Genomic DNA, 56,775 nt, shown 5'->3' on the forward strand with positions numbered 1-56,775 from the left:
AGCCTGGCGGCAGGAGCCGGAGCAGCGGCGCCGGCCGCGGTGGCTCCCGGCGCTGGGCGTCGCGGGGTGCGCGGTGCTGGCGCTCACCCTGCCGCCGTCCGCGGTCGTGGCGGGTGCCGCCGTGCTGCTGGTCGGGCTGCTGGGACGGCTCGTCGTGGTGCGGCGCCGAGCCGCGGGCGGACCCGCGTGAGCGCGGTTCAGGCGTCGACGGGCTGCGCGGCGCGCTCGCGCACCAGGGTGAGGAAGGACTCCGCGAGCACGGACCCGGTCGCGACCAGCTCCTCCTCGCGCGCCGCGTAGTCGGCCAGGACCGCGTCGGTGTTGACGGTCCCGTCCCAGACGGCCCAGTCGCGCAGGGTCGTCGTCGAGGCCTCGGGGTGGAACTGCACGCCCCACGCGGACCCGACGCGGAACGCCTGGTACGGGTACTGGTTCGACGAGGCGAGCCACACGCCGTCGGCGGGCAGGTCGACCACGGCGTCGGAGTGGAGCGTCGGCTGGGCCGTGACCTTGCGGTCACCGGCGCCGGGCAGGCCCGCGACGAGGGGGCCGACGAGCGCGTCGGACGCGGCCTCGGGGCGCCACCAGATGTCGACGACGCCGGCCTCGGGCCCCGGCGGGGGCGAGACCTGCACGCGGCCGCCGGTCGCGACGGCGAGGAGCTGCGCGCCCAGGCACACGCCGAGCGTGGGCACGCCGGACCGGGCGGCGTCGGCGAGCAGCGAGCGCAGCACGGGCAGCCAGTCGGCGGCCTCGTCGTCGTACGCGTTCATGTGCCCACCCAGCACGACGAGCCCGTCGCCCAGCGCACCGAGCGCGGGCACCGGCTCGCCGAGGTCGGCGCGCACGAGGGTGAGGTCGGCGGAGCTCCACCAGCCGGCGAACCGGTCCAGCGGGACGTCGGGGGAGCTCTGCACCACGGTGAGTCGAACGGTCACGTCCACCGACGGTACCCCCACCCGGACGCGTGTCCGAAACCCGCTGCTCAGGCGCTCGACGAGCAGCCGAGCGGCCGCCGGACCGGGGTCCTCGGGTGCCGGGAAGGTCCAGCGTGTGTCCAGGCGACTCCCAGGCAGGAGGGCCACGATGGGGGCATGAGCGCGAACCCGACCGAGGCCGAGGCCCGCCTGCTCGTCGTCGACGACGAGCCGAACATCCGCGAGCTGCTGGCGACCAGCCTGCGCTTCGCGGGCTTCGAGGTCCACGCCGCGGCCGACGGCGGCTCCGCCCTGCGCCTGGCCCGGGAGGTCGAGCCCGACCTGCTGGTGCTCGACGTGATGCTCCCGGACATGGACGGGTTCACCGTGACGCGCCGCCTGCGCGAGAAGGGCCAGCACATGCCCGTGCTGTTCCTGACCGCGCGCGACGACACCGCGGACAAGGTCCAGGGCCTGACGGTCGGTGGCGACGACTACGTCACCAAGCCGTTCAGCCTGGAGGAGGTCGTCGCCCGCATCCGCGCGATCCTGCGCCGCACCGCGCCCGGCGGGGACGACGAGGGCAACGTGATCACCTACGCCGACCTCGAGCTCGACGAGGACTCCCACGAGGTGCACCGCGCGGGTCAGGAGATCGACCTGTCGCCCACCGAGTTCAAGCTGCTGCGCTACCTCATGCTCAACGCCGGCCGCGTGCTGTCCAAGAGCCAGATCCTCGACCACGTGTGGCAGTACGACTGGGGCGGCGACGCCAACATCGTCGAGTCCTACATCTCCTACCTGCGCCGCAAGGTCGACTCGCTGACCGCCCCCGACGGCACCCGGCTGCCGCCGCTCATCCACACCAAGCGCGGGGTCGGCTACCTGCTGCGCGAGATGTCGTGACGACGCGCGACCCCGGCCCCGTCCCGCCCCCACCGCCCCGGCCCGCCGCGGCGGCCGCCCCGCCGACCGTCGAGCCGGGCATGGAACCGACGCCGGCGCCGGACGGGTCGCCGACGAGCGCGCGCGGCACCCGCACGGGTCCCGCCGGCGGCGTCGCGCGCTGGTGGTCCGGCGTCTCCCTCGTCGGGCGGCTCGTCGGCATCGCGACGGTCCTGCTGGCCGTCGGCCTGATCCTCACGGGCGTCACCGCCACGACGCTCCTGCAGCGCAACCTGGTCCAGCAGGTCGACGACAAGCTGCGCACCGAGGGCGTGCAGCTGGTCAACGCCTCGCTCAACAGCTACCAGGGCGAGGGGCCGCCCACGGACTACTTCGCCATCGTGACGCAGGCCGGCGAGACGTGGACGCTGTTCTCCCCGCGGCCGGACGTGCTCGACGAGAAGGGCACCCCGAAGCTGCCGTCGCTGACGTACGGACAGGCCGAGGCGCGCGGCGGCGAGCCGTACACCGTCTCGTCGGACACGGGCTCGTCGTGGCGGGCGGTCTCCTACCCCGTCGAGCAGGCGCGGGCCGTCGTGACGATCGCGCTGCCGCTCTCGGACGTCGCCGAGACCGTGCGCTCCATGGTCCTGGTGCTCCTGCTGTCCGGCGCCGTCATCCTGCTCGCGGGCGTGTTCGCCGGGCGGTGGGCGGTGCGCCGGTCGCTGCGGCCGCTCACCCACATCGAGAAGACCGCGGCCGCGTTCGCGGCGGGCGACTTCTCGCAGCGCGTGCCCGCGGCCCCCGCGAGCACCGAGGTCGGCCGGCTGGGCGAGGCGCTGAACGGGATGCTGGCGCAGATCGAGCAGGCGTTCGCGGTGCGCACCGCGTCGGAGGCGCGGATGCGCCGGTTCGTCGCCGACGCGTCGCACGAGCTGCGCACGCCGCTCGCGACCATCCGCGGCTACGGCGAGCTCTACCGGATGGGCGCGCTGACGACCACGGACCAGGTCGACGACACCATGGGCCGGATCGAGTCGTCCGCGACGCGCATGGGCGGGCTCGTCGAGGACCTGCTGTCGCTCGCGCGGCTCGACGAGAAGCGGCAGATGCGCCGCGCGCCGGTGGACCTCACGGTCGTCGCGGCCGACGCGGTGAGCGACCTGCACGCGCTCGACCCGTCCCGCACCGCGCGCCTGGTCCCGCTGGTCCCCGGCGGGCCGAGCGGGCCGGCGGTGGTCGAGGGCGACGAGGCGCACCTGCGTCAGGTGGTCGCCAACCTCGTCGGGAACGTCGTCCAGCACACGCCCGCGGGGACGGCGGTGGAGATCGCCGTGGGTCTCGCGGAGCAGCGGTCCGACGAGGCGTCGTCGGGTGGCTCGACGAGCGCGGCCACGGGCCCGGTGGCGGTCCCGGGACGGCAGGTCGGCGTCGTCGAGGTGCGGGACCACGGACCGGGCATCGACCCCGAGCACGCCGCGCGCGTGTTCGAGCGGTTCTACCGGGTCGACGCGTCGCGCGGCCGCGACTCGGGCGGCGCCGGCCTGGGCATGGCGATCGTCGCGGCGATCGTCACGGCGCACGACGGCCGGGTGGACCTGGCGCAGACGCCCGGCGGCGGCACCACGGTGCGCGTCGAGATCCCGACGTCCGGCGTGTCGGCGGGGCTCGCCGGACCGGAGCCGGAGATCTGACGAGCGGCCGTCCACAGGCACGCCGGGACGGACCGGTGGCCGCCGGGCCAGGGCTACCATGGCGCGTCCCTGTCGTCGTCGTGAGGTTCATCCATGGGCGTCCCAGACGCGCCGGCCTGGCTCCTGCCGGCCTTCGTCCGCAACGTCCAGGGGGCCGGCGCCACGGCCTCGACCGACGAGATCCGGGCCGCGGGTGAGCGCCTGCTGGAGCGGTGGTCCTCCCCGGGCCGCGAGTTCCACAACGTCAAGCACCTGGTCGACGTGCTGATGCGGGTCGACGAGCTGGACGAGGAGAGCCACGAGCCGCACCTGGTCCGTCTGGCCGGCTGGTACCACGGGGCGATCTTCGACTCCGCCGACCGCAAGGCGTACGCCAACCGCGGCGGCGAGGACGAGGCCGCGAGCGCCCGGATCGCCTACGACGAGCTGACCGGGCTGGGCGTGCCCGAGCCGCACGCGCAGCGCGTGCACGACCTGGTCAACGCCCTGGTGCGGCACAGCCCGGACCCGGCGGACGTGGACTGCGCGGTCCTGTGCGACGCGGACCTGGCCGTGCTCGCCACCGAGCCGCAGCGCTACAAGGCCTACCTGCACGACGTGCGGGCCGAGTACGCGCACCTGCCCGCCGAGGACTACGTGCGGGCGCGCGTCCGCATCCTGCACAAGCTGCTCGCGCGGCCGTCGCTGTTCTCCTCGCCCCTCGGCGCGGCGTGGGAGGAGCCGGCGCGGCAGAACGTGTCCGCCGAGCTGCAGCGCCTCGAGAAGGAGCTGACGAAGATCGACGAGCAGGCGGTCGAGCAGGGCGTGCAGGACGGCGTCGCGGGCGACGTCGACGACGTGGCGCCCGACGCCCGCCCGTGATCCTCGTCGACCCGCCGCTGTGGCCGCGCCACGGGCGGCTGTGGTCGCACCTGGTCAGTGACACCTCGCTCGAGGAGCTGCACGCCTTCGCCCGCCGCGCCGGCCTGCCGGAGCGCGCGTTCGACCGCGACCACTACGACGTGCCCGACGAGCGGCACGACGAGCTGGTCGCCGCCGGGGCCGTGGCGGTCGACACCCGGGAGCTGGTGCGCCGCCTGCGCGCGAGCGGCCTGCGCGTCCGCGCCCGCGACCGCCACTGACCCCCGCGCGTCAGGCCGCGGTCGGCGACGGGCGGCGTGACGTGAGCGCCAGGACGCCGACCAGCGCGACCACCGCCGCGACGCCGACGAGCCCCGCGACCCCGCCCGGGATCGACGCGACCTGGCCGTAGTCCGCGAACGGCGTCTCGAGCAGCGCGGCGCCGAACGTGTGGTCGAACCCCACGCGCTGCGCGGCCCACTCGAGCCCGTCCGGCGTCCCGACCGCGAGCGCGGACAGGCCCCCGGCGGTCACGACCGCCGCGACGCCGAGCGCGAGCGTCCCGCTGCGTGCGGCGGCGCCGCCGGCCTCCCGCCGGTCGAGCACGGCGAGCCCGGGCGCGAGGGCGGCGACCAGCGCGACCACGGCACCGGTGACCAGCGCTTCGCCGAGCCCGATCACGCCGTGCACGGGCACCATGGCCCCGGCGAGCTCCCCGATCCCGACTCCGGCGGTGCCACCGATCGCGTACAGCACCACGAACGCGAGCGCGGCGGCCGGGACGGACAGCAGCGCGCCGCCCGCGGCGGCGAGCGCGGCGCGGGCCCCGGGCGGCACCCGGTGGGCGAGCCGCTCGACGAGCCGCGCCCCGCCCCAGCCGACGAGCGTCCCCACCCCGGCCATGAGCAGCACGTTCACGCCGAGCGCGGTGATCCCCCCGTCGGCGAACAGCACCGCCTGCACCGCGAGCACGGCCGTCACGGCCAGGAACCCGAGCCACGGCCCGACGAGCGCGGCGGCGAGCGCCGCGCCGATCAGGTGCCCGCTCGTCCCGGAGGCCACCGGGTAGTTGACCATCTGTGCCGCGAACACGAACCCGGAGGTCGCCGCGGCCAGGACCAGCCGCTCGCGGGTCGCCTCGGCACGCGCGTGCCGGACGGCCTGGGTCAGGACGGCGCCGGCGACCACCGCCGTCGCGATGCTGGTGCCGGGGTCGATCACGTGGTCGGGGACGTGCATGGTGCGCTCCTGTCGTCGGTGCGGGTCGGTGGTCCGGGTCGGTCGTCGGTGAGGTGCGGGGAGGTGCGGTCGGGCGGTCGGCGGTCCGCGACCGCGTGAGCGCGCCAGCGGGTCAGGACCGGCCCGACGTCCGCGAGGTGGGCCGCGGTACCGACGGCCCGCGCGAGCGCCCCCGCCCCGGCGAGGTCGAGCACGACGACCCCTGGGTCGGTCCCGTCCGTCGCGGGCGCCGGCCGGACGCCGGCCAGCAGCACGGCGTCCACGACGCGCGCCGGGCCGAGCACGCCCGGCGCCGCGTGCCCGCCGGTCAGGTCGAGCTCCTCGACCAGGAGGTCCTCGCCCGCGTGCCGCGCGTGCGTCCGGGTGCGCAGCAGCCCGCCGCGCTGACCGTCGCGGCCGAGCACCAGGGTCTCGCGCAGCAGCGCGACGCCCTCGTCGTGCACGTCGAGCGAGGTGACGCGCGTGACGTCCGCACCGTCGGAGACGACGAACGGCAGCGCGTCCCACACGAGGCGGGCGCCCCGCCCGACGCTCACCGCAGCGGTCCAGGACGAGGCCTGCCCGCGCCCGTGGTAGGCCACCGTGCCGGACGTCTCGACGAGCTCGAGCGCGACGCCCTCGCCCACCCGGACGTCCACGTGGACGTGGTCGCCGCCCAGCAGGAGCGCGCCGGTGGCGACGAGCGCGACGACCGCGCCCTCGTCGGACTGCTCGAGGACGCGCGGCGCCACGTGGCCGGCGCGCAGCACGCACCGCACGCGGTCGCCCGCGCGCTCCACCTCCACCGTCGTCCGCACGCTCGTCGTCCTCCCGCTCGTCCTCGCGCCGTCAGGCGTGGCTGTGCACGTAGCCGCCGGCCGGGTTCTCCTCGTCGGCGTGGAAGTGCGGCGCCATCGGGCCGGGGTCCTGCGGGACGTGGGCGCCCGCGCGGTGGGCGGCGAGCATGACGCGCACCCAGTCCTTGAGCGTCTCGACCGACCCCGCGTCGTGCCGGGACAGCGCGAGCACCGGCCGGCCGTCGCGCGCGGCGGTCGCGTCCGCGACCATCTGCGCCACGTCGACGCCCACGTACGGGGACAGGTCCGTCTTGTTCACGACGAGCAGGTCCGCCCGGCCGATGCCCGGCCCGCCCTTGCGCGCGACGTCCCCGCCCCCGGCCACGTCGAGGACGAAGATCTGCGCGTCCACCAGGGCCGGGGAGAACGTGGCGGTGAGGTTGTCCCCGCCGGACTCGACCAGCACCACGTCCAGCGGCGCGAAGTCCTGCTCGAGGTCCTCCACGGCCATGAGGTTCGCGGTGACGTCGTCGCGGATGGCCGTGTGCGGGCACGCGCCCGTCTCGACGGCGCGGATGCGGTCCGGGTCCAGGACCCCCGCCGACCGCAGGAACCGTGCGTCCTCGTCGGTGTAGATGTCGTTGGTGATGACGCCGAGCTGCAGCTCGGCGCCCAGCTCGCGGCAGACCAGCGCGATGAGCGAGCTCTTCCCGGTCCCCACGGGCCCGGCGACGCCGAGCCGCAGCGATCGCGTCGCCGCGCCCGCGCCCTCACCGCCGAGCTCGCGGTCTGGGCCGGGAGCGACGGCCTCGTGGGTGTGCGGGCGACGGTGGTCGTGCGTGTTCTCAGGCACTGAAGAGCCTCTCTGTGCGGTGGGTGTGCTGCTGCGCCCACTCCTCGAGGAGCGGTGCGCCGGTGGCCGGGATGTCGGCGGGGTCGGTCAGGCGCGCGAGGGACGAGGCCATCTCCTCGATCAGCGGCGCGGCGGCCAGGACCCAGGCGGTCGCGTCGGCGGGGTCGACCGGCGCGAGCTTCAGGGTCGCGGAGGCGATGGTCTGCGCGTCGTCGTACCCGACGAGCTGCGCGACCTGGCGCCCGTCGAGCCCGACGCACGCGGCGACCACCCCGAGCACCACCGCCCGCGGCGGCTGCCCACGCTCCCCTCTGCCCCCGCGCACGCCCGCACCCTCGTCACCACCCGCGCCTGGGCGTTCACCGCGTCCACCTCCGCGCGGCCGGGTGGGGAGCGGGCCGAGGGGGAGCATCGCGGTGTCGAGGGCCAGGACCGCGGGGTGGGTCGGCCAGAGCCGGTGGGCGAGTCGCAGGTAGCCGCGGCCGAGGCGCTGGGAGGTCTCGCGCAGCGCGGGGCTCGGGGTGCGTGCCGCCCAGGCCCGCCACACCGACCGCAGCAGGGCGACGCGCTCGTCGGGCACGGTCAGCGCCGCGTGGCGCGCGACCACCGCGACGGCGGCCTCGGTGCGCGTCACCGTGGCGAGCCGTGCCGCGACGTACGCCGGCACGTCGCGCACCGGCATGCCGGCCAGCAGCGCCGGCTCGAGGCCCGCCGACTGCGTGTGGGCACCCGTGGGCAGGCGCGCGTCCGCGAGGAGCGCGAACAGGACGCCCGACGAGCCGGCGCTCGGACCGGCGACGTGACCGGTCATCAGAACATCGAGTACAGCTGCGCGAGTGGCAGCCGGTCGGCGGGGGCGGGGACGACGAACTCGCCGTCCACGGCGATCGCGAACGACTCGGGGTCGATCTCGATGCGCGGCAGGGCGTCGTTGAGCCGCATCTGGGCCTTGCCGACGTCACGCGTGCCGGCCAGGGGCAGGAGCGTCCGCCGCAGGCCCAGGCGGTCGGCCAGACCGTCCTCGAGCGCGGCGGGTGCGACGAACGTGACGGAGAGCTCCGGTGCGATCGCGTCCCCGAAAGCGGGCCGCAGGAGCACGGGCTGGGGCGAGGGGATCGACGCGTTCGGGTCGCCCAGCGCGCCCCACACCAGCGCGCCGCCCTTGAGCACCACCGAGGGCCGGATGCCGAAGAACTTGGGCTCCCACAGCACCAGGTCCGCGAGCTTGCCGGGTTCCACGGAGCCCACGTGGGCGTCGATGCCGTGCGCGATCGCGGGGTTGATCGTGTACTTGGCGACGTAGCGGCGGGCGCGCAGGTTGTCCGCCGGCTCACCGCCACCGAGCGCACCTCGTCGGGCCTTCATCACGTGCGCCACCTGCCACGTCCGCGTGACAACCTCGCCGATCCGGCCCATGGCCTGCGCGTCGGACGACGTGATCGACAGCGCCCCGAGGTCGTGCAGGACGTCCTCGGCGGCGATGGTCGTCGCGCGGATCCGGGACTCCGCGAACGCGAGGTCCTCGGGCACGTGCGGGTTGAGGTGGTGGCAGACCATGAGCATGTCGAGGTGCTCGGCCACGGTGTTGACCGTGTGCGGCAGCGTCGGGTTGGTCGAGCCGGGCACCACGTTCGGGTGCGACGCGACCGTCAGGATGTCCGGCGCGTGGCCGCCGCCCGCGCCCTCGGTGTGGAACGCGTGGATCCCGCGGCCCGCGATCGCCGCGAGCGTGGACTCGACGAACCCCGCCTCGTTCAGCGAGTCCGAGTGGAGCGCGACCTGCAGGCCCCAGCGGTCGGCCGCGCGCAGCGACGCGTCGAGCGCGGCGGGCGTGGAGCCCCAGTCCTCGTGCACCTTGTAGCCGGCCGCGCCCGCGAGCGCCTGCTCGTCGAGCGCCGCGTCGGACACCGTGTTGCCCTTGGCGAGCAGCAGCACGTTGACGGGGAGCGGGTCGAGCGCGCGGTGGATGGTGCCCAGGTGCCAGGCGCCCGGCGTCACCGTGGTCGCCTTGGAGCCCTCGGACGGACCCGTGCCGCCGCCGACGATCGTCGTCAGACCGGTCGCCAGCGCCTCGTGCACCTGCGACGGCGAGATCAGGTGCACGTGCGAGTCGATGCCGCCCGCGGTCAGGATCCTGCCCTCGCCGGAGATCACGTCCGTCGACGGGCCGATGTGCAGGTCGGGGTGCACGCCGTCGGCCACGTCCGGGTTGCCCGCGCGCCCCAGCGCGACGATCCGGCCGTCCCGGATGCCGACGTCGGCCCGGACCACGCCCCACCAGTCCAGCACCACGGCGTTGGTGATGACCGTGTCGAGGGCGCCCTGCGCGCGTGTCGTCGTGCCCTGCGCCATCGACTCCCGGATGGACTTGCCGCCGCCGAACACCGCCTCGTCACCGCCGAACGTGCGGTCCTCCGTCACCTCGATCCACAGGTCCGTGTCGCCGAGACGGACCTGGTCGCCCGTCGTGGGGCCGTACAGCGCGACGTAGCGCGCCCGCGAGATCTCGACCACGCGTCAGGCCTCCTCGTCCGACGAGCCGGGGGCCGACGGACCCGTGACCGGGCCCAGCGCCCCGTCGTCGGCCTTGCCCCGCTGGATCCCGGGGACGCGGCGCGCGCCCCGGATCGTGACCGCGGCGACGACGGCCGAGGCGCCCGGCTCGAACCGGCGGGAGGTGCCGGACGGCAGGTCCAGCCGGAAGCCGTGCGCCGCCACCCGGTCGAGCTCCAGCGCGCTGTTGGCGTCGGGCAGGTGCAGGTGGGAGCCGATCTGCACGGGGCGGTCGCCCGTGTTCGTCACGACGAGCGTGATCCGCTCGTGCGCGGCGCGGTCCGCGTTGAGGACCACCGTCTCGTGCTCCCGGCCGGGTGCCACGCGCACCGCGCCCGGGCCGCTCGTCGTCGTGCCTGCCATGGCCGCCCCCTACGCGATCGGCTCGTGGATGGTGACGAGCTTGCGCCCGTCCGGGAAGGTCGCCTCGACCTGGACGTCCGGGAGCATGTCCGCGACCCCGTCCATCACCTGGTCGCGGCCCAGGACCGAGCGCCCCTCGACCATGAGGTCCGGCACCGACCGGCCCTCGCGGGCGCGCTCGATGACCCACGTGGTCAGCAGCGCGACCGTCTCGGGGTAGTTGAGCCGCACGCCGCGGGCCAGGCGGTCGCGCGCGACCATGCCCGCGACGGACAGCAGCAGCTTCTCGGTGTCTCCGGGCGTCAGGTGCACGGCCCCTCCCTCGTCTCGTCGTCGGCGGCCGCGCCGCTCCCGCACCGGCGGACCGTCACAGCCCCACCGCCACCACGGCCAGCGCCTCACCGGGCGCGACCTGCTGCCCCGGCTCGACCAGGACCTCGACCACCCGGCCGTCGACCGGCACGGGAACCGCGAGCTCGAGCTTCATGGCCTCGAGCGCCACCAGCCGGTCGCCCGCGCGCACCCGCTCGCCGACGCGTGCCTCGACCCGCCACACCGAGCCGACCATCGGCGCCTCGACCAGCACGCAGCCCTCGGGGGCCCGGCGGACCGGCGCCGACAGCGGCGGGGTCGCGGCGTGCTCGTCGGGTGCGTCGAGCTCGCCGGCCTCCGCCCAGGCGGCCCGCTCGGCCGCGAACGTCGCCGCCCGCCGCGCGGTCACCCGCGCGATCTCGTCGTGCTCACGCGCCAGCGCCTCGCGGTGCTCCCGCGCGGAGAACCAGCCCTCCTCGACCTCCAGCGCTCCCCGGCCGGCGGCGAGCTCCTCGCGGACCCGCTGGAGCTCGTCCGCGGTCACGGGGTGCCAGACGATCCGGTCGAAGCAGCGCAGCAGCCACGGCACGCCGGGCTCGAACGGCTCGCGCTGCGCGTACCCGGACCACACCGGCACCGTCCGCCCGACGAGCTGGTACCCGCCCGGGGAGTCCATGCCGTACACGCACAGGTACTGGCCGCCGAGCCCGACCGTCCCCTCGGCCGTCCACGTCCGCGCCGGGTTGTACTTGGTGGTCAGCAGGCGGTGCCGCGGGTCGAGCGGGACCGCCAGCGGCGCGCCCAGGTAGACGTCGCCGAGCCCGAGCACCAGGTACTCCGCGGCGGCCATGGTCGCCAGCACCTCGTCGACGCTCGCGAGCCCGTTGACGCGGCGGACGAACTCCGCGTTCGACGGGAGCCACGGCGCGTGCGGCCGGACACCCGCGACGTAGCGGCCCACGGCCTCGTCGACGACGGGGTCGCCGAAGGCCAGCGGCAGGTGGACGCGCCGGGACGGGACGACGAGGTCGTCGGTGTGCGGCAGCGCGTGCTCGAGCTGGACCAGCACCCCGACGAGGCTGCGCACGGGCAGCAGCTCCGGGTCCACGTGCACGTGCAGGCTGCGCACGCCCGGCGTCACGTCGACGACGCCGACGAGCCCGTCCCGGACCCGGCCCCGCAACGCCTCGGCGAGGGCGTGAGCGCGCAGCCGCAGCCCCAGGTCGAGCACGGGCGCTCCGTACTCGACGAGCACGTTGTCGTCGCCGCCGCGCAGGTACACCACGCGCGGGCGGCCCACGGCGTCGTTCGCGTCGCCCGGCACCACGGCCAGCACGCCGTCGTCGCCGTCGGTCCCCGTCGCCAGCCCGGGCGGCAGGCACGCGGCGCCGCGCAGCCGGTCCTCGCGGCGCAGCCGGTCCGCCGTCCGCGTGGGCACCGCGTCGAGCCGGACGGTGTCACCGGGCCGGATCTGGCCCAGCTTCCACCGGTGCCCGGAGACCACGGTGACCGGGCACGCGAAGCCGCCGAGCGACGGCCCGTCCGGCCCCAGCAGGATCGGGGTGTCGCCGCTGAGGTTGAGGGCGCCGACCGAGTACGGCGTGTCGTGGACGTTCGACGGGTGCAGGCCGGCCTCGCCGCCGTCCGGCCGCGCCCAGCGCGGACGCGGCCCGGACAGCCGGATGCCCGTCCGGTTGGCGTGCGCCTGCACGCGCCACGTGGCGCCGAGCAGGGTGGTCATGTCCTCACGCGTGAGATGGTCCGGCGCCGGGTGCGGACCCTCCTGGACCGCGAGCCGCCACTGGTGCGTGAGCCGCGGGCGCTGCTCGGTCGGCACGGCGGCGGGCACGGGCGCTCCCGCGGGCGCCCGCCCGGGGACCAGGACGTCGCCGGGCGCGAGCGCGCGACCCGCCCCGCCGCCGAACCCGCCGAGCGTGAACGTCGCCGCGGAGCCGAGGTACGCGGGGACGTCGAGGCCGCCGCGCACCAGCACGTACGTCCGGAGCCCGGCGCCCTCCGGCGCCCCCACGTCGAGCACGCCCCCGGCGCGCACGGGCACGGGCTCCCACTGCGGCACCGCACGACCGTCGACGCTGACGGGTGCCGCGGCGCCCGTCACGCACACCGTCACCGCGTGGCTGAAGCGCAGCCGCGGGCCGGTCAGCGTGCACTCGAGCCCCGCCGCACCCTCGTCGTTCCCCAGTGCGCGGTTGCCCAGCCGGAAGGACAGGTCGTCCATCGGACCCGAGGGCGGGACGCCCACCTCCCACAGCCCGCGCCGGCCCGGCCAGTCCTGGACCGTCGTCATGTCACCGCCGCGCAGCACCTCGACCCACGGCTCGTCGTCCCGCACGTCCGCGAGCAGCCCGGTGTCCAGGGCACCGGCGAGCACGCGCTCGTCGGAGACCGCCGCGCGCAGCTGCGGCAGGTTCGTCGCGACGCCCTCGACACGCGTGACCGCGAGCGCGTCGCGGGCCCGCGCGAACGCCTGCGCGCGGTCCGCACCCGCGACGACGACCTTCGCCAGCAGCGGGTCCCAGTGCGGGGTCACCTGCTGGCCCGCCTCCGCCCAGCCGTCGACGCGCACCGGCGGCAGCGTGACGTGCGTCAGGGTCCCGGTGCTCGGCAGCCCCCCGCGCCGCGGGTCCTCCGCGTACACGCGGGCCTGCACGGCGTGCCCGGTCACCGCGAGCGCGTCCGGCACGCCGCGCAGCACGTCCTCGCCCGCGGCCTGCCGCAGCATCCACGCCACCAGATCGACGCCCGTGACCTCCTCGGTCACGGTGTGCTCGACCTGCAGCCGCGCGTTGACCTCGAGCAGTGCCGCCTCGCCCGGCCGGTCCAGGTCCAGCACGAACTCCACCGTGCCCGCGGAGCGGTAGCCGACCGAGGCGAGCACGTCGCGCGACCAGCCCGCGAGGCGGGACCGCAGGTCGTCGGGCAGCCCCGGCGCGGGCGCCTCCTCGAGGACCTTCTGGTGCCGCCGCTGCAGCGAGCAGTCGCGGTCGCCCAGCGTCACGACGCGGCCGCGACCGTCGCCGAACGCCTGGACCTCGACGTGCCGCGCACGCGTGACCAGACGCTCCAGGTACATCGTGGGGTTGCCGAACCGCTCGACCGCCGTCCGGCGCACGTCCTCGACCGCCGCGAGCAGGTCCTGCGCGCTCGCGCAGCGACGCAGGCCCAGGCCACCGCCACCCGCGACCGCCTTGAGCATCACCGGGTAGCCGATGGTCTCCGCCGCGGCGAGCGCGCCGTCGAGCGTCGTGACGAGGCCCGAGCCCGCGAGCACGGGCACGCCGGCCGCACGCGCCGCCTGCCGCGCCCGGAACTTGTCGCCGAACGTCGCCACCTGCTGCGGCGTCGGTCCGACGAGCGCGAGGCCCGCGGCCTCGACGTCCGCGGCGAACGCCGCGTCCTCGGACAGGAAGCCGTAGCCGGGGTGCACCGCGCTCGCGCCGGACCGCGCCGCCGCGGCCAGGACCAGCTCGGGCCGCAGGTACCCCTGCGGGTCCTCACCCAGGTGCACCACGTCGTCGGCCGCCCGCACGTGCGGCGCGGCCGCGTCAGGCCCGGTGCACAGCGCGACGGTCCGCCAGCCGCGCGCACGGGCGGTGCGCAGGACGCGCAGGGCGATCTCGCCGCGGTTCGCGACGAGCAGCGTGCGGTCCATCCGTGCCTCCCTCCCGCGCGTCCCTGGCGACGTGTCCGGGGCCGGCCGCAGCCTGCCCTCGAGAACCCTGCGACCTGCTGGTCTGGCTGTATACAACGAGGTATCCCGGAGCGTACGAACGTGATGTTTCGCCGCGGACCGCTCCCGATGAACGCCGCGTTACGCGCGACCGCGCGCCGCGCGGAGCGGTGGCGGGGCGCGGGTCCGCCCGCACGGACGGGCGACGGGGTCAGCCGAGGTCAGCCGGGGTCAACCGGGGTCAGCCGGCGAGGGCCATGCGCGTCATGGCGCTGGTGGCGCGCTCCATGACCACCTCGAGCGACTCGCCCACGTGCTTGTGCAGCGCGGTGAGCGCCTCCGGGAGGTGCCGGGCCAGCACGAGGTCGAGGATCTCGAGGTGCTCGGTGATCGTCGCGTCGATGCGCGAGGTCTCCACGAAGTCGTGCATCCGCACCGACCGGATCTTCTGGTTGACCGTCACCAGGGCGTCGGTCAGCTGCGCGTTGCCCGACGAGCGGGACAGGACCTGGTGGAACCGCTCGTCGACCTGGACGAAGCTCGCGTCGGGCTCGGGCGGCTCGTCGCGCAGCCGCTGCCAGACCTCGAGCTCGGCCCGCAGGGCGGCCTCGTCGTGCCGCACGGACGGGTTCTCGATGGCGCGCTGGATGCCGCGCAGCTCGAGCGTGATGCGCAGCTCGTAGAGGTTGCGCAGGTCCTCGAGGCTCGGCACCACGACGGCGTAGCCGAAGTCGGTGCGCTCCACCAGGCCGTCGGACAGCAGCCGGGACAGGGCCTCGCGCACCGGCGTGCGAGAGACCTCGAACGCCTTGCCGAGCTTGGGCTCGGTGAGCCGCTCCCGGGGGCTCACGCGGCCGTTGAGGATGTCGTCGCGCAGCCGCTGGTAGACCACCTCGCGCAGCGAGAGCCCGTCGGTCGGCGTCGCGGGATCCGTGGCGTCGGCCGCCGGCAGCGGACCCGTGCTCATGACCATGGAGCGTAGTCCTCCCGTCCCCCCGCACCCGTCTCACAACGCCATGGCCGCACGGACGTCACCCTCCTGCTCGACCCCGCCGGTGCCCTCGCTCGTGACCCGCCCGGACTCCAGCACGTAGTAGCGCTGGGCGGCGGCGAGGGCGAACCCCACGTGCTGCTCGACGAGCAGGACCGCGAGCCCGCCGCTCGTCGTCAGGCTGGTGATCGCGTCCTCGATCTCCTGGACCACGTTCGGCTGGATGCCCTCGGTCGGCTCGTCGAGGATCAGCACCTTCGGCCCGGTGACGAGCGCACGGGCGATGGCCAGCTGCTGCCGCTGACCGCCGGACAGCAGCCCGGCCCGGCGGCCCAGCAGCTCGCGCAGCGCCGGGAACAGGTCCAGCGACTCGTCGACCCGCCGCCGTCCGGCCGCGCCGGCCCCGTCGGCCACCAGCTGCAGGTTCTCGCGCGCGGTGAGCGTGCCGAAGGACTGCTGGCCCTGCGGCACGTACGCCAGGCCCGCTCGCACGCGCTGGTGCGGCCGCCAGCGCGTCACGTCCGTGCCGTCGAGCCGGACCGTCCCGCTGCGCACCGGCAGCAGGCCCACGGCGGCGCGCAGCAGCGTCGTCTTGCCCGCGCCGTTGTGACCCATCACCGCCGTCACGCTCTCGGTGTCGACCCGCACGTCCACGCCGTGCACCACGGCAGTGCGGCCGTACCCCACGTGCACCCCGGTCAGCTCCAGCATCACTGCACCTCCGTCGTGCCGGCCGCGTGGCCGCGGGCACCCGCGCCCCGGCCCAGGTACACCTCGACGACCTTCGGGTCCGCCTGCACCTCGGCCACCGTCCCCTCCGACAGCACCCGCCCCTGGTGCAGCACCGTGACGGAGGTCGCGAAGCTGCGCAGGAACTCCATGTCGTGCTCCACGACGACGACCGTGCGCTGCTCGCCGATGCGCTGGAGCAGCTGGCCCGTCTGCTCGCGCTCGGCCTGGCTCATGCCGGCGACGGGCTCGTCGAGCAGCAGCAGGCGGGCGTCCTGGACCAGCAGCATCCCGATCTCGAGCCACTGCTTCTGCCCGTGCGCCAGGACCCCGGCGGGGGCATCGGCGAGCGCGGTCAGGCCGATCGTCTCGAGCGCCGCCGCAACCTCGTCGGGCAGGCCCGAGCGGCGCCGCAGCATCGTGAGCGGCCCCCGGCCCGAGCCCGCGGCGATGTCGAGGTTCTGCACCACCGTGAGCTCGTCGAACACGCTCGCCGTCTGGAACGTGCGGCCCACCCCGGCCCGCACGATCGTGTGCGAGGGCCGGCCCACCAGCTCGGTGCCGCCGAACTGCACCGAGCCCGTGCACCGCGTGAGCCCGGTGATCGCGTCCACGATCGTCGTCTTGCCGGCGCCGTTGGGACCGATCAGGAACCGCAGGTCCCCCTGCGTGACCGTCAGGTCGACCCCGTCCACTGCGACGAACCCGTCGAACACGACCCGCAGGCCCCGCACCTCGAGGTAGTCGTGCCGGAACCGGGACCCGGGCGCCGCGATGACGGACTCGAGGGCCTGGGGGTCGAGCTGGAGCTCGGGCGTCACGCCCGTCTCGTCGTGCTGCGTCATGCCGTCCTCCCGGAGGTCGCGGGCTCGGGTGCGGGTTCGTCGGCGGCAGCGGGCTCCCCGGCGGGCTCGTCGGACCGGCGCCCGCGCCACCGCAGGCGCCCCAGCGTCGCGAACCCGTCCGGCAGGAAGGCGACCACGACGACGAACAGCGCGCCCAGGAAGTAGGTCCAGAACGACGGGAACCGCTCGGACAGGCTCGTCTCCGCCCAGGACACCGCGATCGAGCCGATCACCGGGCCGAGCAGCGTGGCGCGGCCGCCGATCGCGACGCCGACCAGGAAGGAGATCGACGGCACCACCCCGACGTCGGCGGGCGAGATGATCCCGACGATCGGCGCGAACAGCGCCCCGCCGATCGCCGCGAAGCCCGCGGCCACCGCGTAGGCGACCACCTTGGTCCGTGCGGGGTCGTAGCCCAGGAACCGCACGCGGTTCTCCTGGTCGCGGACCGCGACCAGGAGCTCGCCGTAGCGCGACCGCATGAGCAGCCGGACGACGAGCACCATCGCCAGCAGCACGCCCGCCGCGACGAAGTAGAGCATCCGCTTGTTCACGGGGTCGGACAGGTCGTACCCGAAGAAGGACCGGAACCCGTTGAGCCCGTTGGTCCCGCCCGTGACCTTCTGCTGGCCGATGAGGAGGATGACGAACGCGGCCGCGAGCGCCTGCGAGAGGATCGCGAAGTACGCGCCGCGCACGCGCCGCGTGAAGACCGCCCAGCCCAGGGCCGCCGCGAGGCCGGCCGGCAGCAGCAGGATCGCCAGGACCGTGACGACCGGGCTGCGGAACGGCTCCCACCAGCCCGGCACCGTGCCGTCGCCGTAGAGCAGCATGAAGTCCGGGACGCCGCCCGGGCCCGCGTCGGCGAGCTTGAGGTGCATCGCCATCAGGTAGCCGCCCAGGCCGAAGAACACGCCCTGGCCGAGCGTCAGCATCCCGCCGCGGCCCCAGGCCAGGCCGATCCCGACCGCGACCATCGCCAGGCAGCAGAACTTCGCGAGCAGGTTGAGCCGGAAGTCGGACAGGACAGCGGGGGCGAGGCCGAACAGCAGCAGCCCGGCGATGCCGACCCCGACGAGCAGGCGGGCGCGCTCGTGGCGCCACAGCGCGCTCATGCCAGGCTCCTGGTCCGGACCGAGACCAGCCCCTGCGGCCGGACCTGGAGGAAGGCCACGATGATGACGAACACCAGCACCTTCGCGATGCTCGCCGTGGTGGAGTACTCGATGCCCGCCTGCAGCAGGCCCAGGGCCGCCGCGGCGATCACCGCTCCCTTGAGCTGGCCGATGCCGCCGACGACCACGACGAGGAACGCGTCGACGATGTAGTTGGTCCCGAGCGTCGGCCCGATGGACCCGAGCAACGTCAGCGCGACGCCCGCGACCCCGGCGACGCCGGACCCGAGGAAGAACGTCAGACGGTCGGTGGCGCGCGTCGAGATGCCCGCAGTCTCGGCGAGGTCGCGGTTCACGACCGTGGCGCGGATCCGCCGGCCGAGCGGCGTGAGCTTCAGCGCCAGGGCCAGGGCGACGACGGCGAGCGTCGCCATCGCGAGGATGAACAGACGCGTCCTGGGCACCCCCACGCCGAGGACCTGCACCGCGCCCGAGAGCCAGGCCGGCGCGCGGACGTCCACGTTCGGGGCGCCGAAGACGTCGCGCGCCGCCTGCTGCAGCACCAGCGCGACACCGAACGTCACCAGCAGGGTGTCCAGCGGGCGGTGGTACATGCGGGAGATCAGCAGGACCTCGAGCAGCAGGCCCAGGAGCCCGCCGACCAGGAACCCGACCACGAGCGAGACCAGGAGCGAGACGCCCGCGTCCGCGATCACCTGCTGCACCACGTACGCGGTGTAGGCGCCGGCCATCATGAACTCGCCGTGCGCCATGTTGATGACGCCCATCTGGCCGAACGTCAGCGCGAGGCCGAGGGCCGCCAGCAGCAGCACCGACCCCAGGCTGAGCCCGGCGAACAGCTGAGAGACCAGGGTTTCCATGCACCCCGTCCTTCCTGCGCCCCTGCGGGCGCGCTCCCCCGCGAGCAGCGGGTGGGGCGGCGGCCCGGCGTCGGAGAGTCGCGCCGGGCCACCGCCGTCAGGGGTGGGTCAGGACAGGCCCTCGGCCCAGTCGTAGCCCTCGAGGAACGGGTCCGGCTCGATCGCGCCGTCGGACGACCACGCGGTGTAGATCAGGCCGTCCTCGGCGATCTTGCCGATCAGGGCGGTCTTGGCGATGTGGTGGTTCTCGCCGTTGACCGTGACGGTGCCCTCCGGGGCGTCGAAGGTGACGCCGTCGGCGTTGTCCTGGATGTCCCCGACCGCGAACGACTCGGCCTTCTCGACCATGCCCTTCCACAGGTAGAGCGAGGTGTAGGCCGCCTCCATCGGGTCGGACGTCACGCGCTCCTCGCCGTACTTGGCCTTGAACGCCGCGACGAACTTCTCGTTCTCGGGGCTCTCGACCGTCTGGTAGTAGTTCCAGGCCGTGAGCTGCCCGACGACGTTGTCGACGCCGATGCCGCCGACCTCCTCCTCGGCGATGGACACCGAGACGACCGGCGTCGTGTCCGCGGCGAGGCCGACGTTCTTGTACTCCTTGAAGAACGCGACGTTGGAGTCGCCGTTGAGCGTGTTGAACACCGCCTCGGCGCCGGACTGCTTGAGCTTGGTGACGATCGTCGAGAAGTCCGTGTGGCCCAGCGGCGCGTACTCCTCGCCGACGATCTCGATGCCGTTGGCCTTCGAGTAGGCGACGATCTCCTTGTTCGCGGTGCGCGGGAACACGTAGTCGGAGCCCACCAGGAACACCTTGGTGACGCCCTGCTCCTTGAGGTAGTCCATCGCGGGGATGATCTGCTGGTTCGTCGTCGCGCCCGTGTAGAAGATGTTCGGCGACGCCTCGAGGCCCTCGTACTGGACCGGGTAGAACAGCAGCGCGTCGTTGTCCTCGAACACCGGGAGCATCGCCTTGCGGGACGACGAGGTCCAGCCGCCGAAGACGGCCGCGACGCAGTCGGACTTGATGAGCTTCTCGGCCTTCTCCGCGAAGACGGTCGGCTCGGACGCGCCGTCCTCCGCCACCACCTCGAGCTGCTTGCCCATCACGCCGCCGGCGGCGTTGATCTCCTCGGCCGCCATGTCCAGCGCGTCCCGGACGGTCTGCTCCGAGATCGCCATGGTGCCGGACAGCGAGTTGAGGAAGCCGATCTTGACCGAGTCGCCGCTGGTGTCGACGCAGGACTCGGCGCCGCCCGTCGGGTCGGCCGCGGTGTCGTCGGTCTTGGCGCCGCACGCGGCGAGCGCGAGCGAGGCGACGAGCGCCCCTGCGGTGAGGGAGAGCGCGCGCGTGGTTCGGGTCGTTCTGGTCACCTGGGAACCCTTTCGGTGGGGCGGAGCTCGGGGTCGAGCTCACGGGGGGAACCGGACGGAGGCCCAGGTACGACGAGGCACCGCGCTGTGTCCCGAGGTGTATACATCCCTGTGCCCATGTCGCAGGACGCTAGGGACCGGGTGTTTCGGACAGCCGCCCCGGTGCGTGAACTCCGTGTTTCCAGGTGGTCCCGATCCGGTCACGCTGCACGTCGTGCCCCCCGCGACGGCCGTCCGCCGTACCTGCTCGTCGTGCTCGATACGCTGCCACCATGTCGTCCACGTCCCGGCGCACGCTCGACCAGTCCGCCAAGCTCCAGCACGTCCTGTACGAGATCCGGGGCGCGACGCTGACCGAGGCGGCACGGCTCGAGGCCGAGGGGCACGCCGTGCTCAAGCTCAACACGGGCAACCCCGCGGCGTTCGGGTTCGAGGCGCCGCACCAGATCGTGCGGGACGTGATCGCCGCCATCCCCACCGCGCACGGCTACTCGGAGTCGCAGGGCATCCTGTCCGCGCGCCGCGCCGTGGTGACGCGCTACGAGACCGAGCCCGGCTTCCCCGAGCTCGACGTCGAGGACGTCTACCTGGGCAACGGCGTCTCCGAGCTGATCACCATGACCATGCAGGCGCTGCTCGACGAGGGCGACGAGGTGCTGATCCCCTCGCCCGACTACCCGCTGTGGACCGCGATGACCTCGCTGTCGGACGGCAGGCCCGTGCACTACCGGTGCGACGAGTCCGCCGGCTGGGCGCCCGACCTCGAGCACCTCGAGTCCCTGATCACGCCGCGCACCAAGGCGCTCGTCGTCATCAACCCCAACAACCCGACCGGTGCCGTGTACCCGCGGGCCGTGCTCGAGGGCCTGGCGGACATCGCCCGGCGCCACAGCCTGCTGGTCCTGTCCGACGAGATCTACGACCGGATCCTGTTCGACGGTGCGACCCACACCCCGATGGCCACCGTCGCCCCCGACCTGCTGTGCCTCACGTTCAACGGGCTGTCCAAGACGTACCGCGTGGCCGGCTACCGCTCCGGCTGGATGGTCATCACCGGTCCGCGCGACCACGCGAAGGGCTTCCTGGAGGGCATCCAGCTGCTCGCGTCGACCCGGCTGTGCGCCAACGTGCCGGCCCAGCACGCGCTGCAGGCCGCGCTCGGCGGGGTGCAGTCGATCGAGGCGCTGATCGCCCCCGGCGGCCGGCTGCACGAGCAGCGGGACATCGCCTGGCGCGGCCTCACGTCGATCCCGGGCGTGACGTGCGTGCGCCCCGACGGCGCCCTGTACCTCTTCCCGCGCCTGGACCCCGAGGTCCACGAGATCCACGACGACGCCCGCCTGGTCTACGACCTCCTGGTCAGCGAGCACATCCTGCTGGTGCAGGGCACGGGCTTCAACTGGCCCGACCCGGACCACCTCCGCATCGTCACCCTCCCCGAGGCCCGGGTCCTGGCGGAGGCGGTCGAACGCCTGGGCAACTTCCTCTCCGGCTACCGCCAGTAACGCCCCCACCCCTCGCCCTCCCCGCCGAGGTCGTCAATCCGGTGCGAGAGCGCGCGTCACACCCGCGTTCTCGCACCGGAGCAACGCGCTCGGGTGCACTGTCCGCGGGCGGAGCATCCGGCCTAGGGTGGGCTCGTCACGCAGGGCGGCGCGGGGAGGACGGGATGAGCGGGTCCGACGAGCAGACCGGGCCGTACGCGGTGCTGCCCGAGCCGATCCGGCTCGACCAGACGAGCACCGGCGTCGAGCCCCCGCCGTTCCCGGAGCCCGAGGCGCTCCGCACCCCGCTGGCGGACATCCCGGCCTACGGCGGCTGAGCTCCCCGACCCGGCGCTTGAGCTCGTCACCCTGGTGCGAGAACGCGCGACGCACCCGCGCTCTCGCGCCGCGGTGACGAGCTCGCGGCGCTGCCGGCTGCGGGTACCGCCGGTCCGAGGTCAGGCGCCGAGGGCCGGGACCGGGCGAGCCGCGGCGACGACCGCGCGCGGGAGCACGCGGCCCAGACGGGCCAGGAGAAGGCGGTCGTCGTCGACGTCCTCCCGCACCACCCGGACCACGCGCCGCCCGGCCTCGACGATCGCGTCGTGCCGTCGCTTCTCCGCCATGAAGGCCCGGCGGTCGTCGTACTTGTCGCGGCCGTCGTACTCCGCGAGCACGCCGAACGTCGGCCAGCCCCAGTCGGTCCAGACCTCGCCCAGGTGCGTCAGCGTCCGCACCTGGGTGTCCGGACGAGGCAGACCCGCCCGCAGCACGACGAACCTGCTCGCCGACTCGTACGCCGACTCCGACCCGTCGTCGCCGAGCGCCGTCACTGCCCGGACCTTGGCGATGTGCCGGGCCCCGGCCGCCGCGAGGACCCGCTCCGCGAGAGCGGACGGCGCCAGCCCGGCGGCGAGCGCGCTGTCGGTGACGACCAGGCCGTCGAGCGGCGGCAGCACAGCGACGCAGTCCAGCACGGTCCGCGCCAGGGACGTCACCCGGACTCCCGCGACCTCCGCGATCTCGGCGCCGTCGATCGCGCTCGTGTGACGCGCGATCCCCCGGTCCCGGTCGCCGCCGGCCCGGCTCGGGTGCAGCAGGTGCACGCGCTCCGGCAGGCGCCAGAGCGTCAGGCCCCACAGCAGCGCGGCAGTCCCGTGCGAGAACACCACCGGCGCCCGTGACCCGTGCGCGACCGCGGCGACCGCCGCCAGTGCCCGACGCCGCGCCACCGCGAACGGGTCACCGCCCTCGACCGGCAGGTAGGCGCCGTGCCCGGCGCGCTCCCAGACTCCGGCCCGCACTTTCGACCGGGCCAACGCGCTCGTCGTGTCGGCCGCGCGGTGCACCAGCGGCAGCCGCTCGACCGGCTGCGGCACGGGTGCCCCTGGTCTGCGCGACATGACCGCAGCATGCCGCCTGCACCCGCCCCACGGGAGACGCCCTGTGGACAGCCGGGAGACACCCGCGCCGCCGATCCGTCGAGCTCGTCGACCGGGGGCGAGAGCGCGGGGCTGGGCCGCGCTCTCGCACCGCACCGACGACCTCGGCGATGTGGTCGGCGGGTGGGGACGGCGAACGGGCCGGTCACCGAGGTGACCGGCCCGTTCGGGTCCTCAGCGGCCGTCAGGCCGCGCGGGGGTGGCTCAGAAGCCGCCGCCGAAGTCCTCGCCACCGCCGGCGGGGACCGCGGGGGCCTTCTCCGGCTTGTCGGCCACGACGGCCTCGGTGGTGAGGAACAGCGCCGCGATGGACGCGGCGTTCTGCAGCGCGGAGCGCGTGACCTTGACCGGGTCGTTGACGCCCGCGGCCAGCAGGTCCTCGTACTCGTTGGTCGCGGCGTTCAGGCCGTGACCGGTCGGCAGGTTGCGGACCTTCTCCGCCACGACGCCGCCCTCGAGACCGGCGTTGACCGCGATCTGCTTGAGCGGGGCCTCGATCGCGAGCTTGACGATCTGCGCACCGGTCGCCTCGTCGCCCGTGAGCTCGAGACCCTCGAACGCCGACTTGCCGGCCTGGATGAGCGCCACACCACCACCGGCGACGATGCCCTCCTCGACGGCCGCCTTCGCGTTGCGCACGGCGTCCTCGATGCGGTGCTTGCGCTCCTTGAGCTCGACCTCGGTGGCCGCGCCCGCCTTGATGACGGCCACGCCGCCGGCGAGCTTGGCGAGGCGCTCCTGCAGCTTCTCGCGGTCGTAGTCCGAGTCCGAGTTCTCGATCTCGGCACGGATCTGCGCCACGCGACCGGCGATCTGCGACGCCTCGCCGGCGCCCTCGACGATCGTGGTCTCGTCCTTGGTGACGACGACCTTGCGCGCCTGGCCGAGGACCTCGAGGCCCACGGTGTCGAGCTTGAGGCCGACGGTCTCCGAGACGACCTGGCCACCGGTGAGGATGGCCATGTCCTGCAGCATCGCCTTGCGGCGGTCGCCGAAGCCCGGCGCCTTGACGGCGATCGAGCGGAAGACGCCCTTGAGCTTGTTCACGACGAGCGTGGCCAGGGCCTCGCCCTCGATGTCCTCGGCGACGATGAAGAGCGGCTTGCCGGACTGGATGACCTTCTCCAGCAGCGGCAGCAGGTCCTTGACGTTCGAGATCTTCGACTCGACGAGCAGGACGTACGCGTCCTCCAGGACGGCCTCCTGGCGCTCCGGGTCGGTGACGAAGTACGCCGACAGGAAGCCCTTGTCGAAGCGCATGCCCTCGGTCAGCTCGAGCTCGAGGCCCAGCGCGCTGGACTCCTCGACCGTGATGACGCCTTCCTTGCCGACCTTGTCGAGCGCCTCGGCGATGAGCTCGCCGATGGCGGTGTCGCCGGCGGAGATGGCGGCCGTGGCGGCGATCTCCTCCTTGGTCTCGACCTCCTTGGCCTGAGCCAGGAGCTGGGCGGTGACGGCGTCGACGGCCTTCTCGATGCCCTTCTTCAGGGCGATCGGGTTGGCGCCGGCCGCGACGTTGCGCAGGCCCTCGCGCACGAGCGCCTGGGCGAGCACGGTGGCGGTGGTGGTGCCGTCGCCCGCGACGTCGTCCGTCTTCTTGGCGACCTCCTTGACGAGCTCCGCGCCGATCTTCTCGTACGGGTCGTCGAGGTCGATCTCCTTGGCGATGGACACGCCGTCGTTGGTGATCGTGGGCGCGCCCCACTTCTTGTCCAGCACGACGTTGCGACCCTTGGGGCCGAGCGTGACCTTCACGGTGTCGGCGAGGACGTTCAGTCCACGCTCGATGCCGCGACGGGCCTCCTCGTTGAAGGCAATGATCTTGGCCATGTGGCGAGCGATCCTTCGTTGGGTTGGGTTCGGCCGACGAGCGCCCGCGACGGACGACGACGAGCCGCGCGGTCTTGTCCCGCTGGCCCGCCGTCTCACCCGGACGGCCTGGGTGGTTCTGTCACTCTCCACCGGAGAGTGCTAAGTCAATGGTTAGCACTCGACCCCCCAGAGTGCAAGGCGCGCGCCCGGTACTGTTCCCCCGTGCCCGGTGACGACGCCCGCACCGCCCGGCGGGTGCGCCGGGCGGCCCTGTGCGCCGCCGTCGCGACGGGCGCGCTCGTCGCCGCCGCGCTCCCCGTCACGTTCCCGGCCGGGGCGTCGCTCGCGGACGCGCGCGCCGCGGCGCCGGAGGGCGCACCGGCCCGGTACGCGACGGTCGAGCTGGACCAGGCGGGAGTCGGCATCGCGCCCGACGGGTCCGTGGTCGAGATCCCCGTGGGCGAGCCGGCGACGTTCCTGCCGGGCACGCGCGTCCTCGACCCGCGCGCCGGCAACTTCGCCGCGGTGCTCGACGGCCGCGAGACCGCGCCCGGGCTCGCCGCGGCCCGGGCGCTCGCCGCCGAGCAGCGCGCCTGGCTCGGCTCGGGCACCGTGCCCGGCGGCGACGGCCCGTACGCGGACCTCGCCCGGACCGCGCTGCTCGACCTGCGCACGCTCGTCCTGCCCGGGGGCGCCGCCGTCGCCGGCTGGTCCCCGTACTGGCGCTACGTCTGGCCGCGCGACGCCGCGTTCGCCGCGGTCGCGCTCGCCCGCACCGGGCACGTCGACGACGCGGTGGCGGTCCTGGGCTTCCTCGCGCGGGCCCAGGAGAGCGACGGCGGCTTCGAGGCGCGCTACCTGCCGGACGGCTCCGGGCCGCCCGACGACCGCGCGCGGCAGACCGACGGCAGGGGCTGGGCCATGTGGGCGGCGGGCGAGGTGCTCGCCGAGCTGCCCGCGGCCGACGCCGGCACGCGCCTCCTGCGGCGCACGGTCGCGCTGGAGCTCGCACCGCTGGTGGCACGGGCGCTGGACGGCACGGTCGCGCTGCTCGGCTCGGACGGGCTCCCGCCCGCGTCGCCCGACTACTGGGAGCGGAGCGAGCACCGGCTCACGCTCGGCACCGCCGCGCCGCTGGTGGCGGGGCTCGAGCAGGCGGCGGACGTCCTCGCCGCCGCGGGCGACGACGAGCGCGCGGCGACCGCGCGGCAGGCAGCGGACGCCGCGCGGACGGCCACGGTCGCGGCGTTCGCGCCCGGGGGCTTCGCGCGGTACGCCGAGGGCGGCAGCCGCGACGCGGCGACGGCGTTCGTCCTCGCCCCGTTCTGGGGGACCCCGGCGCCGGGTGCGCACGACGCGTGGCTCGCCTCCGCGGTCGAGATGCGCCGCCCCCTGGGCCTGGCCCCGGCGGGCGAGTGGCGCGACGACGGCATCACGTGGACCCCGCAGACCTCGCTCTACGCGTGGGTCGCGGCGGAGAACGGCGACGACGAGGCCGCGCGCGCGTGGCTCGACACGATCGCGACCCACCGCACCTCGGTGGGGGCGATCCCCGAGAAGGTGCTCGCCGACGGCAGCCCGGCCGCGGTCGCCCCGCTGTCCTGGAGCTCGGCGAACGTGCTGCTCGCGCTCGACGCCCTGGAGCGCTGACCGGTCCGGTGCCGCCGGGCGGTCCGGTGCCGCCGTGCGGTCCGCGCCGCCGGCGTCAGGCCGGGCGCACCTGCTCGGCCTGCGGGCCCTTGGCGCCCTGACCGAGCTCGAACTCGACCGCCTGACCCTCTTCGAGGGTGCGGTACCCGTCCACCTGGATCGCGCTGAAGTGGACGAACAGGTCCGCCCCGCCGGCGTCCGGCGTGATGAAGCCGTAGCCCTTCTCCGCGTTGAACCACTTGACCGTGCCCTGGGCCATGCGTGCGCTCCCTCTGCCGGGTCCCGCTTCCGGTGCCGCGCCGCTGCGCGGTGCGCCGAGCCTAGTGGGACCGAGGGTCGGGAGGGGAGGCCGGAGGGTCAGGAAGGAAGGGCCTCGGTGAGGACGACGACGATGCCGGAGCCGGCCTGCGCGGCGTCGAGGGTCACGGTCGTGAGCCCCAGCGTCGAGGCGACGAGCTCGGCGGTCCCCGCCTGGTCCTCGGTCGCGTAGTAGACGGTCGAGGTGGCCGGGGCGGTGCCGGAGAAGTTGTCGGCCGTCACGCTCGTGAACCCGGCCTCGGTGAGCTGGCCGGCGCCCGCGCCCGCGAGGCCCTGGATCCCCGCGCCGTTGTAGACGGTCACGGGCGTCGACAGGTCCGCCTCGGCGGTCGGCGTCGTCTCCTCGTCGGCCGGCTCGGACGTCTCGTCGGCAGGCTCGCTGGCCTCGTCGGACGGCTCCTCGCTCGCCCCGCCGGTCGCGGCCGAGGTGGGCGCGCTCGTCGTCGTCGGTGCCGCGGCCGAGCCGTCGTCCGTGCTCTGGTCACGCGACGCGAACGTGACGATCGCGTAGGCGAGCAGCGGCGCGATGACCAGGACCGCCACGAACGGCCACCACCGGCTCCACGCCGAGCGCGGTGCCCGGTGCACCCCACGGGGGGCCGTGGGGTCGGGTGGGGCGTCGAACTCGTCGTCCGGGTACGGGTAGTCGGCCTTGCTCACGGGACGAAGGCTATCCGGCCTGGCAGGGTGCTCCCGCCACGCGGGCCGACGGGCGTGTCAGGCGGCCGTGTCAGGCGGCCGTGTCAGGCGGCCGTGTCAGCCGGAGGGGTCAGCCGTCGACGCCGAGGCGACGCGCGGTGCGGGCGCGCTGGCGCGACGAGCGCATGCGGCGCAGCCGCTTGACCAGCATCGGGTCGTGCGCCAGGGCCGCCGGGTCGTCGATCAGGGCGTTGAGCACCTGGTAGTACCGCGTGGCCGAGAGGTCGAACAGCTCGCGGATCGCCTGCTCCTTGGCGCCGGCGTACTTCCACCACTGCCGCTCGAACGCGAGGATCGCGGCGTCCCGCTCGGTCAGCCCCTCGCCCGCCGTCGCGGCTGCCGGCGTGGCGTCCGGCGCGGTCGACGGACCCAGCGGCGTCGGGAAGGTCGCGGCGGTCATGGCGGCCATCGTAGGCCCGGAACCACACCCGTGTCATTCGCCTCGGCGGGTGGTCGGCGGACGGCCGAGGAGCGTGCGCGAGCGGGTAGGGCGATGTCCCGTGCCGGCCGTACCGGCGCGCAGTAGGGTCCCGGACGTGATCACCTCCACGGCGCCGCTGGACTCGGTGATGGCCCCCGACTGGGCCCGGGCGCTCGACCCCGTGGCCGACCACGTGCACGCGGCCGGCCGGTTCCTGCGCGAGGAGGTCGCGGCGGGCCGCGAGTACCTGCCCGCGCCCGACGCGATCCTGCGGGCGTTCGCGCGGCCGATGGCCGACGTGCGCGTGCTCGTCGTCGGGCAGGACCCCTACCCGACGCCCGGGCACCCGATGGGACTGTCCTTCTCCGTCCAGCCCGACGTGCGGCCGCTGCCGCGCTCGCTCGAGAACATCTTCACCGAGCTCGTCACGGACCTGGGCGTCGAGCGCCCGACGTGCGGCGACCTCACGCCGTGGGCGGACCAGGGCGTGATGCTGCTCAACCGGGTGCTCACGGTGCGTCCCGGGGCGCCGGCGTCGCACCGGGGCAAGGGCTGGGAGGCGGTGACGGACCGCGCGATCGCCGCGCTGGTGGAGCGCGGCGGCCCGCTGGTCGCGATCCTGTGGGGCCGCGACGCGCAGTCCCTCAAGCCCGCGCTGGGCGCCGTGCCGACCGTCGAGTCCGCGCACCCCAGCCCCCTGTCCGCGTACCGCGGCTTCCTGGGCTCGCGCCCGTTCTCGCGCGTCGACGAGCTCCTGGTGGCCCAGGGCGGCACGCCCGTGGACTGGCGCCTGCCCTGAGGCCACGGGTCGGGGTCAGGGCCGGCAGACCGGCGACGACGAGCGCGGGGTGTCGAGCGTGAGGTAGACCCCGGGCGTCTCGCCGAGGTTGGGGGCCAGGACCCCGGTGACGCGCGGCAGCGCGGAGCACGCCGAGGTGACGGTGCCGCCGTTGTTCACCGCGGCGACGCCGGCGCCCGCCCAGGACCAGCTCGGGTCGGCAGGGTCGGGCAGCAGCAGGTCGAACGCGATCCGCTGGTCGGCGCCGATCCCCGGTGCGGAGAAGCTCGCGTAGGCGTGGCCCGCCATCGCGCCCGCGCCCGCCGGCCAGACCTCGACGCGCACGCTGCCGTCCAGGACGGTGCAGGGCGTCGTCGCGTCGACCGAGCCGTCCGCGTCGCGCACGGTGCACGTGCTCGTCGTCGACCAGGAGCCGCCGGTGGCGGTCCCGCTCGCGGACGCGCGGTCGGTCCACGCGGCGCCCGTGACGCCGACGACGCCGGTGCACAGCGCGACCAGCGCGAGCGTCGCGAGCACGAGGAGCCGGGCGCGGGGCCGGCGGCTCATGTCGCCTCCCGCACCGTGGCCCGCGGCCGCGCGCCGGCGGGTGCGGCGGTGCGGGCGTCCGTAGGCTCCGGCGGGGCTGCGGCACGGGCCGCCGAGGGCGCGGTCCGGGGCAGGAGCGTGAGCGCCACCAGGCAGCCGACGGCGACGACGAGCGGCACGGCGACCGCGGGCCGGGTCAGCTCGGCGAGGACGTAGCCGACGCCCGGCACCTGCCAGCGCGGTGTCCAGACCTCGTCTCCGAGCCGGTACACCCCGCCGTCCTCCGCGTCGTTCGCGTCACCCTTCATGCGGACCTCCCACGTGCCGTCCGCGGCGGGCTCGACGGCCACCACGCGATGGGTCACCAGCGCTCCGGTGCCGTCGTTCGGGATCGTCGCGACGTCGCCCACCCGGAGGTCCGCGGTGGGCGACGGGACCGCGACCAGCACGTCGCCGGTCATGATCCCGGGCTCCATCGAGCCCGAGACCACGACGAGCGGCTTGATCCAGCCGAGCTGGGTGGCACCCCAGACGAGCAGGCTCGCGAGGCCGAGGAGGGCGACCAGCGTGAGCGCGAGGTCGCCGGCGCCCCGCAGGACGCGGCGGGCCGTGCTGGGCATGACGAACACTCCTCTCGGACGGGTCAGACGCTGGTCCCGGTGAAGACGATCGACAGCTCCTGCGAGCGCTCCTGGTTGGTGACAGGCCAGTCGTCGGGCACGGTCACCTCGACCGTGACCGTGGCGGTGTCGTCCGCGGCGAACGCTCCCGCGGGCACACCGGACAGGGCCACCTGCGGCGCCCCGTCGAAGCCGGTGCCGGACGCGGCCCAGCGCGCCTCCGCCTCGACCGTCATCGGGACGCTGCCGGCGTTCTTGACGTCGATCTCGAACGAGCGCGAGTCGCCGGGCACCAGGTCCGCGAGCTCCCTCGCCGGGATGGCGATGGCGTCGCCCTCGTCGGCGTCGACGAACTCGCCGCCGAATCCCCTGCCCTGCAGCTCGAAGGACGCGCCCGCGGCCGGCGCGGCGAACCACGCCTGGTCCGTCCAGGCGGCGGAGGTGGCCGCGGCGCCGACCGCGAGGATCGCTCCGCCGGCGAGGGTGATCTTGAGCGCCGCGACCCGCTTGCGGCGACGCTCGTCGGTCCGCTCGTCGAGGTAGGCGGTCTGCGTGGGTGACATGTCGGCCTCCTAGGTCGTCAACGTGTGCGAATGATTCTCATCCGCATACACAAGGTTGCCCCACGAAACAGTCGAAGAGGTGCGACCAAGGTCCCGCGCGACCGTCGGGCGAGCGCGCGGGCGGGCCGGGCACAATGGCTGCGTGCCGCAGACGACCGAGCAGACCGTGCCGTGGACCCGATTCGTCGCCGTGGGCGACTCCTTCACCGAGGGGCTGTGGGACGGCCCCGACGGGGACGCCGGTCCGGAGAACCCGGACGCGCCGCTGCGCGGGTGGGCCGACGTCCTCGCCTCCCAGCTCTCGGCGCGCCGGGTCGCAGCCGGCGACGCCCCGCTCGAGTACGCCAACCTCGCCGTCCGCGGCCGCCTCCTCCGCCCGATCGTCACGCACCAGGTGCCCGCGGCGCTGGGCCTGGGTGCGGACCTGGTGAGCCTGGTCGGGGGCGGGAACGACATCCTGCGGCCCGCCGCGGACGTCGACCGCCTGGCCCGCGAGCTCGAGTCGGCCGTGGTGCGGCTGCGCGCGGCGGGCGTCGACGTCCTGCTCGGCACGGGCGTGGACGCGGCCGGGAGCCCGCTGGTGAAGGCCACGCGGTCCCGCGTCGCGGTCTACAACGCGCACATCTGGTCGATGGCGCGCCGGCACGGCGCGTACGTCGTCGACCTGTGGGGCATGCGCTCGCTCATGGACTGGCGGATGTGGGCCGAGGACCGCATCCACCTGACCACGGACGGGCACGCGCGGGTCGCGCAGGCCGCGCTCGTCGGGCTGGGGCTGGCACCCGACGACGAGCGCTGGGACGACCCGCTCGCGCCGCAGCCACCGACGCCGCGCCTCGAGCAGCTGCGCGGCGACGCCGCCTGGGTGCGCACGCACGTGTACCCGTGGGCCACGCGCCGGCTGCGCGGCCGCTCGTCGGGCGACCAGCGCACCGCGAAGCGTCCCGTCCCCGCGCCGGTCGAGACGGTCTGAGACCTCAGCCGTTGGCGCAGTAGGTGAACACGTAGCTCTGCGTCCCGGCGATGTTCGCCGCCGACTTGCTGGTGAACCGGAACTTCCGTCCACCGAGGTCGGTCTGGACGACCTGGCTCTGGTTCCCGGTCGGGTTGGACCAGTGCGTGAAGCCCGGCAGCGAGGCGTACGCGGCCGCCATGTCGATGGTGATCGTCCAGCCGAAGTAGAACCGGGACGTGCCGTTCCCCGTGACCGTCGCGGTGACGCACGCCCGCGACGACGTCCACGCCGGGCTGTTCGTGTAGGTGACCGTGTAGGCCGACGGCGTCTGCACGCCCGCCGGAAGGCTCCAGTTGCAGACCTGGAACCGCAGGACGGTCGCGTTCGAGATGGTGGCGATGGGCTGGTTCACGTCGGTCCTGCCCGCGATGGTCGCGGTCATCGCCGCCGTGTTGTAGCTGATGCCGATCTTCCAGGCGATGTTGCCGCCGCCCGGGGCGTTGTCCACCTGGAACCCTGAGGTCGCGCCGTTGAAGGGCGCCTCCGTCAGGTCCATCTGCAGGCTCCAGGGCACGGGTGTCGTCGACGTGGTCGACACGGTCGCGATGAAGCAGACCTGCACGGGGTTGTTGGTGACGAGGGTCCACTCGATGTCCGTCATCACGGTGTTGCCGTCGCCGGGGTTCACCGGGCCGGTCGCCCACGAACCGGCGTTGAGCTGGGCGACGACGACCGCGGGGTTCGTCCACGCCGCGCTCGTGCGCTCGGTCGAGCGGGCGACGCCGGTCACGACGACGATCGCGAGCACGCCGACGAGCACGGCGGCGAGCCGTGCGCGCATCGTCGACGTGCGGCGGGTCACGAGGACTGCGCCGTGCCGGTGAAGGTGACGACGAGCGAGCCGTTCTTGCCCGAGTAGGTCTGCGGCCACGCGGCCGGCACCGTCACCTTGAGGACGGTGGTCTGCGCGGCGGTGTCGCCCGCGGCGAACGTGAACGTCTTGGTGCAGCTCGTCGCGGTCGTCGCGGCGCCGTCGAACGTCACGATCAGCGGGGTGGTGCCGCTGAACAGGTCGCCGCTGGGGGTGCAGGCGGTCGAGACCGCCGTCGGGGCGCTCCCCGTGCTCCGCAGGTAGAGCGTCACGGACCGGGTGACCTGGCTCGTGTTGTTCGGGTTCGGCACCAGGCCCGTGAACGTCGCGGCCGGGATCGAGATCGCCAGGTCCGCGGTGACGCCGGTCGAGGTGCTCGCCGTGTTGGCGTCGAACCACGTGGTCCCGTTGAGCGAGCCCTGCAGGCCGACGGTCGCGCTGTCGGCCGTCGCGCTGAAGTTGGCCTGGTCGGTCCAGGCGGCGGACGTCGCGGCGGCGCCGATGCCGAGCAGGGCACCCCCCGCGAGCGCGATCTTGACGACGTTGGCGACGCGACGGCGACGCGCCCCGTCACGCGGGCTGGTCGGGTTCATCGGTGCCTCCGGGCGGTTCACGGTGGAGCGGGGGGTCGTGGGGGTGGCGAGGGCGGTGGGGGTGCTGGGGGTGGTGGGGTTGCTGAGGGTGGTGGGGGACGGCTGCGGCACGGCGACCGGTGCCGCGGCGTCGGCCGCCGCCGGGTGCGCTCGTTGCGCCCGGTGCGCTCGGTGCGCTCGGTGCGCCCGGACGACGAGCGCGGCGGCGCCGGCGACGGACAGGGCGCCGACGACGGCGAGGGCGGTCGAGCGGGTCATCGCGCGCCGACCGGCTGCTGCTCGGGGGTGGCGGTCACGGGCTCGTCGGGCACGGGCTGGTGGGACACGGCACCGGACCCGGGCTCGTCGGACCCGGCCGCGTCGGACCCGGGCTCGCCGTCGTGCTCGTCGCGCCGGGGCGCGGACGACGACGGGAGGAGGCTCAGCGCCAGGAGGCACAGGAGCGTGAAGCCCAGCGGGATCGCGACCGAGGGGCGCGTGATCGTCGTGAGGACGTAGCCGCCGCCACCGATCTGCAGCGCGGGCTGCCACACCTCGTCGCCGACGACGTACGCCTCGCTGTCCTCCGACTGGTTGGCGTCGCCCTTCATCCGGATCGACCACCCGCCGTCGGCCGTCTGCTCGACGGCCACCACGCGGTGGGTGACCAGGTTCCCGGTCACCTCGCTGAAGATCGAGGTCACCTGACCGACCTCGACCTGGTCGGTCGGGTGCGGCACGTCGACGAGGAGGTCGCCCGTCATGATGCCCGGCTCCATGGAGCCGGAGATCACGACCAGCGGCTTGATGTAGCCGAGCTGCGTGGCACCCCACACGAGCACGCTGAGGAGACCGACCGCGGCGACGAGCCACAGGACGGTGTTGCCGATCAGTCGCAGGACGCGCACGCGGGTCACCTCACTTCGTGGGGGCCGCGGTCACGCCGGGCGGGGGAAGCCCGGCGTGGCCGCGGGGTCAGCCGTCAGTCGACCGTGCTGCCGGAAAACTGCAGCGTCAGGGCACCGGTCTCGCCCTGGAAGGTCTCGTCCCAGCCGTCGGCCGTGACCGTGACCTCGACGGGCGTGCCGACGGACGAGGGCACGATCGTCGTCCCGTCGGTGAAGTCGGTCGAGACCGTCGCGTCGGCCAGGAGGCCCGTCGCGACGACCGCCGCGTCGACGTTCAGGTCCACGTCGCCGTCGTTGCGGATGTAGACGGTGAAGGTCCGCGTCTCGTCCGGGACCAGGTTCTCGAGCTCCGTCGCCGGGATGACGATCGACGCCACGCTGGAGTCGGCGTCGACGTAGCTCGCGTCCACGTCGGTGAGGCTGCCCTGCAGCTCGACGCCGTCGTTGTCGACGGCCGACGCGGTCGCGGAGAACCACGCGTCGTCGGTCCAGGCGGCGGACGTGGCCGCGGCGGCGATGCCGACCAGCGCAGCGCCGGCGAGGGAGAACTTGACGATCGCGGCGCGCTTGCGCTTGCGCTCGTCCTGGCGGTCCTGGCCGACCGCAGCGGTGCTCGTGGTCATGATGGTGCTCCTGACAGGTGGACGCGGGACCCCGGGGCCGGGACCCGATCGAACGGCCCGGAGGGGGACCGGGCGTCGTCGACGCTAGGTTCCATCGGCTCGCTGACCTGGTCCGACGGGGGTGCTCGCACCTACCCGGTCCGGATTGCCGGACTCTTTCACCCGGTCGCGAAAAGCGCTTCTCCCGGTGAAACCTCGCCAAGTCGGACGTTTGTCCAGTCACGTGAGTGGTACGCCGAACGGGTGAACCTGGGACCGAACTCCTCAGGATCGGCTCACAGCGGCAGACGCGCCTCGAGGCGCGCGCCGCGCGGGTCGCGGGGCCGCAGCTCGACCGCGCCGTGCGCGAGCCCGATCCGCTCGGCGAGCCGCGCGGTCCCCCCGAGGGGTGCCGCGGTCGCCGGGTCGTACGTCGGTCCGTCGTTCTCCACCCCGACGACGAGCACGCCGTCGCACAGGTCGAGGTCGACGACGATCGTCGTCGCCGGGCCGTACTTGAGCGCGTTGGTGATGCCCTCCTCGACCACCCGCACCGCGAGCAGGCGCTGCGCCACCGTGAGCGAGCCGAGCTCCGGGTCGTCGACCTCGCGGACCGCCGGCGTGACCGCGAGCCGGGTGGCGATCGTGGAGGGGACGCGGCTGAGCATCGCGCGCACCGCGGGCACCAGGCCGAGCTCGAGCCGGTCGGGGTAGAGCAGGCGGCTCATCTGCCGCACGTCGAGCTCGCGCACCACCGTGAGCTCCTCCTGGACGCGGCGGAGCGCGGCGACGTCGGCCGCCCGGTCGCGCTGCAGCGACATGCGCCGCACCACCGCGTCGAGCTCGGCGTCGACGAGCACGAGCTTGCCCTGGAGGGTGCCGTGCAGACCCTCGGCCACCGCTCGTCGGACCCGGATCTCCTCGTCCTCCAGCGCCTGGACGGCCAGCTCGACGTGCACGGTCCCGCGCTCGGCGCGGCGCGCGGCCGAGCGCATCCGGCGTCGCGACAGCAGGGCCCACATCCCGATGCCGGCCGAGATCAGGGCGACGACGAACCCGCCCGCGAGCTCGGAGTCGCGCGTGGCCACGTCCGGGTCGGTGTACACGCCGAGGGCGAGCTGCGCGGCGTGCCGGCCGACCGCGCACACCGCCGAGGCGACGACGAGCCCGGCCACCACGGCCCAGCTGCTCCGCCGGGCGTGCACCCGCAGGGCCCACAGCATCCCGACGAGCACGCCGACACCGAGCGCGTTGGCGCCGAGGCGCGACCACACGCTGACGTGCGCCCACTCCGGGACGTACCGCGAGTAGATGAACGTGCTCTGCAGCGAGGCCCCGAACCCGTACCCGAGCGCGACGATCGCGGTCGCACGCAGGAGGGTGACGCGGTCACGCACCCCGTCACCCGTTCGATCGGTCGCCTGGTCCGGCATGTCCCGCTCCGTCCGTCCTGCCCGCGGCTCGCCCGGCGAAGTCCTCACCAGCGCGGCCACGCAGACGATACTGAAGGCGATGAGCACACCAGCCCACGACGAGGTCAGGGTCGCCGTCGTCGAGGACCAGCCGCTGTTCCGCTCGATGCTCGAGCGGTCCCTCGGCGAGCAGCCGGGCCTGCGGGTCGTGACCTCGGTCGCCACGGTGACCGAGGCGCTGCGCACGCTCCGCCCCGGCTCCGCCGACGTCGCGGTGCTGGACATCGACCTCCCCGACGGCAACGGGATCTCGCTCGGCGTCACGCTGCGCCGCCGGATCCCGACGCTCGGCATCCTGCTGCTGTCCGCGCACGACGCGATGGACCTGCTGCTCGACCTGCCGCCCGACGTCGCGTCCGGCTGGAGCTACCTGTCGAAGAACAGCTCGACGAGCGAGGAGCTCCTGGTCTCCGCGGTGCGCGCGACCGCCGTCGGCAAGACCGTCCTCGACCCGGTCCTCCTGGACCGCGTGACCCCGCGCGCCGGCTCCGACGTCGCGCGCCTGACCCAGCGGCAGTACGAGGTCCTGCGCCTCCTCGCCTCGGGGCTGTCCAACGCCGGCATCGGCGAGCGGCTCGGCATCACGGAGAAGTCCGTGCAGAACCACGTCAACGCGCTCTACGCGACCCTCGGCATCGACGCCGACCCGGCCCGCAACCCCCGCGTGTCCGCCGCGCTGCGCCTGCTCGAGGAGACCGGTCCCGCGGTCTGACGCCCGGTCCGCGACGGGCCGCCGGAGCCGCTGCTGGAGCCCCCTATCGGATTCGAACCGACGACCCCCTGTTTACAAGACAGTTTTGCCGTGTCCCTAACAGTCGCACACCAGAGCCTCCGTCAGACCCGGGGCGAGACACCGCACCCGTGTCCTGAACATCGACGCCGAGCTGGAGGCGAGGCCAAGTGACGTACAGTTCGGTGCACGCTTCGTCCTGCCGCCTACGACGACGCTCGCAACCCGGCCGAGGTTCTCGGCAGGGCCGCCGTCACCGGCTCCGACATGGCGAAGCGGGGATGAACGCCACCCGCTAGGTGATCCGCAGCGTTGGCTAACAGCAAGGCCCCCGGTAGCCGCCTGTTCAGACGGGCATGTAGGCACCACCTGCGAGCATCTGCCCATGGATGACGACCTAAGACCGGCTGAGTGGTTCCGCCCCGGCCAGACTGAGAGGGAGAAGGCGGCGGCAGGCACCTACAGCGTGTCCGAGAACGGCGTCATCGAGGCTTGGCTGCACGGGTCGTGGCACGACGTACCGAGCATCGCTCTTGCAGGGATCGATGAGCTGGTCGAAGCGTTCCCTGAGGTCGTCTACGGTGACGCCTTCGGAAGACGCATCACGTTGGTTGGCACGAGCCGCGGTGCGAGTCGCACGAATAGCTCCACGCGCCAGCAGCGAACCCGAATCGATCTCGCGTATGGCGTGGAAGGACTGTGGCTGGCGCCTGACGAGCTGGCACTGACGAAGGCGGTCGTCCGATTCATCGATCAGGACCTGTGGAGTTCGTGGGGCGCGTACCCCGCTCAGATCAAGTTCGAAGAGGGCGTCGGCATCGTCGGCTTGGACATCCGGTATGAGGAGCCCGAGCCTCTGGAGGCTCTTCTCGACGGCGGTGTACTGCGCCTCAAGGACGCCTCGACCCACAGGCAGTTGATGAACCCGAGCGGGTGGGTGCTCAAGTCGGCCAGTGACTTCGTGTTCGAGTTCGACGAGCCCGTCGATATCGAGCAGTTCCAGCGGCAGTACCTGATGCCGCTAGAGGTACTCATCACCTCCGCCACGGGTCGGCGTTCGGGCGTGGCGAAGTTTCGGGCGACCAACCGCGCGTGGGTCGTGCCGAGCGAGCGCCACCACGCGGATCGGTGGATCACCGTGAACGTCGGTCACGTGCCGACTGAGGACGGTGCGAAGACTTCGGCGGAACTACTTCATCGAGTGACGGACTTTGACTTCGCCGCGCAGCTACCGATCGTCTTCGATGTCGCGCAGCTACACCGTTATCCACTCGAGCACTACGGCACGCTCAGGCGCGGGGTCAGTGCGGGATACCTCGCCGACTTCATCGCCGCCGCGCAGTTGTGCGAGTCGTTCCATCGGACCCTGCACCCTGACCACCGCGACGACATGAGCTTGGACGCTCGCTTGACGAAGCTTGATCAGGAGTCCGGTGGACTGCTCAAGGAGATCGTTGGGGACAAGGAGTGGCACAAGCGCCTGGCGCGGCTACGGAACATCGTGGCTCATGGTCTGCGACGATCGGAGGCGCTGACTTCCGATGTGAGGTCGGTGCAGGCAGGGACCCGCATGCTTCTGCTCCTCTTCGAGGTGCGCTTCCTCGTCGCGCTGGGATTCACCGCCGAGAAAGCGCGGGGGCTCGCGGTTGACAGGGGGAGCCATGGCTGGATCGCCCTCACGATCAAGGAGAACTACCCGCACATCAGGGAGATGACAGCCAAAGACTCGACGCTGTAGCGAAGCGCGAGCGAGTCCGAACGAGGCCGGAGCGTGCCGAATGGATGTTGGCGTAGTTCACCCCGTGGCTTGGTACCGGCCAGGTGACGACTACTCAACAAGCGGCGTCCCGGGCACTTACCACGTAGACAGCGAAGGTCGCATCGAGGCTCACGTCTTCGGGATGTTCGACGGTGAGCGCTTTCATCTCTTCGGCGATGACCCCAACTTTCCGAGCATCTTGCAGGGCCGGGTGATGAAGGAAGCCGTCACACTGGTCGGCGCGCGGGTGACCGCACAGCGTGGCGCGCTGACCGAACAACGTGACGCGACCGTCACCGCGGACTACGCACTAGAGGGCTTCGGCGTGTTCGAGCCAGCTGAGCTGATGTTCACGGACGTTCGGCTGCGTTTCACCGATCAGGACACGTGGACGGGCTGGAACCGGTTCGCCGTCATGGCGCATGACCGTTTGAGGATCTCCGACTTCGGTGCGGTGCTGCGCGATGTGCCTGAGGCCGAAGCGAGGATCGAGGGCGGCAAGCTCAGTCTGGTGGACGGTTCGTACGCAAACCAAGAGCACGACACGCACCGCTGGGTGCTGCAATCTCGCTCGTGGTTCGACTTTCACTTCGATGAGGCCGTCACCATCGGTGAGGTGTTCGCCCGATACGCCTACCCGCTCCAGGTCATGTTGATGAGCGCCTCCGGACGACTTCCCGGTGTCGTGTCGATAGCGGGGACCAATACGGCGTGGGACTTCGGGGACGGCAGCGACCTGTTGCCCTCGCGTTGGCTTCAGGTTCGGCGATTCCACGGGCCACTGGACACGCCGCGTGTCAGCGACCTCCAGTACCTGCACCGGCTTCGTGATCTCGATTTTGGTGTCCACATGCCTGCACTGCTCAAGGCAGTTGAGCGCCACCGATTCGCGCTCGGGCACTACGGGCTCCTGCGCTCGGATCGATTCGTAGGTGGGCACCCGGTCCGATTCAGCGTTGCGACGCAGCTCATCGACGCGTTCGACAGGACCCTTCATCCCCAGGACACTGCAGAACCTGCGTTCGATGCTCGACTCAAGCGATTGGAGAACGAGTCGGGAAACTTGGTCGACGGCATCATCGGGACACGCAAATGGCGCGGCGAGGTCGGGAGGCTGCGGAATATCGTCGTCCACGGCGACGCCTACGCCCACGAGGTGCTGCGCGACCAGCGCCCGCTGGTGGTCGGCTATGAGGCACTGCTGCTCCTATTCGAGGTGCGCTTCCTCGTCGAGATCGGGCTGAGCCCCGAAGAAGCGACCAGCCTGGCGACTGGCAGGGTGCACCACTGGACCATCGAGAAGGCCATCACGGAGAACTACCCCGCACTTAGCGAGTTGATCAAGCGAGACCATCAGCGGCGTCGTCACCGCAAGACTCGGCCGTAATTCCCCGGCCTCGGCGTCAGAGGGAGTCGAGGTCGGCGAGTGCAGCTGGCGACACCGGAGCGATCTCGTCGAGATCGCGGTCCTCGCCCGATGTCACGTTCGCGCGAGCTGTCGCGGCGAACTTCAGCGCAGCCTGGCGGCGCTCGTCGGACTCGAGCAGGTCAGAGACCTGGATGCGTCGGTGCGTCCCGACGCGGATGAACGCCAACGCGCCGGCGTCCATGAACGACAGCAGGTAAGGCGGACTCATCCCGAGTATCGCTGCGGCCACATTCGGCGAGACCTGTTCGTCGTGCTCGAGCAGCGTCACGCGCTCGCCGCGACCGAGGGTAGCGACGATGCTCTGTAGCAGTTCGAGAACCACCGAGCCGGCAGCAACCTGTCCTTCGGCAGCCTCGAGAACAGTGAGCAGGTCCCGCAGAGTCACGGGCTCCGCGCTGATCGTGGTGGCAATGACGCACCCTCCTATCTGTCACAACCGGAATCCACGGGTCCGACCTGCTCGACGCCAACTTGCTCACGCGACTGACCGCCAACCAGCGCGCCTGCGCGTTCGTCAGCGAGCGTTGCCGCGTCCCAGCCGAGGTCATGCGCGAGGGGGTCTGCTGCACGAGTAGGTGACAGCGGGTCTCAGGCGGCGAGTGCGACCTGAGGGGTGTTGATGGTCTCGTACTCGATGGGTGTCAGGCGACCGAGGCGGGCCTGACGTCGGCGACGGTGATAGGTCCGTTCGATCCAGACGATGATCGCCAGGCGCAGTTCCTCGCGGGTGGTCCAGCGGCGTCGGTTCAGGCCGTTCTTCTGCAGCAGCGAGAAGAACGACTCCATGGCGGCGTTGTCGCCTGCGGAGGCGACCTGACCCATCGAACCGACAAGGTCGTGACGGGCCAGCTCGCGCAGGACCTTGCGGCTTCGGAACTGGCTCCCACGGTCCCCGTGAACGACGCACCCGGCCACGTCGCCGCGGCGCTGCACTGCGCTGGCCAGCGCGTTCACCGCGATGTGTGAGGTCATCCGGTCGCTGATCGAGTAGCCGACGATCCGGTTGGAGAACACGTCCTTGATCGCGCAGAGGTAGACCTTGCCCTCGTTCGTGCGGTGCTCGGTGATGTCCCACAGCCACAACCGGTTCGGGCCGTCGGCCCGGAAATGGCGCTGCACGAGGTCGTCGTGCGCCGGCGGTCCGACCCTCTTGCCGGCGGCCCGGCCTCGTTTCTTGCCGAACACCGACCACCAGCCGTTGTCCGAGCAGATCCGCCACACCGTGCGGTCGCAGGCGACCAGACCGGCGCGGGCGGCCTCATCGGCCAGGAGCCGGTGGCCGAACTCCGGGTCGTCGCGGTGAGCGTCGAACAACGCGTCCGCGAGATACGCCTGCTCGAGCTCACGCGCACCGACGGGTGCGGCGAGCCAGCGGTAGTAGGGCTGTCTGGCGAGCTTGAGGACCCGGCACGTCACCACGACGGGGATCCCGTCGGCGGCGAGCTCACTCACGAGCGGGTAGAGCCTTTTCCCGGTAGCTGCGCCTGAGACAGGTACGCCGCCGCCCGGCGCAGCACCTCGTTCTCCTGCTCCAGCAGCCGGATGCGCCGGTGCGCCTCGCGCAGCTCGACCGACTCCGAGCGTGCCGTCGCCGGCCGGCTGTCGTCCTCGTCCGCGTCGCGCAGCCAGTTGCGCAGACACGACTCCGCGATCCCGAAGTCGCGCGCGATCTGCTTGATCGGGGCCTCGCCACGGCGGGCGACCGCCACGACGTCCCGACGGAACTCCTTCGGATAAGGCCTGGGCACGGGGCACATCCTTCCAGCGGGGACCTCGTCCCCACAGGTCAGGTGTCACCTATCCGTGCAGCAGACCCCCGTTTCATCTAGGGATGTTCCGGTGCGTTCCCGCAGTGGCGGCGCATTCGTGCAACAAGCTGCTGCGCAATCTCGCGAGCCGGCGCGCGCAGAGGTCCTGGCAGTCGCGGCTCGTGGATCTTCCCGCCACCCGGCTAGCCCTATCGCGATCCACATCATCTGCGGTACGAATTCGACCATGTCCTCATCAGGGGTCCAAGCTGCTCTCACCCTGGCGTACCGTCCCGACGAGACTCTCACCGAGTCGGTGATCAATCTCGCCGACCAGAACAAGGCGACTCTCGGGTTGATGCCTGCCGGCGCCATCCGAGCACTCGCCGAGCGTGGCGACGTGCTCACAGCCGTCGACGCGAGCGGGGCACTGGCGGGGTACGCGATGTTCTCGATCGCCCACGGCCGGGTTCGCCTTATTCATCTCTGCGTTGATCCTGCGCACCGTGGCAAGCAGGTCGGCCAGGTTCTCGTGCGTCGACTCTCCGAAGACCACAGCGACTTGGCCGGCATCGTCCTGAAGTGCAAGCGGGACTACGTCGAGGCCACACGGCTCTGGAAGTCGCTCGACTTCAGGCCCCGCTCCGAGGTTCGCGGCCGCGGCAAGGATGGCGCAGTCCTCACCGTGTGGTGGTTGTCGAACAACATCCCCGATCTGTTCACTCTCGCCGACGAGCCATTGACGACGACAGTGGCCATCGACCACAACGTCTTCATCGACCTGGCCGTGCAGCGGGAACGCGCCGGCGCCGAGCAGTCTCAGCCCCTGGAGGCTGACTGGATCCGCGACCAAGTCACCCTGAAGGTCACCGCCGAGTCGTTCCGCGAGGCCGCTGCAAACCCAGATGCGCAGATGCGGGTGCGACAGATGACGGCGCTAGCCGGCTTCGAGGCCTTGGACTACCCGCCAAGTGCACACGCGAAGGCAAAGGACGAGTGGGAGCGCGCGGTCGGCGTCGTCCCGGCCAAGGACCGCAGCGACTGCAGCCACATCATCAGCGCCGCAGCAGCGGGCGTGAAGATCCTCGTCACCCGTGATGATCGCATGATTCGCACCTACGCACCGGCGGCCGCCAGCGTCTTCGGGATGCGAGTTCTTCACCCGCTGGACCTGATTGTCCACCTCGACGAGCTCGCAGACGCGTCCCGCTATCAACCTGCGGCCCTGCGCGGGACCGGGTTCCAGGTAGCCGTGCGCGGCAGCGGCCACGAGGAGGAACTCGACGCGCTCCTCAGCAACGCGACCGGTGAGCGCAGGACCGCGTTCCACTCACTCTTGCGGCGTATCGGTGCCGATGCTGCTGCGACGCGCTGGTGGGTGCGCGATCCCGACGGCGGAACGGTGGCCGCATGGGCGACCATCTCTCGGGACTCGGAGAGCGAGCTCGAGATCCCATTGCTGCGGTCCGTACCGTCCACGGTGGGGATGACGGTGGCGAAGCTCATCGCGTTCCAACTCAGGAAGGACGCGGTAGCGCAAGGGCTGAAGCGCATCCGTGTGAGCGACCCGCACCTGTCGGTGCACACTCGAGTCGACCTGCTGACTGAAGGCTACCGAGAGATTGACGGGCAGCTCGAGGCGGCCGTGCTCGACGTCCGCAACCGTTCGGAAGCCGTCGAGTCCCTGAGCAAACAGACACTGCTTGGCCGGCACGTTCGGGAGGCCGTGCAGGATGCGACTACCCCTGACCGGGTGGTCTTACTCGAACGGGCGCTGTGGCCGGCGAAGCTGCTCGACAGCGACCTGCCGTCATACCTGGTCGCTATCCAACCCGTCTGGGCACGTGAGCTGTTCGCTCTGCACGACACCCTGTGGCCAGAACCGAGTCTGCTGAAACTCAGCCGCGAGCACGTTTACTACCGCACGCCGGGCGGTTCTCCACGCCCTCCCGCACGGATCGCCTGGTACGCGTCCGGTACTGGCAAGCGAGGTATAGGCGCCGTTGTCGCGGTGTCCCACATGGTCGACGTCGACACCGCACCCCCCGTGCAGTTGTACAACAGGTACCGCCGCCTCGGGGTCTACAGCCGCGAGAACGTGGCTGCGGCAGAGCGGGACGGGGTCGCGACGGCACTGCGGTTCGTCGACACCGAGAACCTTCCGCACCCTGTCGCGTTCGATCGGCTGTGGACACTCCCCGGCGCGGCCAAGGAGACGACGCTGCAGTCTCCGTTGGAGATCTCCGGCGAGTTCTTCGGCTCGATCTATGACGCCGGCACGCGGAGGCTCGCTGGACCCATGCAGCGAGCCTCCGGCTCGGGCGCTGACTCTTCCGGCGCCAGGACACCGGTCCATAACGCACAGACTTGAGCACCTAACGCCTGAGTCGCTTGGCCAAAGACCGGGTTGCAGACTTGCGGGCATCACGGCGAACTGGCCATCAGTGCAGCCGGGGCGAGCGGAGTCAGGGCGCGAGTGTCAGCACTTCGCGCAACCGCGTGCTGACTTGGCCATTGGTGCCCGCTGGATTCAGCTGCAGATACGCGAAGCTCTGGGGAGCGACGAGAGCCGGGTCGAGAGCGGTCAGCTCAATCGGTCGGACCAGTCGCCGAGCATCTTGAACCAGGATGCCGACGGCGAACTTCCTGCCCTGGTAGTACTCGCGGTAGGCGGCTCGTGCGATACCAGCGTGCGCCTTGTGGGCCTCCCACAGTGCACTCGGACTCGCGACTTGCTGGCCCGCCACCTCGAAGACACCGATGATGCGCCCAACCGGCATCGTCGCGTAGATGAGCACGGTCGTCACGTCGGGGGCGAGGCGGCGCTTACGGAACTCCACGAGCTTGGTCTGCTCGAGGATCGCCTCGGCGAAGTGGGGACGGATCGACATCACTGCGACCCGGCCGGCGTCCGGAACCACCACGCTCCTTCGACCTCCTAGCTCGCTCGACATCCATCTCGTGCCACACCTGCGCATCTGTGCGGTGTCGCATCGGAGATGGCGCGAGCCTCGCGATGCGATTGCCTGCGCGCACATCCTGCACCAGACCGCCGACTACGGCGGTCTGGCCTGCCGATGGTGGCTGATTCATGTGTCCGGAACCTGGGGCCGAGCTCCGGTCCGGATGCACGACGGGCCCGCGCACACGAGGGCCCGTCTTCCCTTCCATGTTGCTCAGCTAAACGGGTCTTTCGTCGGCTCGATCCGATGTCTGCGGTGTGCGCGCTCGGCTCCGCGGACGATCGGCCTAGTACGAGGCGAGGTCGGACGAGCACTGACCTGCCGCTGTACGTCTCGCGTGAGGCGGAGTTGGCGCTCGTCTAGACATGAGCGTCGAAGGCGCGCACTTCGGCGGTGCGTCGGCGCGCCCGGGTGCAGGCGACGTAGAGCTTGCGGTGGGTGTCCTCGGTGATCGAGAGCCCGGAGGCGAGCGCCTCGCGCTCCGAGCCGCTCAGCTGGACACCCACGGCGTCCCACTCGCCCCCTTTGGCCTGGTGAGTGGTCAACCCGGGCAGCGGGCGCCCGGAGTACCGCAGTCGGGACTGGATCAGCGCGAGCCGGTCCGTGTGCCGGTAGTGCGGCGCGCGCAGGAGCCGTGGCGACACCGTCGCGATCACCTCTACGAGCTGCCGGTACGCCGCGATGACCGAGTCCTTGTCACCGGCCCGGAGGGTCTCGGCCACGGCCTGAAGGGCCGGTTCGAGCAAGCGAGGGACGTCGCGGTCCTGGATCGCCAGGACTGTTAGTGCGTCGTTCAGGTATGTAGCGTCGAGGTCGAAGATCGTGCGCGTGACGTGGTTCAGCAGCAACGTCGCCGCCGCCTCCTCGTAGCCGCCCTTGAAGCCGTGGAACGCGAGCGGAAGCACCCCCTCGCCGAGGTCCCACAGCGGCTTCCACCACAGCCCGAGTACCACGTCGAGATCCTTGAGGTCGGTCGCCGCGTCGTCTACGGGCAACGTGATGCCCGCGCCAGCTCGCAGGTCGGTCGCGAGTCGCCCCTGTTCGGCCGTGTCCCAGCGGAAGGAGGTGCTCAGTGATGCAGTGACTGCACCGGAGCGTGCAATCAGATCGGGGACGACGTGCGGCTTCGCGCCCCGGAACACGTAGAGCGCCTGCCAGGGGTCGCCGACCATCGTGACGGCGACGCCGCCGCGGATCGCTGCTTCGATGACCGCGATGTCGAGGTCGTTCGCGTCGAACACCTCGTCCACAACGAGCGCGCGCGTCGTCGTTGCCAGCCGGCTCGTGACGAACGCGTCGATCTCCGGCACGGCCAGAGCTTGCGCGAGGACCTCGCGGACGTCCTCATGAGTGCAGATACCCTCGCGGAGCCGCGGAAGGATCTCAGTGATCGGGACTGCTGATCGTCGTTCCGCCACGAAGCCAGTCTCGATGCGAACGTCCTTGCCGACGACGGTGAGCCGGTAGGCCGTGCGGTTGAACTGCTTGCTGCCGAATGAAGTCCAGCTGTCCTTGACGTCAAGCCGGATGTCGCCGTCCGGCCACAGACGCTGCTGGTTCGGCCAGACGAGCAGCCCCGCGAGAAGGGTGTCGTGGAGCACGTCGTGCATGATCGAGTCGAGTGTGACGATGCGATGGGGCCAGGTCACTGCGCCGATCCCCCACAGGCGCTGGACGCGGCGACGCAGGTTGCGCGTAGCAGCCCGAGTGAAGCTGACCGCGGCGACCGCGCGAGGATCCTCGCGATGCGCCGGGTCGAACCGCTGGACGCCGAAGCGGTGAGCCGATGTCGTGGTCTTGCCCGACCCAGGGCCGGCTTCGATGAACAGGTTGTGGTCGCGCGTTGCCGCGGCAGTGCGCTGCTCTTCGGTCAGGGTGCTGAGCGCGCCTGCCGGGGCTGTACTGCTCACGATGCGCCAAGATCGTCCGGATCCAGCTGGTCGTCGGTCGGCTGTGGGAACGTAGCGGCGGGATCGGCGTACAGGAAGTCGAACGCGGCGCGCAGCGGGTCCGGCACCGTGACCGCGGTGCCGCCCGTCGAGCGCGCGGCGCGGATTCGCCCGGCGACGGCGAGGGCGAACTCGGCCTTGCGGCGTGCCGCGGGGCCTGCAGGCAAGGTCTGCTCCCCGCGCTTCTTTGCGGAGCGGAACAGCTCGTTCACGGCCTCGGGGGTCACCGGGTCCGGTGGGGTGACCTCGATGTCCTCAAGCGCGGCCGCGACCATTGCCTCGTTGCCGACGGTGAGCTGCGGCTCGAGGGTTGGGTGGCTGGTCTCGAACCGGACAACGTCGGGGTCGAACTCTGACGCCCAAGACGGGGGCGAGGGTGTCGCCGCAAACTCGAGGTCGCTGTCGCGCAGCACGACGAGCCGGGTGCAGAGCTCGTGGTCGCGCGTGGCAAGCAGACGCGGGGCCCACGGACCGACCTTCGTTCCCATGGGGATGATGCTCAGGGCATCGATGAAAGCCTGCCGGTCGTTGTCGGCGCCCGCCCACACCCATCCAAGCTCGCGCGCGATGGCCGCCTCCGTGATGCCTTCGACGAGCATCAGACGGTCGGCGAAGATCGCCGCGGACCGGGATGCGTCCAGGTGCAGCCGGGTCATGCGGAGCACCTCTTCGCGGTTCGTTATCGGGATGTCCGCAACGGGGCGGGTCACGCGGCTTCCAGACTTGTCTCGGCGGACGACGACCACCTCCTCCGGATCGCACGAGGTGATGATGTCGGTCGCGTGGCTGGACAAGATGACCTGAAGCTCGGGGCGTTCCTGGACCTGTCGGCGAAGGTACCGGACCAGGGAGTGCTGCAGTTGGGGGTGCAAATGCGCCTCTGGCTCCTCGATGAGGACCGTGACGTGGAACGGGCCATTGGGGAAGAAGGAGTCCTCTGCACTCTCGCGCTCCGCCGCGGCTTGCTGAAGGACTCTGTCGAGGTCGTCGAAGTCGTGGGCGGGTGGTTCGGGCAGGAGCTCGCCGCCCGGCCCCGTGCCCGCGTTGCCGGTCAGTCCTGCGAACGCGCCGGCCGCGGCACTGGCTGCCGCAGCCTTGGTGGCGTCAGGGATCGCCGCCAGGGTGACCGCGATGTGCAGGAGGTTGACGTAGCCGAGGCCGACGACGTCGAGCGGTAGGGCGTTCTCGCGACCCTCGACGGTGGCGAGCATGAGCTCGAGCACCCGGGCGAGGTAGCGGTCGTCGACGACCTGTCCCCCGACGTATGGCCAGTTCCGGGACACCCCGGCGGACAGGGAACGCAGATGGTGCCCGACGCGCTCCTCGAGGCCCTGCAGAAGCCCATCCGTAGCGAGCGCCTCCAGCAGGCCCGAGGCGCGTCCGCGCAAACCGGATAGATCTCGTCCCCGGCCGCGGTTCTGCTGCTGCGCGCGCAGGAGCTCAACCAGGACGCGGGACTCGCGTCGTGCCAGCTCGTCCAGGGGATTGCGCCACGCCGGCAGGTACACAAGGAGGGTCTTGTCCTCCACGTCGCTCGCGACGAGGGTCTGGGTGCTGATCGAGCCCAGATCTCGTCGCAGGGTCTTGCTCCAGGACGCGGCGACGGTGCCGGGGGCATTCCGGCCGCTTTGAGTCTGTAGCTGACGACCGAGGGGGCCTTCTGCGGCGCCCGGGCCGGCGAACGAGTACTCGACCTCGATGTCGCGCTCGCCGGCTCCGAGCGCGGCGGCAGACAGTCTCGGCAGGTGCGGAAACTTCTGGCGGTGCCCGAGGTAGATCGCGTCACCCAGCGTCGTCTTCCCGGCCGAGTTGGCACCCACGAGTACGGCGAAACGACCGGGCAGCGCCAGTTCGAGTTCTCCGTCGGCGGCGCCCCGCAGGCCCCGCACACGAAGCCGGCTGAGGTGCATCGTGCTGATCCTCCCAGGATGGTGGCCGCGGTCGGCGCCTGACCCGCAGGATAGAGGCCGGGCCGTGATCTCCGGGCGCGGATCGGCGGTACCGAGCGAGCCCGGAGCCGCTGCGCCTGGTGACGCGAGCGGCCTCGCGGCCCCCCACGGTTGCGGGGCGTTCCGCGGAGCTCGCGCTCCGGGTGCGCGTCCAGCTGGTCACCTTCCTCCGGCGCGATGTCCACAACGGTGGCAACAAACCCGTGCCCCCGTCCGAGCGCCAAGGTGAGCAGCGCCGCGCCGTAGCCGGAGATGGACTCGCCAACGCTGCGCAGGCCATCCACGACTGCCGCGCACACGGGTCGCTCCACCCAGGCGGGTTTGAGGTCGGCGGCGCGCCGAGACGGCACGCGAGGCAGGGTGGTCAGCCTCTTAGGCCCGGGTCCGGATCAGGCCGTTGACCGCCTGTGCGATCCCGATTCCAAAGAATGCGGGCTGCATGACGGCGGTCCACAGCTGAGGAGAGCCGCCTGTCGGACTCGAACCGACAACCTACGCATTACAAGTGCGTTGCGCTACCAATTGCGCCAAGGCGGCATGTGCGCCGCGTGCCGGCAGAAGCCGGGGGCAGAGCACCGGCACAGGGTGACACAGCACCCCTTCGGGCGTGCAACCCAAACCCCGCCCCGCAGGTACACGAAGCGGCTGTGACAAGCCAGAACCCGGCAAAAAGGGAAGTGCTCTGGCCGACTGAGCTAAGGAGGCGGTGGGCGCCCAGACTACCGACGGCCCGGCACGCGGGTCCCGCGGGACCGCGTGCCGGGCCGTCGGTGAGCGGGTCAGCCCTGCTTGGCGGCGACCGCGGCCTCGACCGCCGACTTGAGCTCGCCCTGCATGTACAGCGCGTTCCCGTCCCCGCCCTCGCCCGGCCAGTCCTCGCCGTCGATGAGCACCGTAGGCGTGCCCACGCGGCCTCGGTCGATCTGCATCTGGTTCGTCGCCGCGGCCACCCACGCGGCGAAGGTGCGCCAGGTGCCCGTCTTCTCGGTCTCGTCGTCGGCCACGGTGTACGTGCCCTCGACCGTGTCGGTGAAGGTGTCGGCCACCGCGGCCGGGACGCCGGCCTCGACCGCGATGTCGCGGATCTTGTCGTCGCTCAGGCCGCTCGTGTTCTCCGACGGCTGGTTCTCGTACAGCGCCGTGACGAACGCGGTGAAGTGCTCCGGGTCCTGGTCCGCGACCACGGCGGCGGCGTTGGCCGTGCGGGACGAGTAGTTGGTGCCTTTGGACGTGCTGTCGAGGAAGGCGATCGGGCGGTAGTCGATCGTCACGCCGTCCTCGGCCGCGAGCGCCTCGAGGTCGGCCGAGTTGGCCGCGTCGAACTGGCCGCAGTAGGGGCACATGAAGTCGAAGTAGATCGTCACGACGACGTCGTCGGCGGCAGGCGCCTCGCCCACGCCGGCCGCGTTGACCGGGATGCCGCCCGTCTCCTGCGCGGTGGCGGGCGCGGTGACGTCCGCGAGCGCGGGCGCCACGACGTTCTCCGCACCTGCGCCGAAGACGGCCGAGGAGTAGCGCGCCTCGTTGTCCCGCTGCGACTTGACCGTGAAGCCGACGACGGCGACGACCGCCAGGACGATGACGACGAGCACGCTGATGCTGACGATCTTGTTGCGCTTGGCCTGGCGCTCCTGCTCCTTGCGCAGCTGCGCGGCCTTGGCGCGGGCGTCGGCCTGGCGCTGGGCCTTGGTCGGCTTCGGGTCGTTCGTGGGCACGGGGTTCTCCTCGGTCGGTGACGACTGCCCACAGAGTAGAGGGCGCAACCGTGCATCCGGGCTGCCCGCAGGTCCCGGATCCGTCGGGACGCGCAGGGCAGGCGCAGGGGAAGGCTCAGGGGCGCTTACGGGACGGTCGGCACCGGCGCGGGCGCCCAGACGATCCCGGCCCCGTTCGCGACGAGCGCGACGAGCACCGCGGCTGCCGCGAGGCACACGCACACGAGCACGAGGGCGCCGAGCCGGCCGGGCGCGACGACCGCGAGGACGCGCCGCGTGCCGACGCGCGTCATCCGGGACAGCGGCCCGCACCACACGACGAGCGTGCCCAGCAGCACCAGCCCGGCGACGACCCACGCCGCGGGGGTGCCGTCCACCTCGTCCCCCGTGCCGAGGTCGCCCAGCACCCACGTGCCGTTGGCGAGGAACCACGCGACGACGCCGCCCGCGACGACGACGGCGCACGCCCCGACCACCAGGGACGGCACCAGGCCGACGAGCGTGCGGACCAGGTACCAGGGCGAGGCGGCGGTCGCGAGCACCACGTCGGAGCGGGTCACGCCGCGCCGCTCGCGGCGGCCGTGCATCGCCTCGACGGCGGTGCCGATCGTCCGCACGACGACCACGAGCACGACGAGGACGACGAGCGTGAGCGTCGGCGCGAGGGCTCCCGCGGCGACGACGACGGCACCGAGCGCGAGGACCGACCCCCAGCGCCGCGGCGCCGGCGGGCGGACGTAGCCGACGCCCTCGCCCAGGTCGCCCTCGGAGGCGTCCAGGTCCCCCTCGATCCACTCGACGCCGTCGTGCTCGCCGAGCCCGGGCTCGTCGGACGCGCGCTGGTCGGACGCGGGCTCGTCGGGACCGTACCCGTCCGACCCGGGCTCGTCGTCGGCTCCCGCGGCGACCACCTGCGTGGGCGCGACGACGGGCGGCGGCGGGACGGGCGCGAGGACGGTCGCGGGCACGTCCGGCAGCGTGGTCGTCGGCTCGCCGGCGGGCATGACGCGCGTCGAGCCGTCGTGCGCCGACGCGGCGAGCACGGTCGCCGCGGCGGCGACCTCGGTCGGGTCGGCGGGGTACACCACGGTGCCGGGCACCGTGCCCTCGCGCTCGCCGTCGTCGTCCGGGTCCCCGTCGACCGCCGCGACCTCGAGCGCGGCGACGACGTCGTCGGGCTGCAGGCGGCGCTCGGGGTCGGGGTCGAGCGCACCGCGCAGCGCGTCGGTGGTGACCGGCCCCAGCCCGGCGAGGTCGACGTCGCCCGTGCGCGCCCGGGCCAGCACGGCCTCGAGCGGGCGCGCGCCGAACGGCGGCCGCCCGGTCGCCGCGAACGCGAGCACCGCGGCCCACCCCCACAGGTCGCTCGCGGGGGTCGGGTCGGCGCCGTCGAGCAGCTCCGGCGCCAGGTAGCCGGGGGTGCCGACGACGAGCCCGGTGGAGGTGACCTGCGCCGAGTCCTCCCCCGCCGCCTGCGCGATCCCGAAGTCGATGAGGACCGGGCCGTCGTCGGTGACGAGCACGTTGGTCGGCTTGAGGTCACGGTGCACCACGCCGGCGCGGTGCACGGCCACCAGGGCGTCGTGCAGCCCGGCGGCGAGCGCGTGCAGGTCCTCGCCGGACAGGGGCCCGTGCGCGCGGACGTGCTCCTCGAGGTTCGAGCCGGCGACCAGCTCGGTCACGATGAACGCCTCGGTCGAGTCCGCCTCCGCGTCGAGCACCGAGGCGACGGCCGGGTGCCGCAGGCGCTGCAGCGCGACGACCTCGCGCCGCAGCCGCTCGCGCGCGGCGGCGTCGGCGCCCACCTGCGGGTGGAGCAGCTTGAGCGCGACCGCGGTGCCGCCGTCGTCGACGGCGCGGTACACGGTCCCCATGCCCCCGGCACCGAGCGGGGTCACGATCGTGTACCCGCCGATCTGCGCGCCGGGCGCCAGGCCGATCCGTTCCATGCCCGGTCACGCTAGCCGCAGGTCGTCCGCCGCGCGGCCCTGGCACACCATTGACTAGGGTCGAGATTCACCCACCTGTGCCAGGAGCTGATGTGCCCGACGTGCCCTCCGACGGCTACGACCTCGTCGTCGTCGCGAACCGCCTGCCTGTCGACGTGAGCCTGGACGACCACGGCGAGCCGACCTGGAGCCGGTCCCCGGGCGGTCTGGTCACGGCGCTCGCGCCGGTCATGGCGTCCGCCGACGGCGCGTGGGTCGGCTGGGGCGGGTCGCCCGACCTCACCCTCGAGCCGTTCGAGGTCGACGGCACCCAGCTGGTGCCCGTCGAGCTGTCCGCGCAGGACGTCGCGCGGTTCTACGAGGGCTTCGCCAACGACACGCTCTGGCCGCTGTACCACGACGTGATCGCGCAGCCCGCGTTCCACCGCGTCTGGTGGGAGGCGTACCAGCGGGTGAACCGGCGGTTCGCCGAGGCGGCGGCCGGCCAGGCGGCGCGGGGCGCGACGGTGTGGGTGCACGACTACCAGCTCCAGCTCGTGCCCAAGATGCTCCGCGAGCTGCGGCCGGACCTGCGCATCGGCTACTTCCACCACATCCCGTTCCCGCCGCTGGAGATCTTCGCGCAGCTGCCGTGGCGCAAGCAGGTGGTCGAGGGCCTCCTGGGCGCCGACCTCGTCGGGTTCCAGCGCGGCGGGGACGCCGCGAACTTCGTCCGCGTGGTGCGCCGGCTCACGGACCTCACCACGCGGGGCCAGGTCGTCACGCTGACCAGCCACGGCAAGGTCGAGCGGCACGTGCGGGCGGCCGCGTTCCCCATCTCGATCGACTCGGGCGCGTTCGACGAGCTGGCGCGCACCCCGGAGGTCCAGGCGCGGGCCCGGGAGATCCGCCGCGAGCTCGGCGATCCCACCACGCTGCTGCTCGGGGTGGACCGGCTCGACTACACCAAGGGCATCCGGCACCGGATCAAGGCGTACGGCGAGCTGCTCGAGGACCAGCGGCTGTCGCCCAGCACCACCACCCTGGTGCAGGTCGCCTCCCCCAGCCGGGAGAACGTGGGCGCGTACGCCCAGCTGCGCGACGACGTCGAGCTCCTGGTCGGCCGGATCAACGGCGACCACGGCCAGGTGGGGCACGCGCCGGTGCAGTACCTGCACCAGTCGTTCCCGATGGAGGAGATGGCGGCGCTGTACCTCGCGGCCGACGTCATGCTGGTGACGGCCCTGCGCGACGGGATGAACCTGGTCGCCAAGGAGTACGTCGCCGCCCGGTCCGACGACCGCGGCGCCCTGGTCCTGAGCGAGTTCACGGGCGCGGCCGACGAGCTGACGGGCGCGGTCCTGGTGAACCCGCACGACATCGAGGGCATGAAGGACGCGATCACCTACGCCGTGCACATGGACGGCCGCGAGTCGCGCAAGCGCATGCGGCGCCTGCGCCGCCGCGTCCTGGGCCACGACGTCGCGGCGTGGTCGCGCGAGTTCCTGGGGGTCCTGACCAGCGTCCCGACGAGGGAGAACCATGTCTGACCGCCCGGACGGACCGACCGTGCACGACGCGCTCGTCGGCCTCGCGCAGGACGCGGGCGCCCGCCCGCTGCTCGTCGCGCTCGACTTCGACGGCACGCTCGCCCCGCTGCAGGACGACCCGTCGCGGTCCCGGATCCTGCCCGAGGGCGTGGCGCCCCTGGCGTCGCTGGTCACGCACGAGGGCGTCGCGCTCGCGCTCGTGTCCGGCCGCGCGCTGCACGACCTGCACGCCCTCGCCGAGGTCCCGGCCGGGACGTACCTCATCGGCTCGCACGGGGCCGAGCGCGCGCGCGTCACGCGGCACGGGCTGGACCGCGACGTGGTCCAGCTGTCCGACGAGCAGGCGGACCGGCTCGCCGAGCTCGGCGCGCAGGCCTCGGCGGTCGCGCGCGGCCGCGACGGCGTGTGGGTCGAGTCCAAGCCCACCGCGGTCGTCGTGCACACGCGCCTCGCCGAGCGCGCGGACGCCGAGGCCGCGGAGGCAGCGGCGCTCGAGCTCGGCGAGCGGCTCGGCTCCGGGGTGCTGCACGGCAAGGACGTCGTCGAGATCTCCGTGCTGCACGCGAGCAAGGGCGAGGCGCTGACGGCGCTGCGCGAGGAGCTCGGGGCGCGCGTCGTCGTGTACGCGGGCGACGACGTGACCGACGAGCACGCGTTCGAGGCGCTGGGCGCCGACGACGTCACGATCAAGGTCGGGGCGGGCGACACCCTCGCCCGGCACCGCGCGGCCGACCCGCAGGAGATGGTCGCCGCCCTCGGCGCCCTGTCCGCCGCGCTCCCCGCCTGATCGCCGGCGGGAGGCGTAGCGTCGGTTCCGTGCCGACGTCGGGGTCCCGGATGGTCGCGGTCGAGCTCGACGAGGCGCCCGCGGCCGGCCCGTCGGAGCCGCCCCGCCGACGCCCGTCGCGCCGGGCCGCGCTGTGGCTCGGCCTCGCGGCCGGGGCCGTCGCCGCCGCGCTCGTCGTGACGCAGGGCGTGCTCGACCGTGGCGAGCGGCGCCGGCTCGACGAGCTCGCCGACGTCCGCGGCCTCCTGCAGCCGGTCGCGACGCCGGTCCGCGCCCTCTGGCACCTGGGCGGCGGCCGCGAGGTCCTCACGGACGTCCCCGTCGCGGGGCGCGTCGTCGCCGTGCGGGACGCGGGCGGCTGGGGCGCGCCGGCGGGGACCGACCTCAGCCACCCCTCGCTCGTCGGCTACGACGTGCGGACCGGGGACGAGGCGTGGCGGACGCCGTTCCCCCTCGACGACGCGGACGCCGTCGCCGTCGCGACCGGCGCCCCGAGCGTGTCCCGGGTCCGGTGCGTCGCGCTGCGCCAGGCGCGGCTGCTGTGCGCGCTCACCAACGCCCGCCTGGTCGGGACGCGCACCGCGGTGGTCGACGGGATCGACGGCCGGGTCGTCGCCACGCGGCCGCTGCCGCCCGACGCGGCGTGGACCACGTCCGGGGCGGCGCTCGTCGTCGCGACGAGCGCGCCCGGTCCGGACCCGGCCGACGTGGTCTGGCGGGTCACGGCGACCGACGCGTCCAGCGGCGAGGTGCTCTGGGACGCGAGGACGCCGGTGGTGCGGCGCGTCGACCGGGTGGTGCCCGGCTCGCGGGACGTCGACTCCTCCGCCCTCCTGTCCGCGCGGGACGGGCGCGTGCTGCTGGTGCACTCCGCGCACCTGTGGGTCCTGGACGGCGGTCGCCTGGTACGGGACGCGGGGGTGGGCGTCGACGGGTTCGCGGAGCTCGGCCCCGGCGGCACCGTCGTCTGGCAGCCCGTGTCGCAGCCGGCGGACATCCCCGGCGCGCTCCTCACCGCCGACGGCCGGCGCGTGCGGGTCCACGAGACCCTGCTCGACCCCACCGTCGACGACTCCACCGCGCGGGACCTGGTGTTCCTGACGGACACCGTGCGCTCGGGCGCGCTCGTCGTGCGGGACCGCGGGACCGGGACCGTGCGGTGGCAGGCCGACGGGCTGACCGGTGGACCGGTGGTGCTGGACGGCTCGGTCACGGTCGGCACCGGCACGGGCGCGAGGTCCTACGACGCGGCCACCGGCGAGCTCCGGTGGACGGCGGTCACGGGCGAGCGCGCCGCGTACGTGGGCACCGACGGGCGCAGCATCGTCGTGCTCACCACCGACGGGACCCTCCACGGGCTGGACCTCGACGACGGCGCCCCGCGGTGGCAGGTCGACGCCTCGCGGGTGCTCCCGGCCCCCGCCGGCGCGCTGGGACAGGTCACGGCGTGGGACGGGCACCTGCTGCTGCGCGGGCTCGACGGCTCCGCCACGCTGCTCGCCGCCGGCTGACCCTGCCCGGCTGCCCAGCTGCCCGCCGGCGAGCCTGCGAGGGGACCGCCGGACGAGTGACGGAGGTCACCGCGCACCCTGTCCGGTGTGGCAGGATTGCCCCGGGCCGACGGAGGTTCTCCTCCGGCGGCCTGTGTCAGTGAAGACACTGCACACCTTTCACGACGGATCGTCCGGCACGTACCTGCCGGTGAAGGGATTGGTAGCGCCATGGCTACTGTCACGTTCGACCACGCGACCCGGGTCTACCCGGGCACGGAGCGCCCCGCGGTGGACGCGCTCAACCTCCACATCGAGGACGGCGAGTTCCTCGTCCTCGTCGGCCCCTCCGGCTGCGGCAAGTCGACGTCGCTGCGCATGCTCGCCGGCCTGGAGGACGTCAACGCCGGCCGCATCCTCATCGGCGACCGCGACGTCACGGACGTCCAGCCGAAGGACCGCGACATCGCGATGGTGTTCCAGAACTACGCGCTGTACCCGCACATGACGGTGGCCGACAACATGGGCTTCGCGCTCAAGATCGCCGGCACCCCGAAGGCCGAGATCCGCCAGCGCGTCGAGGAGGCCGCCCAGATCCTCGACCTGAGCCAGTACCTCGACCGCAAGCCGAAGGCCCTCTCCGGTGGCCAGCGCCAGCGCGTCGCCATGGGCCGCGCCATCGTGCGTCAGCCGCAGGTGTTCCTCATGGACGAGCCGCTGTCGAACCTCGACGCCAAGCTCCGTGTCCAGACGCGTACGCAGATCGCGTCGCTGCAGCGCCGCCTCGGCGTCACCACGGTCTACGTCACGCACGACCAGACCGAGGCGCTGACCATGGGCGACCGCATCGCGGTGCTCAAGGACGGCCTCCTGCAGCAGGTCGGCACGCCGCGCGAGATGTACGACACCCCGGCCAACGTCTTCGTCGCCGGCTTCATCGGCTCGCCGGCCATGAACATCGGCACGTTCCCGGTGCTCGACGGCTACGCCGTCCTGGGCCGCGCCCGCGT

53 protein-coding genes and 2 tRNA genes (2 of these 55 only partly in view) are annotated in these 56,775 nt (G+C 73.0%); 18 read left to right on the plus strand and 37 right to left on the minus strand.

Going from position 1 to position 56,775, the window contains the following annotated elements:
* Positions 1-190: the end of an APC family permease gene (locus KIN34_RS02240; RefSeq protein ID WP_214346117.1), read on the plus strand. It extends 1,055 nt beyond the left edge of the window; 190 of the gene's 1,245 nt are visible here — the last part of the coding sequence; its start codon lies beyond the left edge, outside the window; its stop codon occupies positions 188-190.
* A 7-nt stretch (positions 191-197) separates the two neighbouring features.
* On the opposite strand, the gene KIN34_RS02245 is transcribed toward KIN34_RS02240, so the two are convergent.
* Positions 198-938 (minus strand): type 1 glutamine amidotransferase, encoded by a 741-nt coding sequence (locus tag KIN34_RS02245; protein WP_307858046.1) that lies wholly within the window; start codon positions 936-938, stop codon positions 198-200.
* 156 nt (positions 939-1,094) lie between these two features.
* Between KIN34_RS02245 and KIN34_RS02250 the strand changes: the two genes are divergently transcribed.
* The 4 genes from KIN34_RS02250 to KIN34_RS02265 all read left to right on the plus strand — a co-directional run bounded on the left by KIN34_RS02250 (position 1,095) and on the right by KIN34_RS02265 (position 4,617).
* On the plus strand, positions 1,095-1,823 hold the full coding sequence (locus tag KIN34_RS02250) for a response regulator transcription factor (protein ID WP_214346119.1): 729 nt from the start codon (positions 1,095-1,097) through the stop codon (positions 1,821-1,823).
* On the plus strand, positions 1,820-3,496 hold the full coding sequence (locus KIN34_RS02255) for a sensor histidine kinase (protein ID WP_307858047.1): 1,677 nt from the start codon (positions 1,820-1,822) through the stop codon (positions 3,494-3,496). The genes KIN34_RS02250 and KIN34_RS02255 overlap by 4 nt, the downstream gene beginning before the upstream one ends.
* Positions 3,497-3,589: 93 nt before the next feature.
* Entirely contained in the window at positions 3,590-4,357 is a 768-nt protein-coding gene (locus tag KIN34_RS02260) for an HD domain-containing protein (protein ID WP_237689023.1), read from the plus strand.
* Positions 4,354-4,617 carry a DUF4031 domain-containing protein gene (locus KIN34_RS02265; protein ID WP_214346120.1) on the plus strand — a complete coding sequence of 88 codons (264 nt, stop codon included), beginning with the start codon at positions 4,354-4,356 and terminating at the stop codon, positions 4,615-4,617. Before KIN34_RS02260 ends, KIN34_RS02265 begins: the two co-directional genes overlap by 4 nt.
* A gap of 10 nt (positions 4,618-4,627) precedes the next feature.
* On the opposite strand, the gene KIN34_RS17020 is transcribed toward KIN34_RS02265, so the two are convergent.
* The 14 genes from KIN34_RS17020 to urtA all read right to left on the minus strand — a co-directional run bounded on the left by KIN34_RS17020 (position 4,628) and on the right by urtA (position 20,055).
* Positions 4,628-5,575: an energy-coupling factor ABC transporter permease gene (locus KIN34_RS17020; RefSeq protein ID WP_214346121.1), complete on the minus strand. Its 948-nt coding sequence runs from the start codon at positions 5,573-5,575 to the stop codon at positions 4,628-4,630.
* On the minus strand, positions 5,554-6,372 hold the full coding sequence (locus KIN34_RS02275; protein WP_214346122.1) for an urease accessory protein UreD: 819 nt from the start codon (positions 6,370-6,372) through the stop codon (positions 5,554-5,556). The genes KIN34_RS17020 and KIN34_RS02275 overlap by 22 nt, the downstream gene beginning before the upstream one ends.
* A 31-nt stretch (positions 6,373-6,403) precedes the next feature.
* A complete protein-coding gene (gene ureG / locus KIN34_RS02280) occupies positions 6,404-7,204 on the minus strand; it encodes an urease accessory protein UreG (protein ID WP_214346123.1) in 801 nt (266 codons plus the stop codon).
* Complete coding sequence (locus KIN34_RS02285; protein ID WP_214346124.1) at positions 7,197-8,015, minus strand: urease accessory protein UreF; 819 nt, start codon at positions 8,013-8,015, stop codon at positions 7,197-7,199. Before KIN34_RS02285 ends, ureG begins: the two co-directional genes overlap by 8 nt.
* A complete protein-coding gene (locus KIN34_RS02290) occupies positions 8,015-9,718 on the minus strand; it encodes an urease subunit alpha (RefSeq protein ID WP_307858048.1) in 1,704 nt (567 codons plus the stop codon). Before KIN34_RS02290 ends, KIN34_RS02285 begins: the two co-directional genes overlap by 1 nt.
* A gap of 3 nt (positions 9,719-9,721) precedes the next feature.
* Complete coding sequence (locus KIN34_RS16605; RefSeq protein WP_237689024.1) at positions 9,722-10,120, minus strand: urease subunit beta; 399 nt, start codon at positions 10,118-10,120, stop codon at positions 9,722-9,724.
* A 9-nt stretch (positions 10,121-10,129) separates the two neighbouring features.
* Entirely contained in the window at positions 10,130-10,432 is a 303-nt protein-coding gene (locus tag KIN34_RS02295) for an urease subunit gamma (RefSeq protein ID WP_214346125.1), read from the minus strand.
* 55 nt (positions 10,433-10,487) lie between these two features.
* Positions 10,488-14,105, minus strand: a complete 3,618-nt coding sequence (gene uca / locus KIN34_RS02300; RefSeq protein ID WP_214346127.1) for an urea carboxylase — start codon at positions 14,103-14,105, stop codon at positions 10,488-10,490.
* Positions 14,106-14,364: 259 nt separating this feature from the next.
* On the minus strand, positions 14,365-15,090 hold the full coding sequence (locus KIN34_RS02305) for a GntR family transcriptional regulator (protein WP_237689025.1): 726 nt from the start codon (positions 15,088-15,090) through the stop codon (positions 14,365-14,367).
* Positions 15,091-15,129: 39 nt separating this feature from the next.
* Complete coding sequence (gene urtE / locus KIN34_RS02310; RefSeq protein WP_214346129.1) at positions 15,130-15,825, minus strand: urea ABC transporter ATP-binding subunit UrtE; 696 nt, start codon at positions 15,823-15,825, stop codon at positions 15,130-15,132.
* Positions 15,825-16,688, minus strand: a complete 864-nt coding sequence (urtD, locus tag KIN34_RS02315; RefSeq protein ID WP_214346130.1) for an urea ABC transporter ATP-binding protein UrtD — start codon at positions 16,686-16,688, stop codon at positions 15,825-15,827. Before urtD ends, urtE begins: the two co-directional genes overlap by 1 nt.
* A complete protein-coding gene (gene urtC / locus KIN34_RS02320) occupies positions 16,685-17,803 on the minus strand; it encodes an urea ABC transporter permease subunit UrtC (protein WP_214346131.1) in 1,119 nt (372 codons plus the stop codon). The genes urtD and urtC overlap by 4 nt, the downstream gene beginning before the upstream one ends.
* Complete coding sequence (urtB, locus tag KIN34_RS02325) at positions 17,800-18,684, minus strand: urea ABC transporter permease subunit UrtB (RefSeq protein WP_214346133.1); 885 nt, start codon at positions 18,682-18,684, stop codon at positions 17,800-17,802. Before urtB ends, urtC begins: the two co-directional genes overlap by 4 nt.
* Before the next feature lie 108 nt (positions 18,685-18,792).
* A complete protein-coding gene (gene urtA / locus KIN34_RS02330; protein ID WP_214346135.1) occupies positions 18,793-20,055 on the minus strand; it encodes an urea ABC transporter substrate-binding protein in 1,263 nt (420 codons plus the stop codon).
* 272 nt (positions 20,056-20,327) lie between these two features.
* Between urtA and KIN34_RS02335 the strand changes: the two genes are divergently transcribed.
* Together KIN34_RS02335 and KIN34_RS02340 are read left to right on the plus strand one after the other, a co-directional pair.
* Positions 20,328-21,560 (plus strand): pyridoxal phosphate-dependent aminotransferase, encoded by a 1,233-nt coding sequence (locus KIN34_RS02335; RefSeq protein ID WP_214346137.1) that lies wholly within the window; start codon positions 20,328-20,330, stop codon positions 21,558-21,560.
* A 164-nt stretch (positions 21,561-21,724) separates the two neighbouring features.
* Positions 21,725-21,877: a hypothetical protein gene (locus KIN34_RS02340; RefSeq protein WP_214346139.1), complete on the plus strand. Its 153-nt coding sequence runs from the start codon at positions 21,725-21,727 to the stop codon at positions 21,875-21,877.
* Between the two features lie 120 nt (positions 21,878-21,997).
* Here KIN34_RS02340 and KIN34_RS02345 read toward each other — a convergent pair whose 3' ends face one another.
* Both KIN34_RS02345 and groL read right to left on the minus strand, forming a co-directional pair.
* The gene (locus tag KIN34_RS02345) at positions 21,998-22,942 is read right to left on the minus strand and encodes a hypothetical protein (protein WP_214346141.1); all 945 of its coding nucleotides are present in this window, start codon (positions 22,940-22,942) and stop codon (positions 21,998-22,000) included.
* A 243-nt stretch (positions 22,943-23,185) separates the two neighbouring features.
* Positions 23,186-24,811 (minus strand): chaperonin GroEL, encoded by a 1,626-nt coding sequence (gene groL / locus KIN34_RS02350; RefSeq protein WP_214346143.1) that lies wholly within the window; start codon positions 24,809-24,811, stop codon positions 23,186-23,188.
* Positions 24,812-25,015: 204 nt separating this feature from the next.
* Between groL and KIN34_RS02355 the strand changes: the two genes are divergently transcribed.
* The gene (locus tag KIN34_RS02355; protein WP_214346144.1) at positions 25,016-26,443 is read left to right on the plus strand and encodes a glycoside hydrolase family 15; all 1,428 of its coding nucleotides are present in this window, start codon (positions 25,016-25,018) and stop codon (positions 26,441-26,443) included.
* Between the two features lie 55 nt (positions 26,444-26,498).
* Here KIN34_RS02355 and KIN34_RS02360 read toward each other — a convergent pair whose 3' ends face one another.
* The 3 genes from KIN34_RS02360 to napA form a co-directional block, all read right to left on the minus strand.
* The gene (locus tag KIN34_RS02360) at positions 26,499-26,702 is read right to left on the minus strand and encodes a cold-shock protein (protein WP_214346146.1); all 204 of its coding nucleotides are present in this window, start codon (positions 26,700-26,702) and stop codon (positions 26,499-26,501) included.
* 98 nt (positions 26,703-26,800) lie between these two features.
* A complete protein-coding gene (locus KIN34_RS17255; protein ID WP_214346147.1) occupies positions 26,801-27,421 on the minus strand; it encodes a LytR C-terminal domain-containing protein in 621 nt (206 codons plus the stop codon).
* A gap of 109 nt (positions 27,422-27,530) precedes the next feature.
* On the minus strand, positions 27,531-27,869 hold the full coding sequence (napA, locus tag KIN34_RS02370) for a nucleoid-associated protein NapA (protein WP_372449514.1): 339 nt from the start codon (positions 27,867-27,869) through the stop codon (positions 27,531-27,533).
* Positions 27,870-27,999: 130 nt separating this feature from the next.
* Here napA and KIN34_RS02375 point away from each other — a divergent pair, with 130 nt between their 5' ends.
* A complete protein-coding gene (locus KIN34_RS02375; protein WP_307858249.1) occupies positions 28,000-28,680 on the plus strand; it encodes a uracil-DNA glycosylase in 681 nt (226 codons plus the stop codon).
* A 15-nt stretch (positions 28,681-28,695) separates the two neighbouring features.
* On the opposite strand, the gene KIN34_RS02380 is transcribed toward KIN34_RS02375, so the two are convergent.
* Genes KIN34_RS02380 through KIN34_RS02390 form a run of 3 tightly spaced genes read right to left on the minus strand, consistent with a single transcriptional unit; the run spans position 28,696 to position 30,388 of the window.
* Positions 28,696-29,226 carry a hypothetical protein gene (locus tag KIN34_RS02380; RefSeq protein WP_214346155.1) on the minus strand — a complete coding sequence of 177 codons (531 nt, stop codon included), beginning with the start codon at positions 29,224-29,226 and terminating at the stop codon, positions 28,696-28,698.
* Positions 29,223-29,825 (minus strand): signal peptidase I, encoded by a 603-nt coding sequence (locus KIN34_RS02385; RefSeq protein WP_214346156.1) that lies wholly within the window; start codon positions 29,823-29,825, stop codon positions 29,223-29,225. Before KIN34_RS02385 ends, KIN34_RS02380 begins: the two co-directional genes overlap by 4 nt.
* 23 nt (positions 29,826-29,848) lie before the next feature.
* Positions 29,849-30,388: a hypothetical protein gene (locus KIN34_RS02390; protein WP_214346157.1), complete on the minus strand. Its 540-nt coding sequence runs from the start codon at positions 30,386-30,388 to the stop codon at positions 29,849-29,851.
* A 142-nt stretch (positions 30,389-30,530) separates the two neighbouring features.
* On the opposite strand from KIN34_RS02390, the gene KIN34_RS02395 reads away from it, so the two are divergent.
* Positions 30,531-31,361 (plus strand): SGNH/GDSL hydrolase family protein, encoded by an 831-nt coding sequence (locus tag KIN34_RS02395; protein ID WP_307858049.1) that lies wholly within the window; start codon positions 30,531-30,533, stop codon positions 31,359-31,361.
* Positions 31,362-31,365: 4 nt separating this feature from the next.
* Here KIN34_RS02395 and KIN34_RS02400 read toward each other — a convergent pair whose 3' ends face one another.
* The 5 genes from KIN34_RS02400 to KIN34_RS02420 all read right to left on the minus strand — a co-directional run bounded on the left by KIN34_RS02400 (position 31,366) and on the right by KIN34_RS02420 (position 35,693).
* Positions 31,366-32,205, minus strand: coding sequence for a hypothetical protein (locus tag KIN34_RS02400; RefSeq protein ID WP_214346158.1), 840 nt, complete (start codon positions 32,203-32,205; stop codon positions 31,366-31,368).
* Positions 32,202-33,065 (minus strand): hypothetical protein, encoded by an 864-nt coding sequence (locus tag KIN34_RS17025; RefSeq protein WP_273544011.1) that lies wholly within the window; start codon positions 33,063-33,065, stop codon positions 32,202-32,204. The genes KIN34_RS02400 and KIN34_RS17025 overlap by 4 nt, the downstream gene beginning before the upstream one ends.
* Positions 33,062-33,694 (minus strand): signal peptidase I, encoded by a 633-nt coding sequence (locus KIN34_RS02410; RefSeq protein ID WP_214346160.1) that lies wholly within the window; start codon positions 33,692-33,694, stop codon positions 33,062-33,064. The genes KIN34_RS17025 and KIN34_RS02410 overlap by 4 nt, the downstream gene beginning before the upstream one ends.
* 74 nt (positions 33,695-33,768) lie before the next feature.
* Entirely contained in the window at positions 33,769-34,317 is a 549-nt protein-coding gene (locus KIN34_RS02415) for a hypothetical protein (RefSeq protein WP_214346162.1), read from the minus strand.
* A 275-nt stretch (positions 34,318-34,592) separates the two neighbouring features.
* A complete protein-coding gene (locus tag KIN34_RS02420; protein ID WP_307858050.1) occupies positions 34,593-35,693 on the minus strand; it encodes a sensor histidine kinase in 1,101 nt (366 codons plus the stop codon).
* A 115-nt stretch (positions 35,694-35,808) separates the two neighbouring features.
* On the opposite strand from KIN34_RS02420, the gene KIN34_RS02425 reads away from it, so the two are divergent.
* Entirely contained in the window at positions 35,809-36,480 is a 672-nt protein-coding gene (locus tag KIN34_RS02425; protein ID WP_214346165.1) for a response regulator transcription factor, read from the plus strand.
* A 34-nt stretch (positions 36,481-36,514) separates the two neighbouring features.
* Here KIN34_RS02425 and KIN34_RS02430 read toward each other — a convergent pair.
* Positions 36,515-36,580 (minus strand) — tRNA-OTHER (locus tag KIN34_RS02430).
* 303 nt (positions 36,581-36,883) lie between these two features.
* On the opposite strand from KIN34_RS02430, the gene KIN34_RS02435 reads away from it, so the two are divergent.
* Together KIN34_RS02435 and KIN34_RS02440 are read left to right on the plus strand one after the other, a co-directional pair.
* Positions 36,884-38,236: an ApeA N-terminal domain 1-containing protein gene (locus KIN34_RS02435; RefSeq protein ID WP_214346166.1), complete on the plus strand. Its 1,353-nt coding sequence runs from the start codon at positions 36,884-36,886 to the stop codon at positions 38,234-38,236.
* Between the two features lie 40 nt (positions 38,237-38,276).
* Positions 38,277-39,644, plus strand: coding sequence for an ApeA N-terminal domain 1-containing protein (locus tag KIN34_RS02440; RefSeq protein ID WP_237689027.1), 1,368 nt, complete (start codon positions 38,277-38,279; stop codon positions 39,642-39,644).
* Positions 39,645-39,660: 16 nt separating this feature from the next.
* On the opposite strand, the gene KIN34_RS02445 is transcribed toward KIN34_RS02440, so the two are convergent.
* Positions 39,661-40,071 carry a helix-turn-helix domain-containing protein gene (locus KIN34_RS02445; protein WP_214346170.1) on the minus strand — a complete coding sequence of 137 codons (411 nt, stop codon included), beginning with the start codon at positions 40,069-40,071 and terminating at the stop codon, positions 39,661-39,663.
* Between the two features lie 203 nt (positions 40,072-40,274).
* Positions 40,275-41,434 (minus strand): IS3 family transposase gene (locus tag KIN34_RS02450; protein WP_214346173.1). Its coding sequence is split into 2 segments (ribosomal slippage): positions 40,275-41,156 and positions 41,159-41,434, totalling 1,158 coding nucleotides; the frame shifts between segments, so codons are not numbered across the junction.
* Positions 41,435-41,681: 247 nt separating this feature from the next.
* Here KIN34_RS02450 and KIN34_RS02455 point away from each other — a divergent pair.
* Complete coding sequence (locus tag KIN34_RS02455) at positions 41,682-43,805, plus strand: GNAT family N-acetyltransferase (protein ID WP_214346176.1); 2,124 nt, start codon at positions 41,682-41,684, stop codon at positions 43,803-43,805.
* A 94-nt stretch (positions 43,806-43,899) separates the two neighbouring features.
* Here the strand turns inward: KIN34_RS02455 and KIN34_RS02460 are convergent, their stop codons facing one another.
* The 6 genes from KIN34_RS02460 to KIN34_RS02485 form a co-directional block, all read right to left on the minus strand.
* Positions 43,900-44,355 carry an ASCH domain-containing protein gene (locus KIN34_RS02460; RefSeq protein ID WP_214346179.1) on the minus strand — a complete coding sequence of 152 codons (456 nt, stop codon included), beginning with the start codon at positions 44,353-44,355 and terminating at the stop codon, positions 43,900-43,902.
* Between the two features lie 401 nt (positions 44,356-44,756).
* Positions 44,757-46,307: a UvrD-helicase domain-containing protein gene (locus tag KIN34_RS02465; protein WP_214346190.1), complete on the minus strand. Its 1,551-nt coding sequence runs from the start codon at positions 46,305-46,307 to the stop codon at positions 44,757-44,759.
* Complete coding sequence (locus KIN34_RS02470; RefSeq protein WP_214346193.1) at positions 46,304-48,256, minus strand: ATP-dependent nuclease; 1,953 nt, start codon at positions 48,254-48,256, stop codon at positions 46,304-46,306. Before KIN34_RS02470 ends, KIN34_RS02465 begins: the two co-directional genes overlap by 4 nt.
* Before the next feature lie 503 nt (positions 48,257-48,759).
* Positions 48,760-48,832 (minus strand) — tRNA-Thr (locus tag KIN34_RS02475).
* A gap of 242 nt (positions 48,833-49,074) precedes the next feature.
* A complete protein-coding gene (locus KIN34_RS17030) occupies positions 49,075-50,010 on the minus strand; it encodes a DsbA family protein (RefSeq protein ID WP_214346203.1) in 936 nt (311 codons plus the stop codon).
* Positions 50,011-50,135: 125 nt separating this feature from the next.
* Positions 50,136-51,959: a serine/threonine-protein kinase gene (locus tag KIN34_RS02485; RefSeq protein ID WP_214346205.1), complete on the minus strand. Its 1,824-nt coding sequence runs from the start codon at positions 51,957-51,959 to the stop codon at positions 50,136-50,138.
* A 92-nt stretch (positions 51,960-52,051) separates the two neighbouring features.
* On the opposite strand from KIN34_RS02485, the gene KIN34_RS02490 reads away from it, so the two are divergent.
* From KIN34_RS02490 to KIN34_RS02505, 4 genes are all read left to right on the plus strand, one after another.
* Positions 52,052-53,488, plus strand: coding sequence for an alpha,alpha-trehalose-phosphate synthase (UDP-forming) (locus tag KIN34_RS02490; protein ID WP_214346207.1), 1,437 nt, complete (start codon positions 52,052-52,054; stop codon positions 53,486-53,488).
* Positions 53,481-54,275, plus strand: a complete 795-nt coding sequence (otsB, locus tag KIN34_RS02495; protein ID WP_214346210.1) for a trehalose-phosphatase — start codon at positions 53,481-53,483, stop codon at positions 54,273-54,275. Before KIN34_RS02490 ends, otsB begins: the two co-directional genes overlap by 8 nt.
* Before the next feature lie 29 nt (positions 54,276-54,304).
* Positions 54,305-55,786 carry an outer membrane protein assembly factor BamB family protein gene (locus tag KIN34_RS02500; RefSeq protein WP_214346212.1) on the plus strand — a complete coding sequence of 494 codons (1,482 nt, stop codon included), beginning with the start codon at positions 54,305-54,307 and terminating at the stop codon, positions 55,784-55,786.
* A gap of 210 nt (positions 55,787-55,996) precedes the next feature.
* Positions 55,997-56,775, plus strand: the 5' portion of a protein-coding gene (locus KIN34_RS02505) for an ABC transporter ATP-binding protein (RefSeq protein ID WP_214346214.1). Its footprint extends 346 nt past the window's final position; the window shows 779 of its 1,125 coding nt (coding positions 1-779); it begins with the start codon at positions 55,997-55,999; its stop codon lies beyond the right edge, outside the window.

Source organism: Cellulomonas fulva (genome assembly GCF_018531375.1).
GTDB classification, from domain to species: Bacteria; Actinomycetota; Actinomycetes; order Actinomycetales; family Cellulomonadaceae; genus Cellulomonas; species Cellulomonas fulva.

Excerpts from the sequence above, each read along its gene's own strand:
- KIN34_RS02345 (WP_214346141.1), bottom strand. The coding sequence starts at position 22,942 with ATGTCGCGCAGACCAGGGGCACCCGTGCCGCAGCCGGTCGAGCGGCTG.
- KIN34_RS16605 (WP_237689024.1), bottom strand. The coding sequence starts at position 10,120 with ATGGCAGGCACGACGACGAGCGGCCCGGGCGCGGTGCGCGTGGCACCC.
- KIN34_RS02260 (WP_237689023.1), top strand. The coding sequence starts at position 3,590 with ATGGGCGTCCCAGACGCGCCGGCCTGGCTCCTGCCGGCCTTCGTCCGC.
- uca (WP_214346127.1), bottom strand. The coding sequence starts at position 14,105 with ATGGACCGCACGCTGCTCGTCGCGAACCGCGGCGAGATCGCCCTGCGC.
- KIN34_RS02305 (WP_237689025.1), bottom strand. The coding sequence starts at position 15,090 with ATGAGCACGGGTCCGCTGCCGGCGGCCGACGCCACGGATCCCGCGACG.
- KIN34_RS02380 (WP_214346155.1), bottom strand. The coding sequence starts at position 29,226 with ATGAGCCGCCGGCCCCGCGCCCGGCTCCTCGTGCTCGCGACGCTCGCG.
- KIN34_RS02435 (WP_214346166.1), top strand. The coding sequence starts at position 36,884 with ATGGATGACGACCTAAGACCGGCTGAGTGGTTCCGCCCCGGCCAGACT.
- KIN34_RS02455 (WP_214346176.1), top strand. The coding sequence starts at position 41,682 with ATGTCCTCATCAGGGGTCCAAGCTGCTCTCACCCTGGCGTACCGTCCC.
- urtB (WP_214346133.1), bottom strand. The coding sequence starts at position 18,684 with ATGGAAACCCTGGTCTCTCAGCTGTTCGCCGGGCTCAGCCTGGGGTCG.
- KIN34_RS02285 (WP_214346124.1), bottom strand. The coding sequence starts at position 8,015 with ATGACCGGTCACGTCGCCGGTCCGAGCGCCGGCTCGTCGGGCGTCCTG.
- urtE (WP_214346129.1), bottom strand. The coding sequence starts at position 15,825 with ATGCTGGAGCTGACCGGGGTGCACGTGGGGTACGGCCGCACTGCCGTG.
- KIN34_RS02425 (WP_214346165.1), top strand. The coding sequence starts at position 35,809 with ATGAGCACACCAGCCCACGACGAGGTCAGGGTCGCCGTCGTCGAGGAC.
- urtC (WP_214346131.1), bottom strand. The coding sequence starts at position 17,803 with ATGAGCGCGCTGTGGCGCCACGAGCGCGCCCGCCTGCTCGTCGGGGTC.
- KIN34_RS02360 (WP_214346146.1), bottom strand. The coding sequence starts at position 26,702 with ATGGCCCAGGGCACGGTCAAGTGGTTCAACGCGGAGAAGGGCTACGGC.
- KIN34_RS02340 (WP_214346139.1), top strand. The coding sequence starts at position 21,725 with ATGAGCGGGTCCGACGAGCAGACCGGGCCGTACGCGGTGCTGCCCGAG.
- KIN34_RS02390 (WP_214346157.1), bottom strand. The coding sequence starts at position 30,388 with ATGTCACCCACGCAGACCGCCTACCTCGACGAGCGGACCGACGAGCGT.
- KIN34_RS17025 (WP_273544011.1), bottom strand. The coding sequence starts at position 33,065 with ATGACCCGCTCGACCGCCCTCGCCGTCGTCGGCGCCCTGTCCGTCGCC.
- KIN34_RS02415 (WP_214346162.1), bottom strand. The coding sequence starts at position 34,317 with ATGACCACGAGCACCGCTGCGGTCGGCCAGGACCGCCAGGACGAGCGC.
- KIN34_RS02470 (WP_214346193.1), bottom strand. The coding sequence starts at position 48,256 with ATGCACCTCAGCCGGCTTCGTGTGCGGGGCCTGCGGGGCGCCGCCGAC.
- KIN34_RS02440 (WP_237689027.1), top strand. The coding sequence starts at position 38,277 with ATGGATGTTGGCGTAGTTCACCCCGTGGCTTGGTACCGGCCAGGTGAC.
- groL (WP_214346143.1), bottom strand. The coding sequence starts at position 24,811 with ATGGCCAAGATCATTGCCTTCAACGAGGAGGCCCGTCGCGGCATCGAG.
- urtD (WP_214346130.1), bottom strand. The coding sequence starts at position 16,688 with ATGACGCAGCACGACGAGACGGGCGTGACGCCCGAGCTCCAGCTCGAC.
- KIN34_RS02250 (WP_214346119.1), top strand. The coding sequence starts at position 1,095 with ATGAGCGCGAACCCGACCGAGGCCGAGGCCCGCCTGCTCGTCGTCGAC.
- napA (WP_372449514.1), bottom strand. The coding sequence starts at position 27,869 with ATGGCCGCCATGACCGCCGCGACCTTCCCGACGCCGCTGGGTCCGTCG.
- otsB (WP_214346210.1), top strand. The coding sequence starts at position 53,481 with ATGTCTGACCGCCCGGACGGACCGACCGTGCACGACGCGCTCGTCGGC.
- KIN34_RS02385 (WP_214346156.1), bottom strand. The coding sequence starts at position 29,825 with ATGCCCAGCACGGCCCGCCGCGTCCTGCGGGGCGCCGGCGACCTCGCG.
- KIN34_RS02485 (WP_214346205.1), bottom strand. The coding sequence starts at position 51,959 with ATGGAACGGATCGGCCTGGCGCCCGGCGCGCAGATCGGCGGGTACACG.
- KIN34_RS17020 (WP_214346121.1), bottom strand. The coding sequence starts at position 5,575 with ATGCACGTCCCCGACCACGTGATCGACCCCGGCACCAGCATCGCGACG.
- KIN34_RS02335 (WP_214346137.1), top strand. The coding sequence starts at position 20,328 with ATGTCGTCCACGTCCCGGCGCACGCTCGACCAGTCCGCCAAGCTCCAG.